This is a genomic window from Brevundimonas sediminis (assembly GCF_048799765.1).
Lineage (GTDB): Bacteria > Pseudomonadota > Alphaproteobacteria > Caulobacterales > Caulobacteraceae > Brevundimonas.
On the sequence record NZ_JBLYQK010000013.1, the window covers coordinates 1 to 56,888 of the forward strand.

49 protein-coding genes (1 of these 49 running past the window's edge) are annotated in these 56,888 nt (G+C 69.7%); 13 read left to right on the forward strand and 36 right to left on the reverse strand.

Annotated features, from left to right (window positions below; all coding sequences use genetic code 11):
- From ACLQ7T_RS09145 to ACLQ7T_RS09155, 3 genes are all read right to left on the reverse strand, one after another.
- A partial coding sequence (locus tag ACLQ7T_RS09145) for a TonB-dependent receptor (protein ID WP_420479148.1) occupies window positions 1–645 on the reverse strand: 645 nt, incomplete at its 3' end.
- Between the two features lie 40 nt (window positions 646–685).
- On the reverse strand, window positions 686–2,293 hold the full coding sequence (locus tag ACLQ7T_RS09150) for an ATP-binding protein (RefSeq protein ID WP_420479149.1): 1,608 nt from the start codon (window positions 2,291–2,293) through the stop codon (window positions 686–688).
- 111 nt (window positions 2,294–2,404) lie between these two features.
- Entirely contained in the window at window positions 2,405–3,793 is a 1,389-nt protein-coding gene (locus ACLQ7T_RS09155; RefSeq protein ID WP_420479150.1) for a UDP-N-acetylmuramate--L-alanine ligase, read from the reverse strand.
- A 97-nt stretch (window positions 3,794–3,890) separates the two neighbouring features.
- Here ACLQ7T_RS09155 and ACLQ7T_RS09160 point away from each other — a divergent pair, with 97 nt between their 5' ends.
- A complete protein-coding gene (locus ACLQ7T_RS09160; protein WP_420479151.1) occupies window positions 3,891–4,712 on the forward strand; it encodes an LD-carboxypeptidase in 822 nt (273 codons plus the stop codon).
- Window positions 4,713–4,955: 243 nt separating this feature from the next.
- Window positions 4,956–5,903 carry a retropepsin-like aspartic protease gene (locus tag ACLQ7T_RS09165; RefSeq protein WP_420479152.1) on the forward strand — a complete coding sequence of 316 codons (948 nt, stop codon included), beginning with the start codon at window positions 4,956–4,958 and terminating at the stop codon, window positions 5,901–5,903.
- A 66-nt stretch (window positions 5,904–5,969) separates the two neighbouring features.
- On the opposite strand, the gene ACLQ7T_RS09170 is transcribed toward ACLQ7T_RS09165, so the two are convergent.
- From ACLQ7T_RS09170 to ACLQ7T_RS09185, 4 genes are all read right to left on the reverse strand, one after another.
- Entirely contained in the window at window positions 5,970–7,229 is a 1,260-nt protein-coding gene (locus ACLQ7T_RS09170) for a glutamate-5-semialdehyde dehydrogenase (RefSeq protein WP_420479153.1), read from the reverse strand.
- Window positions 7,226–8,362, reverse strand: a complete 1,137-nt coding sequence (gene proB / locus ACLQ7T_RS09175; protein WP_420479154.1) for a glutamate 5-kinase — start codon at window positions 8,360–8,362, stop codon at window positions 7,226–7,228. Before proB ends, ACLQ7T_RS09170 begins: the two co-directional genes overlap by 4 nt.
- Before the next feature lie 48 nt (window positions 8,363–8,410).
- Window positions 8,411–9,256: a KPN_02809 family neutral zinc metallopeptidase gene (ypfJ, locus tag ACLQ7T_RS09180; protein WP_420479155.1), complete on the reverse strand. Its 846-nt coding sequence runs from the start codon at window positions 9,254–9,256 to the stop codon at window positions 8,411–8,413.
- An 80-nt stretch (window positions 9,257–9,336) separates the two neighbouring features.
- Window positions 9,337–9,729 carry a hypothetical protein gene (locus ACLQ7T_RS09185; protein WP_420479156.1) on the reverse strand — a complete coding sequence of 131 codons (393 nt, stop codon included), beginning with the start codon at window positions 9,727–9,729 and terminating at the stop codon, window positions 9,337–9,339.
- Window positions 9,730–9,833: 104 nt separating this feature from the next.
- Here ACLQ7T_RS09185 and ACLQ7T_RS09190 point away from each other — a divergent pair, with 104 nt between their 5' ends.
- Together ACLQ7T_RS09190 and ACLQ7T_RS09195 are read left to right on the forward strand one after the other, a co-directional pair.
- The gene (locus tag ACLQ7T_RS09190; RefSeq protein WP_420479157.1) at window positions 9,834–10,013 is read left to right on the forward strand and encodes a hypothetical protein; all 180 of its coding nucleotides are present in this window, start codon (window positions 9,834–9,836) and stop codon (window positions 10,011–10,013) included.
- Window positions 10,014–10,188: 175 nt separating this feature from the next.
- Window positions 10,189–10,923 (forward strand): EF-hand domain-containing protein, encoded by a 735-nt coding sequence (locus tag ACLQ7T_RS09195; RefSeq protein ID WP_420479158.1) that lies wholly within the window; start codon window positions 10,189–10,191, stop codon window positions 10,921–10,923.
- A gap of 44 nt (window positions 10,924–10,967) precedes the next feature.
- Here ACLQ7T_RS09195 and ACLQ7T_RS09200 read toward each other — a convergent pair whose 3' ends face one another.
- Window positions 10,968–11,618, reverse strand: a complete 651-nt coding sequence (locus ACLQ7T_RS09200) for a class I SAM-dependent methyltransferase (RefSeq protein ID WP_420479159.1) — start codon at window positions 11,616–11,618, stop codon at window positions 10,968–10,970.
- Between the two features lie 83 nt (window positions 11,619–11,701).
- On the opposite strand from ACLQ7T_RS09200, the gene ACLQ7T_RS09205 reads away from it, so the two are divergent.
- A complete protein-coding gene (locus ACLQ7T_RS09205; protein WP_420479160.1) occupies window positions 11,702–11,875 on the forward strand; it encodes a DUF1328 domain-containing protein in 174 nt (57 codons plus the stop codon).
- Here the strand turns inward: ACLQ7T_RS09205 and ACLQ7T_RS09210 are convergent.
- Entirely contained in the window at window positions 11,868–12,827 is a 960-nt protein-coding gene (locus tag ACLQ7T_RS09210; protein ID WP_420479161.1) for a fatty acid desaturase family protein, read from the reverse strand. The two genes, ACLQ7T_RS09205 and ACLQ7T_RS09210, sit on opposite strands and share 8 nt — an antisense overlap.
- A 133-nt stretch (window positions 12,828–12,960) precedes the next feature.
- Here ACLQ7T_RS09210 and ACLQ7T_RS09215 point away from each other — a divergent pair, with 133 nt between their 5' ends.
- From ACLQ7T_RS09215 to ACLQ7T_RS09225, 3 genes are read left to right on the forward strand one after another with little or no spacing between them, the layout of a single operon-like run.
- Window positions 12,961–13,368: a hypothetical protein gene (locus ACLQ7T_RS09215; RefSeq protein WP_420479162.1), complete on the forward strand. Its 408-nt coding sequence runs from the start codon at window positions 12,961–12,963 to the stop codon at window positions 13,366–13,368.
- The gene (locus tag ACLQ7T_RS09220) at window positions 13,368–13,565 is read left to right on the forward strand and encodes a helix-turn-helix transcriptional regulator (protein ID WP_331047549.1); all 198 of its coding nucleotides are present in this window, start codon (window positions 13,368–13,370) and stop codon (window positions 13,563–13,565) included. The genes ACLQ7T_RS09215 and ACLQ7T_RS09220 overlap by 1 nt, the downstream gene beginning before the upstream one ends.
- A gap of 38 nt (window positions 13,566–13,603) precedes the next feature.
- Entirely contained in the window at window positions 13,604–14,557 is a 954-nt protein-coding gene (locus ACLQ7T_RS09225) for an alpha/beta fold hydrolase (RefSeq protein ID WP_420479163.1), read from the forward strand.
- Here ACLQ7T_RS09225 and ACLQ7T_RS09230 read toward each other — a convergent pair.
- From ACLQ7T_RS09230 to ACLQ7T_RS09275, 10 genes are all read right to left on the reverse strand, one after another.
- Window positions 14,554–15,042, reverse strand: a complete 489-nt coding sequence (locus ACLQ7T_RS09230; protein ID WP_420479164.1) for a hypothetical protein — start codon at window positions 15,040–15,042, stop codon at window positions 14,554–14,556. The two genes, ACLQ7T_RS09225 and ACLQ7T_RS09230, sit on opposite strands and share 4 nt — an antisense overlap.
- Window positions 15,039–15,884 carry a DUF3298 and DUF4163 domain-containing protein gene (locus ACLQ7T_RS09235; protein ID WP_420479165.1) on the reverse strand — a complete coding sequence of 282 codons (846 nt, stop codon included), beginning with the start codon at window positions 15,882–15,884 and terminating at the stop codon, window positions 15,039–15,041. The genes ACLQ7T_RS09230 and ACLQ7T_RS09235 overlap by 4 nt, the downstream gene beginning before the upstream one ends.
- Window positions 15,885–15,895: 11 nt before the next feature.
- Entirely contained in the window at window positions 15,896–16,915 is a 1,020-nt protein-coding gene (locus tag ACLQ7T_RS09240; protein WP_420479166.1) for a UbiA family prenyltransferase, read from the reverse strand.
- Window positions 16,916–17,379: 464 nt separating this feature from the next.
- The gene (locus ACLQ7T_RS09245; RefSeq protein ID WP_420479167.1) at window positions 17,380–18,696 is read right to left on the reverse strand and encodes an ammonium transporter; all 1,317 of its coding nucleotides are present in this window, start codon (window positions 18,694–18,696) and stop codon (window positions 17,380–17,382) included.
- A gap of 269 nt (window positions 18,697–18,965) precedes the next feature.
- Window positions 18,966–19,376 (reverse strand): DoxX family protein, encoded by a 411-nt coding sequence (locus ACLQ7T_RS09250; RefSeq protein WP_420479168.1) that lies wholly within the window; start codon window positions 19,374–19,376, stop codon window positions 18,966–18,968.
- A gap of 82 nt (window positions 19,377–19,458) precedes the next feature.
- Complete coding sequence (locus ACLQ7T_RS09255; protein ID WP_420479169.1) at window positions 19,459–20,478, reverse strand: NAD-dependent epimerase; 1,020 nt, start codon at window positions 20,476–20,478, stop codon at window positions 19,459–19,461.
- Between the two features lie 38 nt (window positions 20,479–20,516).
- Window positions 20,517–22,937 (reverse strand): glucan 1,4-alpha-glucosidase, encoded by a 2,421-nt coding sequence (locus tag ACLQ7T_RS09260; protein WP_420479170.1) that lies wholly within the window; start codon window positions 22,935–22,937, stop codon window positions 20,517–20,519.
- A gap of 17 nt (window positions 22,938–22,954) precedes the next feature.
- The gene (locus ACLQ7T_RS09265) at window positions 22,955–23,896 is read right to left on the reverse strand and encodes an alpha/beta hydrolase (protein ID WP_420479171.1); all 942 of its coding nucleotides are present in this window, start codon (window positions 23,894–23,896) and stop codon (window positions 22,955–22,957) included.
- A complete protein-coding gene (locus ACLQ7T_RS09270; RefSeq protein ID WP_420479172.1) occupies window positions 23,893–25,410 on the reverse strand; it encodes an MFS transporter in 1,518 nt (505 codons plus the stop codon). The genes ACLQ7T_RS09265 and ACLQ7T_RS09270 overlap by 4 nt, the downstream gene beginning before the upstream one ends.
- Complete coding sequence (locus ACLQ7T_RS09275) at window positions 25,407–27,476, reverse strand: glycoside hydrolase family 97 protein (RefSeq protein WP_420479173.1); 2,070 nt, start codon at window positions 27,474–27,476, stop codon at window positions 25,407–25,409. Before ACLQ7T_RS09275 ends, ACLQ7T_RS09270 begins: the two co-directional genes overlap by 4 nt.
- Before the next feature lie 74 nt (window positions 27,477–27,550).
- Between ACLQ7T_RS09275 and ACLQ7T_RS09280 the strand changes: the two genes are divergently transcribed.
- Entirely contained in the window at window positions 27,551–28,594 is a 1,044-nt protein-coding gene (locus ACLQ7T_RS09280; protein ID WP_420479212.1) for a LacI family DNA-binding transcriptional regulator, read from the forward strand.
- A gap of 2 nt (window positions 28,595–28,596) precedes the next feature.
- Here ACLQ7T_RS09280 and ACLQ7T_RS09285 read toward each other — a convergent pair whose 3' ends face one another.
- Window positions 28,597–30,222 carry an alpha-amylase family glycosyl hydrolase gene (locus ACLQ7T_RS09285; protein ID WP_420479213.1) on the reverse strand — a complete coding sequence of 542 codons (1,626 nt, stop codon included), beginning with the start codon at window positions 30,220–30,222 and terminating at the stop codon, window positions 28,597–28,599.
- Between the two features lie 14 nt (window positions 30,223–30,236).
- Complete coding sequence (locus ACLQ7T_RS09290) at window positions 30,237–32,045, reverse strand: alpha-amylase family glycosyl hydrolase (protein WP_420479174.1); 1,809 nt, start codon at window positions 32,043–32,045, stop codon at window positions 30,237–30,239.
- A 286-nt stretch (window positions 32,046–32,331) separates the two neighbouring features.
- Here ACLQ7T_RS09290 and ACLQ7T_RS09295 point away from each other — a divergent pair, with 286 nt between their 5' ends.
- Both ACLQ7T_RS09295 and ACLQ7T_RS09300 read left to right on the forward strand, forming a co-directional pair.
- Window positions 32,332–35,070: a TonB-dependent receptor gene (locus ACLQ7T_RS09295; RefSeq protein ID WP_420479175.1), complete on the forward strand. Its 2,739-nt coding sequence runs from the start codon at window positions 32,332–32,334 to the stop codon at window positions 35,068–35,070.
- 187 nt (window positions 35,071–35,257) lie between these two features.
- The gene (locus ACLQ7T_RS09300) at window positions 35,258–36,781 is read left to right on the forward strand and encodes an MFS transporter (protein WP_420479176.1); all 1,524 of its coding nucleotides are present in this window, start codon (window positions 35,258–35,260) and stop codon (window positions 36,779–36,781) included.
- 93 nt (window positions 36,782–36,874) lie between these two features.
- On the opposite strand, the gene ACLQ7T_RS09305 is transcribed toward ACLQ7T_RS09300, so the two are convergent.
- The 5 genes from ACLQ7T_RS09305 to ACLQ7T_RS09325 all read right to left on the reverse strand — a co-directional run bounded on the left by ACLQ7T_RS09305 (window position 36,875) and on the right by ACLQ7T_RS09325 (window position 43,750).
- Entirely contained in the window at window positions 36,875–38,386 is a 1,512-nt protein-coding gene (locus tag ACLQ7T_RS09305) for a tryptophan halogenase family protein (protein ID WP_420479177.1), read from the reverse strand.
- Window position 38,387: 1 nt separating this feature from the next.
- Window positions 38,388–39,740 (reverse strand): O-antigen ligase family protein, encoded by a 1,353-nt coding sequence (locus ACLQ7T_RS09310; protein ID WP_420479178.1) that lies wholly within the window; start codon window positions 39,738–39,740, stop codon window positions 38,388–38,390.
- A gap of 40 nt (window positions 39,741–39,780) precedes the next feature.
- Window positions 39,781–40,005 (reverse strand): hypothetical protein, encoded by a 225-nt coding sequence (locus ACLQ7T_RS09315; RefSeq protein WP_420479179.1) that lies wholly within the window; start codon window positions 40,003–40,005, stop codon window positions 39,781–39,783.
- Between the two features lie 143 nt (window positions 40,006–40,148).
- Window positions 40,149–41,411 carry a tetratricopeptide repeat protein gene (locus ACLQ7T_RS09320; protein ID WP_420479180.1) on the reverse strand — a complete coding sequence of 421 codons (1,263 nt, stop codon included), beginning with the start codon at window positions 41,409–41,411 and terminating at the stop codon, window positions 40,149–40,151.
- On the reverse strand, window positions 41,408–43,750 hold the full coding sequence (locus ACLQ7T_RS09325; RefSeq protein ID WP_420479181.1) for a GumC family protein: 2,343 nt from the start codon (window positions 43,748–43,750) through the stop codon (window positions 41,408–41,410). Before ACLQ7T_RS09325 ends, ACLQ7T_RS09320 begins: the two co-directional genes overlap by 4 nt.
- Window positions 43,751–44,107: 357 nt before the next feature.
- Here ACLQ7T_RS09325 and ACLQ7T_RS09330 point away from each other — a divergent pair, with 357 nt between their 5' ends.
- Complete coding sequence (locus tag ACLQ7T_RS09330) at window positions 44,108–44,455, forward strand: VanZ family protein (protein ID WP_420479182.1); 348 nt, start codon at window positions 44,108–44,110, stop codon at window positions 44,453–44,455.
- Here the strand turns inward: ACLQ7T_RS09330 and ACLQ7T_RS09335 are convergent.
- The 4 genes from ACLQ7T_RS09335 to ACLQ7T_RS09350 form a co-directional block, all read right to left on the reverse strand.
- Window positions 44,445–45,458 (reverse strand): M48 family metalloprotease, encoded by a 1,014-nt coding sequence (locus tag ACLQ7T_RS09335; RefSeq protein ID WP_420479183.1) that lies wholly within the window; start codon window positions 45,456–45,458, stop codon window positions 44,445–44,447. The two genes, ACLQ7T_RS09330 and ACLQ7T_RS09335, sit on opposite strands and share 11 nt — an antisense overlap.
- 4 nt (window positions 45,459–45,462) lie before the next feature.
- Window positions 45,463–46,158, reverse strand: a complete 696-nt coding sequence (locus ACLQ7T_RS09340) for a polysaccharide biosynthesis/export family protein (protein ID WP_420479184.1) — start codon at window positions 46,156–46,158, stop codon at window positions 45,463–45,465.
- Between the two features lie 18 nt (window positions 46,159–46,176).
- Complete coding sequence (locus ACLQ7T_RS09345) at window positions 46,177–46,971, reverse strand: tyrosine-protein phosphatase (protein ID WP_420479185.1); 795 nt, start codon at window positions 46,969–46,971, stop codon at window positions 46,177–46,179.
- Between the two features lie 104 nt (window positions 46,972–47,075).
- Window positions 47,076–49,274, reverse strand: a complete 2,199-nt coding sequence (locus tag ACLQ7T_RS09350; protein ID WP_420479186.1) for an AGE family epimerase/isomerase — start codon at window positions 49,272–49,274, stop codon at window positions 47,076–47,078.
- A gap of 455 nt (window positions 49,275–49,729) precedes the next feature.
- Between ACLQ7T_RS09350 and ACLQ7T_RS09355 the strand changes: the two genes are divergently transcribed.
- Window positions 49,730–51,622 carry a polysaccharide biosynthesis protein gene (locus ACLQ7T_RS09355; protein ID WP_420479187.1) on the forward strand — a complete coding sequence of 631 codons (1,893 nt, stop codon included), beginning with the start codon at window positions 49,730–49,732 and terminating at the stop codon, window positions 51,620–51,622.
- 18 nt (window positions 51,623–51,640) lie between these two features.
- Here the strand turns inward: ACLQ7T_RS09355 and ACLQ7T_RS09360 are convergent, their stop codons facing one another.
- The 6 genes from ACLQ7T_RS09360 to ACLQ7T_RS09385 all read right to left on the reverse strand — a co-directional run.
- A complete protein-coding gene (locus tag ACLQ7T_RS09360) occupies window positions 51,641–52,201 on the reverse strand; it encodes a sugar transferase (protein WP_420479188.1) in 561 nt (186 codons plus the stop codon).
- Window positions 52,202–52,204: 3 nt separating this feature from the next.
- The gene (locus tag ACLQ7T_RS09365; protein ID WP_420479189.1) at window positions 52,205–53,680 is read right to left on the reverse strand and encodes an aminotransferase class I/II-fold pyridoxal phosphate-dependent enzyme; all 1,476 of its coding nucleotides are present in this window, start codon (window positions 53,678–53,680) and stop codon (window positions 52,205–52,207) included.
- Window positions 53,677–54,255 carry a DapH/DapD/GlmU-related protein gene (locus ACLQ7T_RS09370; protein WP_420479190.1) on the reverse strand — a complete coding sequence of 193 codons (579 nt, stop codon included), beginning with the start codon at window positions 54,253–54,255 and terminating at the stop codon, window positions 53,677–53,679. The genes ACLQ7T_RS09365 and ACLQ7T_RS09370 overlap by 4 nt, the downstream gene beginning before the upstream one ends.
- 1 nt (window position 54,256) lies before the next feature.
- Window positions 54,257–55,393 carry a UDP-N-acetylglucosamine 2-epimerase gene (gene neuC, locus ACLQ7T_RS09375; RefSeq protein ID WP_420479191.1) on the reverse strand — a complete coding sequence of 379 codons (1,137 nt, stop codon included), beginning with the start codon at window positions 55,391–55,393 and terminating at the stop codon, window positions 54,257–54,259.
- Window positions 55,394–55,395: 2 nt separating this feature from the next.
- Window positions 55,396–56,427, reverse strand: a complete 1,032-nt coding sequence (gene neuB, locus ACLQ7T_RS09380) for an N-acetylneuraminate synthase (protein WP_420479192.1) — start codon at window positions 56,425–56,427, stop codon at window positions 55,396–55,398.
- An 85-nt stretch (window positions 56,428–56,512) separates the two neighbouring features.
- A protein-coding gene (locus ACLQ7T_RS09385) for an NAD-dependent epimerase/dehydratase family protein (RefSeq protein WP_420479193.1) crosses the window boundary here: on the reverse strand, window positions 56,513–56,888 show its end. It continues 536 nt past the right edge of the window; only the last 376 of its 912 coding nucleotides appear in the window; its start codon lies off the right edge, out of view — the gene reads right to left on this strand; the stop codon is at window positions 56,513–56,515.

A 56,888-nucleotide genomic window follows, 5' to 3' on the forward strand; every position in this document is an offset into this window, starting at 1 on the left:
GGGCAGGTCGGCGCGGACGGCGGCGGCCCGCACCTCGAGATCGAGCGGCGTGTCGGCGGCGCCGGCGGCGGCCCCGCGAACGGGGACGTAGCCGTCGCTGGTCTCGTACAGGCCCGAGGCGACAAAACGGGCTGGGCCGAGATCGGTCGCGCCGGAGGCCGAGAGGCGCGCGCCGCCGCGCTCGGCCAGAGAGGCGTCGACGGTCCAGCCGGCATCCCGCTCCCGCAGCCGGATCACCCCGGTCAGGGCGCCCGCGCCATACGGACCGGCGCCCGCGCCGCGCACGACGTCGAGGCCGGACAGGCTTTCGGTCGGCAGCTGGGACCAGATCACCCAGCCGCCGAAGGGATCGTTCACCGGCACGCCGTCCAGGGTCACCAGGGTGCGGCCCGCGCCGGACGGGGCGATGGCGCGCAGGCTGATCCCCTGGGTCGTCGGATTGGCGGCGAGGCTGGAGGTGCGGCGGAACAGGGAGACGGCGGGAACCGAGGCCAGGGCTTCGTCCAGCCGCCGCTCGGCGCGCAGGTCCTGATCATCCAGCCGGATGACGGCGAAGGCCGCCTCGCCGGCCGCGGGCGGAAGGCGCGCGCCGGTGACGACGACGTCCGGCAGATCGGCGGGGGGCGGCGGGGGGATTTGCAGCATCAGCGTTGCAATACCCGGATCGGCCTCGGGTTGCCCGGATTTACGCCGCCTGCGCGGTCTGGTCGCCGGGTGTGGCGGACAGGACCCGGCGAATGGCGTCCAGGAGAACGTCGGGCTGGATCGGCTTCTGGGCCACGCCGTCCATGCCTGCCGCCAGATAGTCGGCCTCGTCCCGCGGGTCGGCGTTGGCGGTGAGAGCGAGGATGGGCAGGGCGGCGGTGGGACCGGGCAGGGCGCGGATGGCCCGCGTGGCCTGCACCCCGTCCATGACCGGCATCTTCACATCCATCAGGATCAGGTCGAAGCGGGCCTGCTGGACCCGTTCCACAGCCTCGCGGCCGTTCACGGCGGTTTCGGAGGTGCAGCCGAACAGCTCCAGAACCTTGCCGGCGACGAAGCGGTTGGTGGCGTTGTCGTCCACGACCAGAACGTGGAGGGTCTCATGCGGCGTCGGCGCGGGCGGCTCGATCCCGGCAGGGCCAGCGGACGCGGCCAGCGGCAGGCGAAGATCGAAGGCGAAGCGGGCGCCGCCGCGGGGGGAGCGCGCCACACCGATCCGGCCGTTCATCCGCTCGACGATCTGACGGCAGATGGCCAGGCCCAGACCGGCGCCGGCGCCCTCGCGGCCCGCGCGGCCGGTGTTGAACGGATCGAAGATGGCCGCCGCCGCGTCCTCGGCGATGCCTGGGCCGCTGTCGTCCACGGTGACGGACAGGGCGGCGTCGCCGTCCTCCGGTCGCGCGGTGAGGGTGACGACCACCTCGCCCGAGGGCGTGAATTTGATGGCGTTGCCGATCAGGTTGTTCAGCAGCTGCTTCAGACGGACCTCGTCGGCGTCGACATGGGCGGCGCCGTCCAGGTCGCAGGCGACGGTCAGGGTCAGGGCCTTCTCCGCCGCCCGGGGCTCCCACAGGGCGGCGAGGTCGCGGGCGACGGTTTCCAGCGACACCACGCCGGTCTCGAAGGTCATCAGCCCGGCCTCGGCGCGGGACATGTCCAGGGCGTCGGTCAGCAGGCGCAGCAGGCTCTGGCCGGAGTCGAGGATGGTGCGGACATAGGGGCGCAGGGCGTCCTGGGTCAGCTCGCGCTCCATCAGGGCGGCGACGCCCAGCACGCCGTTCAGGGGCGTGCGGATCTCGTGGCTCATGACGGCGAGAAACTCGGACTTGGCGCGGCTGGAGGTGCGGGCCTCCTGTTCGGCGCGGGCGAGGTCGCGGGCCAGGACACTCATCGCTTCGGCGCGCTTGCGATGGATGGCGCTGCCGGCCTGGAGCAGATGGACCCCGGCGCCGACCCCCGCGTAGCGGCCGTCGGAGACGACGACGAAGCCGTTCAGCAGGGCGCCCAGATTGCCGGCGTCGAGGCTGTCGAACAGGGTCTCGGCATGGGCGTCGGCGTCGAGGATGCGCGGCGCGGGGTCCATGAAGCTGGAGGCCGGACGGCGGGCATAGAGGGCGCGGCCGAACTCGGCGGCCATACGCAGGGTGAAGGCGTTGCGCTCGACCAGACCGATCGGGCGCCGGTCGGCGTCGACCACGGCGATGGCGAGGGTGTCCGGCTCCCGCTCGAAGCGTTCGAAGACATGGGCGCCGGGGGTGTCCGGTCCAATCGGCTCGGCGCCGCTGGCGAAGTCTCCGATTCTGGCCATTCACGCGTACTCCGGGGTGCGAGGGCCGGAATAGGGGCTGTCACTTAATGCCAGCTTTGCCGTGCGTGAATGTTTCGAGATATTCTGTTGAATATCAGTCCGTAAGCGGACCTAAAGTCTCTGAAGCAGGCTTTGGGCGAAGGTCGAGAGGGTGTCGTCCCGGGCGCCCATGACGATGATCCGGTCGCCGGGACGGGCCAGGTCAACGAGGCGGTCGCCGCAGGCGTCGCGGGTGGCGAGGGCCTCGGCGTTGCGGCCCATGGCGCGGACGCCCGAGGCGATGTCCTCGCTGCCGACGGACCGGTCGGTGGTGCCGCCGTAGTAGACCGGCTCGGGCATCAGAAGGACATCGTCCGGGCGCATCAGGCCGGCGAAGCCCTCGATGAACTCATGCTTCATCAGCTTCAGCGGGCCGAAGCCGTGCGGCTGGAACAGGATCAGCAGGCGGCCGTCGAAGGCGTGCAGGGTCTTGAGGGTGGCGGCGATCTTGTCCGGGTTATGGGCGAAGTCGTCGATGACGGTGACGCCATTGGCGGTCCCGACCACCTCCATGCGGCGACGGATGCCGGAGAAGGTCTCAAGGGCGGCGACGGCTTCGCCCAGCGGGACGCCGATCGCGCGCACGGCGCCGAGCGCGGCCAGGGCGTTGGCGACATTGTGGGCGCCGGGGACGTTGAGGGTGACGGCGTGCGTCTGCCCGCCCTGCTCGGTCAGGGTGAAGCGCATGCCCGTCGGGCGGGGCTCCAGATCGTGGGCGTTCAGGGTGGCGGTCTCTTCGCCCAGGGCGAACGTGACGACCCTGTCGGCGGGCAGGGTCTGGGCCAGCGCGGCGGTCTCGGGATTGTCGAGGTTCAGCACGGCGGTGGCCGCGCGGTCGGTGAAGCCGCCGAACAGCGCGCGCAGCTCCTCCATCGACTTGTGGTCCAGCGAGATGTTGGAGACGACGGCGACGGTCGGGTTGTAGCGGGCGATGGAGCCGTCGCTTTCATCGACCTCGGACACGAAGAGGTCGGGACCGCCGATCAGGGCGCTGGCGAAGGGGTGATCGGCGTCGGCGAAATTCTTCATCACCGCGCCGTTCATGACGGTGGGGGCGCGGCCGGACTGATGCAGGATCCAGGCGATCATGCCGGTGATGGTCGACTTGCCGGAGGTGCCGGCCACGCCGATGGAGGCGGGGGCGGCGTTGAAGATTTCGCTGAGCAGCTGGGGCCGGGTCTTGACGGTCGCGCCGACGGTCCTGGCGGCGCCGATGTCGGGGACGGTGTCCTCGACCGCGCCGGTGGCGACGACGATCTGGTCCGCGCGGGTGACGCCCGAGCCATCCTGCGGATGCAGGGCGACGTCGTGGGCTTCCAGCCACGCGAACTTCTCCGGCGTGCGGCCCTGATCGCGGGACCGGTCGGAGCCCTCGATGCGATTGCCGCGCGCCTGCACGATCATCGCCAGCGGCAGCATGCCCGAGCCGCCGATCCCGCAGAAGAAGTAGTCGTTCGCCATGGATCGCTGAGTAGAGGGCGAAGCGGGCGAGGGGAAGGGATTGGTTCGCGGACGCGGTGCGGACTATGAAGGGGAAGGACAGTCCGGGGATCACGCCTTGAAGATCGGCATCGTCAACGCCAGCTCGCGCTTTTCCAGGGCGCGGGGCGAGGCCATCGAGGCGTGGTTCGCGGCCCATGTGCCGGACGGCTCGATCAAGATCGTCTTCCACCCGGCGGTGTTCCAGAAGCACGGCCATTTCGGCGGGGACGACGCCACGCGCGCCAACGCCTTCGTCGAGTTCGCCAATGATCCGCGGCTGGACGCGGTGTGGTTCGCGCGCGGCGGCTACGGCTCGTGCCGGATCGCCGAGGCGGTGCTGCCGCGCCTGACGGATGTGGCGCGGGAGAAGCGCTATCTGGGCTATTCGGACGCGGGCAGTCTGCTGGCGATGCTCTACAAGGCGGGATTCCCGCATGTGGCGCACGGACCGATGGCCTCGGACTCGGTGCGGCATGACGAGACCGCCTGGCGGGCGCTGGAATGGCTGAAGAGCGGGGCGTCGTCGTCCTGGGAGCCGTCGCTGCACGCCGATCCGCGCCCGGCTGTGGCCTTCAACCTGAGCATCCTCGACGCCCTGGTGGGGACGGCGCTGGAGCCGGATCTGACGGACCATGTCCTGATGCTGGAGGACGTGTCCGAGCCGCTGTACCGGATCGACCGGATGATGTTCCATCTGACCAGCCAGCCGTCGATCCGGAAGGTGGCCGGCATCCGGCTGGGCCGGGTGTCGGAGATCGTGCAGAACGAGCCGGACTTCGGCCTGACCGCCGAGGAAATCACCCGCTACTGGTGCCAGCGCGCGGGCATCCCCTACCTCGGCGCGGCCGACATCGGCCATGACGGCGCGAACAAGGTGGTGCCGTTCGGCCACCGTTAGGACACAATTTCAAAGGGCAAGCGCGGAAGGCAGTGGACAGGAGCGGGCTGCTCGGGTCATTTACGTTCCAGTAACCCTGCGGTCGTGGATCCGGGGTTGGCGGGGGTACGGGGATACCGGCCTCGCATTCGAGCCGGTCGGCGTCGGGGGGCGCCGGCCGGTTCGTCGTTTCAGGCGACCTTCTGATCAGACGCGACGTCGCGCCGCTGGCGTTCGGGCGGGGTGCGCGCCATCTTGACGGGGATGAACCGCCGTAGCCTCCTGATCCGCGCCGCCGGGTTGCTCGCCGTCGCCGGAGGCGCCTGGTGGGCGCGCGAGCACCTGTTCTGGCCGAAGCCGGAGCTGGTCTTCGGGAGCGAGGGGGCCACGCCCTGGATGAGCTATGGCCGGCGGACCTCCACGCCGACGGTGGCCGTGCGGGTCGAGGGGCGGGAGGTGCTGGCCCTGATCGACAGCGGGGCCCAGTTTTCGGTCATCGACCGCGCCTTCTTCGAGACCCTGCCGGACGAGGGCCGGGCCCTGTTCGACATGCCCCTGCTGGCCTACGGCGTGGGCGGCGGGACCCAGGTCGGGCGGGGGACGTCCGTCGACGTCGACCTGCCGGGCTTGTCGATCCGAAAGCTGCGGGCGGCCATTCTCGACCTCGGGCCGCTGGCGGCGGAGGATGGGCTGCGCACCCCGATCATCCTCGGTCAGGACGTCCTGGGCGAGGCCGTGCTGGCGCTGGAGCCGGGCCGCCGCTACGTCCGGCTGGTCGACCGGGAGGCCTTCGTGCGCCCGCCGGACCTGATGGAGGCCGAGGTGCGCCGGCAGGGCACGGCGCTGCAGGCGGACCTGACCGTCGAGGGCGCGGCGGTGCGCGCCATCATCGACACGGGCGCCTCGTCCCTGCTGGGACTGAGCCGTGAGGCGGCGACCACGGCGGGTCTGCTGGACGGCAGGCCCGAACGGGCGGGCGTCAGCCTGGTCCTGGGCGGCGCGATGCGGTCGACCCTCGTCGAGGCCCGGACGGTGACCTTCGCGGACCAGTTATATGAACAGGTCGCGGTGGGGGTGTTCGACCAGCCGCCCCTGCCCAACTTCCCGGGCGGTCTCGTGGGCATGGAGGCCTTCCGCGACCGGCGGGCGGCGCTGGATCTGGGCCGGGGCACGCTGCACATCTCGCGCCCCCTCGACCTGACGGTGGGGTGAGGGTGTCGGATGTCGGCCGTGGGGTGGGACCACGTCGCGGGCTCACAGCCTGACGTACCGGACACCCTACCCCCTGATCTGCCCCGTGCCGCGCACGACGTATTTGTAGCTGGTCAGCTGTTCCGCCCCGACCGGCCCGCGCGCGTGCAGGCGGGAGGTGGCGATGCCGATCTCGCCGCCGAAACCGAACTCGCCCCCGTCCGCGAACTGGGTCGAGGCGTTCCACATGACAACGGCGCTGTCGACGGCGTTCAGGAAGGCGGCCGCGGCCGCCTCGTCCTCGGTGATGATCGCTTCGGTATGGCCCGAGCCGTGGCGGCGGATGTGGTCCACGGCCTGATCGAGATCATCGACCACACGCACGGCGAGGATCGGGGCCAGATATTCGGTGGTCCAGTCGGCCTCCGAGGCTTCGGTGACCGCGGGAACCAGGGACCGGCTTTCCGCGTCGCCGCGCAGGCTGCAGCCGGCGGCGTCCAGCGCCGCGGCAAGGCGCGGGAGCAGGGCGGGGGCGCAGGCGCGATCGATGAGCAGGGTCTCTGTGGCGCCGCAGACGGAGACGCGCCGCATCTTGGCGTTGACCAGCACCGCCTCGGCCATGTCCGGATCGGCGGCGGCGTGGACATAGGTGTGGTTCAGCCCCTCGAGGTGGCCCAGCACCGGCACGCGGGCCTCGGCCTGCACCCGGGCGACCAGGCTTTTGCCGCCCCGGGGGATCAGGAGGTCGACGCTCCCCTCCAGTCCGGTCAGCAGCGCGCCGACGGCGGCGCGGTCGGGGGTGTCGATCAGCTGGATGGCGTCGGCGGGCAGGCCGGCGGCCTCCAGCCCCTCGACCATGGCGGCATGGATGGCCAGGGAGGACGACAGGCAGTCCGAGCCGCAGCGCAGCAGGGCGACATTGCCGGAGCGCAGACACAGGGCGGCGGCGTCCGCCGTCACATTCGGACGGCTCTCGTAGATGATGGCCAGAACGCCGATGGGGGTGGCGACGCGGGCGATGTCCAGTCCGTTGGGCCGGGTCCAGCGGGCGGTCTCGCGGCCGAGCGGATCGGGCAGGGCGGCCACCTCGACCACGGCGTCGGCGACGGCGGACAGACGGGCGGGGCTGAGCGCCAGCCGGTCGATCAGGGCCTCGGACAGGCCGTTTTCGCGGGCGCGGGCGATGTCCCCGGCATTGGCGGACAGGATGGCGTCGGTCCGGGTGCGCAGGGCTGCGGCGGCGGCCTCCAGCGCGCGGGTGCGGGTTTCGGGCGGGGCCAGACGCAGGGCGTCGGCGGCGGCGCGGGCGCGACGGCCCCGGTTCAGCATCTGGTCCATGAGGGTCATGCCGCGCCCTCCAGCACCAGATCGTCGCGGTGGATGGCGACCTGGGGACCCTTGTAGCCGACCAGCCCCTCGATCTCGCCGGTCTGACGGCCCCGGATCAGGGCCATCTCCTCGGCGGAGAAGGCGGCCAGCCCCACGGCGGCGCGGACGCCGTCGGGGGTGACGACCAGCACGCTGTCGCCCCGGTCGAAGCGGCCCTCGACCTTGCGGACGCCGGAGGGGAGCAGGCTCTTGCCCGCGCGCAGGGCGGCGACGGCGCCGTCGTCGACGACCAGCCGCCCGGCCGGATCGACGCTGCCCGCGATCCACGACTTCCACGCGGCCATGGGACCGGCGGGGGCGGAGATGAGGGTGGCTTTGGCGCCGTCCAGAACGGCGGTCAGGGGGCGGTCGGTCAGGCCGGAGGCGATGACGGTGGCGCAGCCCGCCGAGCGGGCGATGCGGGCGGCTTCCAGCTTGGTGCGCATGCCGCCGGTGCCGACGGAGGCCGAGGCGTTGGCCTCGCCCGCCATGGCCATGACCTCGGGCGTCAGGGCCTCGACCAGAGGCAGGTGGGCGGCGTCCGGGTTCGCGCGCGGGTCGGCGTCATAGAGGCCGTCGATGTCGCTGAGCAGGACCAGCAGGTCGGCGCGGGCCAGCTGGGCCGTGCGGGCGGCGAGGCGGTCATTGTCGCCGTAGCGGATCTCCTCGGTGGCGACGGTGTCGTTCTCGTTGACCACGGGCACGGCCTTGAGGCGCAGCAGGGCGTCCAACGTCGAGCGGGCGTTGAGCCAGCGGCGACGGCGCTCGGTGTCGTCGCGGGTCAGCAGGATCTGGGCGGGGTTCAGGCCGTGGGGCGACAGGGCGGTCTCCCACGCCTGCATCAGCAGGGACTGCCCGGCGGCGGCGGCGGCCTGTTTCTCGTCCAGCCGGGCGGACTTCGAAAGGCCGAGGCGACCCCGGCCGAGCGCGACGGCGCCGGAGGAGACGACGATCACCTCGACGCCGCCGGCGCGCAGGTCGGCGATCTCCTGACCGAGGGCCGCGAGGCGCGCGCCGTTCGGCCGCCCGCCGTCGATCAGCAGGGCGGAGCCGACCTTGAGGACAAGGCGACGGGAGGCGGCGAGGGCGGAGGCGGCGGAGGAGGAGGTCACGGCGGAACCTTGCCGCGCCCGCTGCGCCGCAACAAGCCTGAGACCGGTCTAGAGGTTCTGGAAGGTGTCGCAGGCGGCGGGGTCGCCGCTGTCATAGCCGCGCCGCAGCCAGGTCATCCGCTCGGCCGAAGAGCCGTGGGTGAAGCTTTCGGGGGAGACCCGCCCGCCGCCCCGGCGCTGCAGGGTGTCGTCGCCGATGGCCGAGGCAGTCTTGAGCCCCTCTTCCAGATCCCCGGCGGTCAGGGCGACCTGTCCGTTGGAGACGGTCGCGGCATTGGCCGCCCAGACGCCGGCGTAACAGTCGGCCTGGAGTTCGAGCGCGACGGAATAGCGGTTGGCCTCGGCTTGGCCGGACGCCCTTTGCTGGGCGCGCCGGACCTGTTCGGAGGCGCCGGTCAGGGTCTGGACGTGGTGGCCGTATTCGTGGGCGATGACATAGGCGCGGGCGAAGTCGGCGCCGGAGGCCCCGAGCTGGGTCTCCATCTCCTGCCAGAAGCCGAGGTCCAGATAGACCTTCTGGTCAGTGGGGCAGTAGAAGGGGCCCATGGCGCTCTGGCCGAAACCACAGCCGGTCGAGGTGCCCTGCTCGTACAGGACCACGGTCGGCGGGGTGTAGCCCTGGAGTTTGGTGCGCCAGACGTCATCGATGTTGGCGCCGATCACATCGACGAAGAGGCCGGCCTGATCCGCCGGGGTGCCTGCCTTGCCTTCCTGCTGACCGACGCCGCCGAGCTGGCTGGTGATCTGCTGGGTGGTCTCGGGCGGGATGCCGAAGACGAAATAGCCGATGGCGGCCAGAACGAGCGCGCCGATGCCGCCGCCGGCCATGCCGACCGGGCCCATGCCGCGCCGATCCTCGATATTGCCGCCGCGGCGGCCGCCTTCCCAACGCATGGTTCGTCCTCCCTCACCCTTTGATCCGACCGAAGCCGTAACGCGGCCGGGACGCAAGGGATGCGCCAAGGAAGGGCGTGTTAATTCGGCCGGCGGTCCAGCCAGGCGTCGATCTCGCCGACGCGGCGGGTGGTGGTTTCGCGTCGCTCGGTGGCGGACTGGCGGGCGGCCCGGGCTTCCTCCGGCGAACGAAGGGGGAGCGGCGGGACGGTGGTCGGGTCCCTGTCGCGTCGGCGGTCGAGGTCGTCGAGGGTCAGGCGGCTTTCCAGCTGCAGCTGGCGGGCGGTGGTCTGGCGTTGCTCGCTCTGCCGGCGCAGCCGCTCCATCTCATAGCGGTGCTGGTCCGCCTGATACCGGTGCTGGTCCCAGGTCGAGGGCGCGGGCGGCAGGGGCTGCGGTACGGACTGGGCGGCGGCGCCGCCCGCGAGGAACAGGGGCGCGACGACGGCGGGCAGGATCAGGGCGCGGGTCATGGAGACCAAGATGGCCCCAAGGGGCGCGCGGACCAAGCGTGACCGGAACCCGACACAGGCGTCGCCGGTTCTGACGTCGGCGCATCGCCGATGAGGAGCCTGTCGTGACCAAATCCATGCAAGACCCCGGCTTCAGCCGCGACCCCGAACTGGAGAAGCTCCGCGGCACGGGCCGGCCGGCGGCCTCGGAGATGTCCGGGGAGGATCACGCCGACGACCCGGCCCCGGATCGCCATATCCATTTCTCGCCCGACCCGGAGGCCGATGACACCGCGGTCGGTTAGGGTTTCGGCAAGGCCCGGGGCGGCATTGCGGCGGCCTTGTTTCCGGCAAGAAACATTATATTTATCAGATAGATAATTTCATGACGCGGCGAGAATCCTGCATCGGTCCCAGGGCCGCGACGGTGGCCCGCAAGGGGCGCCGGGACGTGGTTCACCCTCCCAGGGAACACCGCCGATGCAGATATCATCGACCACAGCGGCGTCCTCGGGTCTGGCGATGCAGGCGCTGAAAAGCCTGTTCCAGACCTCGAAGACGTCGGAGACCGGGCAGGAAATGCCCGGAGCCGCCCCCGCGGACGGCGCCAAGGGCCCCCCGCCCGGACCGCCTCCCGGTCCTCCGCCCGCCAATATGGGCGGCGGAGGTTTCAGCGCTGACACACTGTCCAGCCTGCTGGGCGCACAGGAGGACGAGAGCGACAGCCTGGCCTCCACCCTCATCGATGAGGCGGACACCGACGGCGACGGCAAGCTGAGCGCCGCCGAGATCGCCTCCTCGATGGGCGTGGAGGACGTGTCGGAGATCGAGGACGTGTTCGCGACCCTCGACGCCGACGGAGACGGCGCCGCCAGCGCGGATGAGCTGTCGGCCGGGCTGGAGGCCGCGCGGAATCAGGGGCCTCCGCCGCCGCACCGGGGCGGGCCGCCGTCGGCCACGGAGATGGCGTCGACCCTGCTGGACGCCGCCGACAGCGATGAGGACGGCGTCCTGGGTCTGGGCGAGATCGCCTCGGCTCTCGGTCAGGAGGAAACCGACCTGACGGAGGCGTTCGCGTCGCTCGACACGAACAGCGACGGCGGGTTGGCGGCGGATGAGCTGACCCGCGCGCTCCAGGCGATGCTGTCGCGGCAGATGACGGCCTATGCCGGGCCGTCGTCGACCGCGTCGTCGTCGGTGTCGCTGGCGGCCTGATGCAACGGAGGGGCGGCTCGCCGAACGCGGGCCGCCTCTTCCGCTCAGACCATCGCCCAGACCGAGGAGCGCTTGATCTCCTGGTCTTCGAGTTCGCGCGTGGTGGGGACGCGGTATTCGGCGAGGAATTCCAGCCCGGATTTCGGGAAGTAGGTGCGGCCCGGGTCGCCGATGAGGACACGGGTCCCGTTGGCGCGGGCCCGGCCCAGCCACTCTAGCGCCCGGTCGGTCATGGGCTTCTCGTAGCAGACGTCGCCGGCGCAGATGACGTCGACCCGGGGCGGCGGGCCGTCCAGAAGGTTGCGGTCGGTGAAGGCCATGGCGACGCCGTTGGCTTCGGCGTTCAGGGCCACGGCGGCGGCGCAGAAGGGGTCGATGTCGGTCCCCAGCACGGAGGCGGCTCCGGCCTTCATCGCCGCGACGCCGACGAGGCCGGAGCCTGTGGCGAAGTCCAGCACGGTCCTGCCCACGACCTCGGACGGATTGTCCAGCAGCCAGCGGGCCACCGCCTGACCGCCGGCCCAGGCGAAGGCCCAGAAGGGCGGCGGCAGACCCAGTTCGCCCAACTCCTCTTCGGTCAGCCGCCAGATCGGGGTGACCTCATCGGCCAGCCAGAGTGAAATCTCCGGCGCATGCGGCACGGTCTGCAGCCGGGTGTTCTCGAGGATGAAGGCGGCGGGATCGGTGATGGCCATGCGGACCTCCTAGCACGCGCCTTGCGGCTTTGCCGGGGAACCGGGGACCGGCCTTGCCGTTTCCCCGGCAGAAGGAGAACGACATGCTTAAATGGGCTCTGATATTCGCCGTGATCGCCCTGATCGCGGGCGTTCTGGGTTTCGGCGGCATCGCCGGCGCGGCGGCGGGGATCGCCAAATTCCTGTTCGTTCTGGCGCTGATCATCTTCGCGGTGTTCGTCGTGCTGGGCGTGACGATCGCCAAGAAGGTCACCTGAGGGCGGAGTCGCCTCCGCTGGCGGTCCTGAGCACCGTCAAATAACCGTCCGCGACCTCCATCCGCTCGCCCTGCGGCTTGCCGCGCACCGCCCTGTGCAGGCGCGGCAGCTTCCAGCAGGGGACGTGCATGAAGAGGTGGTGTTCAGCGTGGAAATTGACCCAATAGGGGGCGATGAAGGCGCGCTCCCACCAACTGGCGCGGGTCGTGCGAGCGGCGCGGAAGGGATCGGTCGCCGAGCCTTCGACGCAGGCGTGTTCGGCGATGTTGCGCAGGCGCGTGACCATCGGGAACCAGGTCGCCATCGGCAGGAGCCAGAGGGCGAAATACGCCCACCAGAACCCCGCCAGCGTCATCGCGACCAGCAGGGCCAGATTGACCAGCAGGAAGGGCAGGATCGATCGCCCCGTCACTATGGCCTCGTAGTCATGGTCATCCGTAGCACGGGAGGCATTCGCCCCGCGCATCGCCGCCAGCGGCAGCAGAATACGCTGCTTGAAGAAGGTCTGGCCGGTCAAGTCGCGGACGATCTTGCGGCGCAGGGAAGCGGGTGAGACCGGGAAGGGCGCCGAGAGGACGAGATCCGGATCCTCGGGCTGCTGGGCGAATCGGTGGTGCGACAGGTGGTAGGGGCGATAGGCGCGCAGCGAGGCGCCGACCGGGACGGCGCACAGCCAGTGTCCGAGAAAGTCATTCACCTTGCCGTGGGTCGACAGGCCGCCGTGGGCCGCCTCATGCATCAGGATGGCGAGGCCCAGCTGGCGCGTCCCGATGATCATGACGCAGACGGGGATCAGAATGGGCCAGAGGATCCCCGCCGCCACCGCCAGCCCGATCACACCCCAGCAATGCAGAACCAGAAGGGGGCCGACCCAGCCGCGGCGCGTCTGGAACGGCGCCCATTCCCCGGGCGTGAACAGGTCTGAGGGTCTGACGCGGGGCGCGGCGGGCATGAGTCCAGACTACGCCCGATGGGGGCGTTCGCAAAGAAAACGCATAAAGTCGCGCTTTCCTGACATCATGTCAGGTTGACATGACATTTTGAGCGTGTAAGGTCGGCCTTACATTCAGTCAGGAGGAGCTGACATGCTGACCGCTTGGAAACAAGGCACGCCCGCGGGGCGCAAATATCTGATCCGCACCTGGGCCTTCATGGTCCCCTATATGGCGATCTGCATCTCGATGATGGTCACGGACGCCTTCGATGATGTGATCGGCAAGCCGGCGGGCTGGCTGCTGGCGGCGGCGGTGTCCGCTCCGGTCATCGGCCAGATCTGGGCGACGTTGAGCCTGATGCGCGACAGCGACGAGTTCGTTCGCGCCGTCACCGCCAAGCAGTTCATCGTCGCGGCGGGGCTGGCGATGGCGGTCGCGACCTTCTGGGGGTTCGCCGAGACTTTCGCCGCCGCGCCGCACATTCCGGCCTGGCTGATCTATCCGACCTTCTGGGGGCTCTACGGCTGCGTCGCGCCCTTCATCCGGACCTCGAACTGATGAAGAACCGGCTCAAGCTGCTGCGCGTCGAGCGCGGCTGGACCCAGGAACAGCTCGGCCAGGCGCTGGGCGTGTCCCGACAGGCCGTCAACGCGCTCGAGACCGAGAAACACGACCCGTCCCTCGACCTGGCCTACCGCATCGCGGTGCTGTTTGACCGTCCCGTCGAGGACGTCTTCGAAAATCCCCACGCCTGACTTCGGTCAGCGACCCAACCCAATCCACGGAGAGACCCATGACCCACGCCCGCACCCGCGCGCGTCGCCCCCTGCTGCGCGCTGTTCTGATCACCCTGGCGATCTGCACGCCCAACATCATCGCCGCCACCAAGGTGTTCGCGGCCCCCGTTCCGGCCGCCGTCCCCGGGGTCGAAGTCCAGGCCCCCTTCCGCTCCGACCGTCTGTCCGTCGAGGTGGTGGGGCAGGGACCCGACGTCATCCTGATCCCCGGCTTCGGCTGCTCCCGCGAGGTGTGGCGGGCCGAGGCCGAGCGGCTGCAGGCCACCCATCGGGTGCATCTGGTCCAGCTGGCGGGCTTCGCCGGGGAGCCCTGGGTTCACGGCGACGGCCCCTTCATCCAGCCGGCGGTCGAGGAACTGGCCCGCTACATCCGCGAACGGGGTCTGGAGCGCCCGGCGGTGGTCGGTCACTCCCTGGGCGGCTTCAGCGCCCTGATGCTGGCCCAGCGGGAGCCGTCCCTGATCGGGAAGGTGATGACCGTCGACAGCCTGCCCTTCTTCAGCGCCCTGTACGGGCCGCAGGCGACGCCGGAGAGCGCGCGTCCGTTCGCCGAACAGGCGGCGGCGGGGATCCTGAACACTCCGGACGAGGCTTTCCGCAGCGGCCAGGGTGCGGCGGCGGCCGGACTGTCCCGCGATCCGGAGACGCAGGCGAAGATGGTCGAGTGGACGATGGCGGGCGACCGTCGCGCCATGGCGGCCGCCATCCGCGAGGTGATGACGACCGACCTGCGTCCGGGGTTGGCGACCATGACCACGCCGGTCTGGGCCCCCTATGCCTCGGATGCGGAAGGCGGCGCGCCCGCCGCGGTGGCCGACGCCACCTGGGGGCGGGAGTACGCCCCCCTGCCCGGCGTGCGTCTGATCCGGGTCGATGACAGCCGCCACTTCATCATGAGCGATCAGCCGGAAAAGTTCGCCGATCTGATGGACCTTTTCCTGGCGGACTAGGTCGGCGGAGGCTCGGCCGCAACGGCGGCCACGTTGGCGGGCAGGACGCATTGCGACACCACCCGCCGACGCTCACCGCCCTGGCCGGCGTCGGGGGCCAGGTCGAGACAGTCGACGGCGATCACCGGATCGTCGTCGGCGACGATCATTCCGCCGCCCTCCTGGCAATCGACCTCGATCAGCGGGCGGCCGGACCGGGTCCGTCCCACAACCCGCGTCTCGACCAGCGTACAGACCGCCCCGATCCGCTGGAGCGCATTCAGGGCCTGCCGATGCCCGGCGGCGGTCGATATGGACGGGGGCAGGCGGGTGTTGCGGCCCCGGTTCATCTCGATGCGGGAGGAGGCGAGCCGCGTCGGGGTGACGGCGTCGAGCCCGAAGGCGGACGGATCCCGGATCTGGCTGTGGCTGCCGGCCGGGCCCGCCTCCTGCGCCAGGGCCGGCGGGGCCGCCAGCAACAGGGCGGCGATAAGGAGGCGTCTCATTGCAGGCCCGGGGTGACGTCCCCCGTCTTCATCAGTCGTCCCCCGAACTCGTCGACATAGCCGACCGCCAGCAGGGAGCGGAAGCTGGAGACCGGCAGGGCGATCTCATAGGCGCCTTCGGCATAGGGGCCAACGGTGTAGGGGCCGACCAGGAAGGTCAGGCCGGCGGCCTTGCCCGGCTCGTTGCCCGGGGTCAGGACGAACTCGGTCGAGGAGGCGCGGGGGCAGTTCCAGTCGCCGCCCGAACCCAGGGTCAGGGAGGCGCTGTCCGGGACGCGCGCGCGCTTGGCGGCGTTGAGGGCCGAGCACAGGGCCTGGTCCAGCGGCGTCAGGTCGACGCCCCGGCGGAACAGGTCGTTGAAGCCGATCCGCCGCTTGAGCGCCTTGTCCCACAGGATGCCGGTGGTCAGGGTGTTGGGGTGGGCGCCGCCCGAAAAATCATAGTCGGCGCGCTTCAGGCTGAGCAGCTTGCCCGTCTCCAGCGCCGCGCTGATCTCGACCTGTTTCTCGTAGGTCCAGTCGGGCGCGCCCTCCTCGCCGCTGTCCAGACGCTCGCTGGCGGCGCCCTCGGCGAACTGCTGAAGCTTGCGCACCTCCTCCGAATAGAGGCGGGCATGCAGGTCGGTCTGGGCCTTGATCGCGTCCGGCAGCTTGAGGCCGACGTTGGCGTAGGCGGTGCGGGTCGCATAGGTCATCGGCGCGGCGGCGTCGGCCGGGGTGACCAGGGCGGTCTCGCCGGTGGCCGGAGCGGCGTCCGGGGTCTCTTCCCTGCCGCGATTGCAGGCGGCAATGGCGGTGGTGGCGAGCAGGGCGGCGATCAGCAGCATGCGGGGGGAGGACATGCGGGTCTCCTTCAAAGCGGAATCCGAACCGAACCGAGGATGATGGCGAGAAGCAGGGCGAAGCCCGCCTCGCGATTGGACTTGAACAGGGCCAGGGCCAGCGGGCCGTCGTCAGGCCGGATCGACCGGACCTGCCAGACCAGATGGACGGCGTAGCCGGTCAGGCCGAGATAGAAGAGCGGCCCCAGCCCGGCCAGGAGGCCCGCCAGCGCCGCGAAGATGACGGCCAGCAGATAGAAGACGCCGACCCCGGGGCGGACGTTGGAGCCGAGACGACGGGCCGAGGACTTCACCCCGACCATGGCGTCGTCCTCGATGTCCTGCAGGGCGTAGATGGTGTCGTAGCCGAGGGTCCAGAAGACGCCGCCGAGGTAGAGGGCGAGAGCGGCGAGGGAGAGGGAGCCGACCTGAGGCCAATATTCGAATGACGCGATGTTGCCTCCATTGGTCTCGATCGTTCGTCCGATCAGCCAGACAGCAGAGGTTGCGGCGGTCGCCGCCGCAAACCCCATCAGGGCGCCCCAGTTGAAGGTCAGGCCCAGCCAGGCCTGGGGCCACCAGGTGATCCGCTTCATGAAGGGATAGGCGGCGACCAGCAGCAGGGAGGCGACGCCGAGCAGCACGGCGAAGATGTTGAGGGTCAGCAGGATCAGCAGGCTGACCAGCGAGCAGCCTACCGTGAAGGCGAGGGCCTTCTTCACGCTGATGCGGCCCGAGGCGACCGGTCGGGCGGCGGTGCGGGCGACCTTCACGTCGATATCCCGGTCGACGATGTCGTTGAAGGCGCAGCCGGCGGCGCGCATCAGGCAGGCCCCGGCGGCGAAGCCGACGACCAGCCAGAGATCGTAAAGGGCCCAGCTCCGACCCTGGCTCACCACCGCCAGGGCGATGCCCTGCCAGCCGGGGATGAGCAGCAGCCAGATGCCGATGGGGCGGTCGAACCGGCCCAGCTTGAGCCACGGCTTCAGCCCCTCGGGCGCGTGGCGATCGACCCAGTTGGAGCCGGCGTCGGGAAGCGGGGCGGAGGTCATGGCCGCGGTTGTAGCGTCTGGGATGGCAGTGTCAGTGAAAAATCGTGAAACCCTGTCTTCCCGATACATTCCGACACAGCTGAAAGCGCCCGTCGTTGGCAGGATGGCGATGTCAAAGACCCGAAGCTGGAAAGTCTAGCGGGTCGATACGTCGAAATTGGTCGTGGGTTGGGGGTTGCTTTCCGGTCGGCACCGACGCCGAGGGCTCAGCTCCCTTCCCCCTCAATGGGGGAAAGGGCCGGGGATGGGGGTGTGCGCCGGGTATTGAGGTGTGAAGCGCGTTTGGAGGGGTCGACGGAGTCTCGCGAGGAGTTCTGAAGCCGTCTGCATCCACCCCCACCCAACCCTCCCCCCATCGAGGGGGAGGGCTTTCAATCGCTCTCCCCGCTGAGAGAGTTCCATGTCGAGATGGCAGGGCCGAGCGCCATGGTTTGGCAGGGTTGGAGGGTATCGGGAGTACCGCCCTACTGGTGAATGGTCTCGCCGTGCTGGGTGTAGTCGAGGCCTTCGATTTCGTCTTCCCTGGTGACGCGCAGGCCCGTCGTGAACTTGCAGATCATCAGGATCACCCAGGTGCCCACGCCCGACCAGACGATGACGGCGAGCAGGCCGAGGATCTGTTTGACCACATCGGCGCCCTCGCTGACCGGGTTGATGGCGGCCGAGGCGAAGACGCCGGTCAGGACGGCGCCGACCATGCCGCCGATGCCGTGGATGCCGAAGGCGTCCAGGCTGTCGTCGTACTTCAGCAGCTTCTTGAGCCAGACCGCGCCCGCATAGCAGGCCGGGCCCGACAGGATGCCGATGAAGAAGGCGCCCTTGGGATCAACGAAGCCCGCCGCCGGGGTGATCCCGACCAGACCGGCGACGATGCCGGACAGCAGGCCCAGCAAGGTCGGGCGCTTGTGGTGGAACCACTCAACCGCGGTCCAGCCGATGGCGGCGGCGGCGGCGGCGAGGATGGTGTTCAGGGCCGCGACCCCGGCGATGGCGTCCGCCGCCCACGCCGAGCCGGCGTTGAAGCCCAGCCAGCCGACGAACAGCAGGCCGGTGCCGATGGCGGTGAAGGCCAGGTTGTGCGGGGCCATGTTGTCGCGACCGAAGCCGTGACGCTGGCCCAGGACGACGGCGGCGACCAGGCCGGCGACCCCCGAGTTGACGTGCACCACGGCGCCGCCCGCGAAGTCCAGCACGCCCCAGCTGCCCAGCCAGCCGCCGCCCCAGACCTGGTGGCAGATCGGCGCGTAGACGATCAGGTGCCAGAGACAGAAGAACAGGATGGAGGCCGAGAATTTGATCCGCTCGGCGAAGGCGCCGGCGATCAGGGCGGGGGTGATGATGGCGAAGGTCAGCTGGTAGGCGATCCAGAGGAACTCGGGCAGGCCCGGGGCGGCGGCGAAGGCCGTGGTCGGGGTCACGCCGTTCAGGAAGGCCGCCTGAAGTCCGCCGATGAAGCCGTTGGTCGCCTCGCCCGAGACGCCGAAGGACAGGCTGTAGCCGACGACGAACCAGAGGACGGTGACGATGGCGAGGGCTGCGGTCGAGTGGGCGATGGTGGCGATGACGTTCTTGCGCCGGACCATGCCGCCGTAGAAGAGCGCCAGACCCGGCAGGGTCATCAGCAGGACCAGGGCCGTGGACGCCAGGATCCAGGACGAGGACGCCTCGTTCAGCTCCAGCGCCGCCTGGTGGGCCAGCAGCGGGGCGGCGGGCGCGGCCGCGAAGGCAGGGCCTGCGGCCAGACAGCCGAGGGCGGCGAGGGCGAGCGATTTACGGATCATGGGCGCGGCGTCCGAAAGCAGAATGTCAGAATACTCGGCCCGAACCCGCGTTCGACGCCGCGGAGAAGGATAGGACCCTATTGCAGCGCCACAGGCAATTCATTTCGTGTGCGGCGCAATACTTCGTCGTCCACTGCGTGATGGGGGCGCGCGGCGGCCGGATGTGCAAGCTCCTGCCTCTGTGGCTCGCATCTGCGAGATTGACCGGCGCCGCCGGGACGGGCGGAGCCGGATCGGCCCCGCCCTTGCGCGCCCAGGCGAGGCCCGGATCAGCCGCGGCGCTTGCCGAGCAGCTTCTGTGCGCTGAAGGCGCCCGGGCCGGAGAAGACCAGGAAGAGGAAGACGAAGCAGAACAGGATGGCCGCGTCGCCGCCGTTGTTGACCGGGAAGGGGTTCTGCGGGGCGTGCGCGAGGAAGTAGGCGAAGGCCATGGTTCCCGAGGCGAGGAAGGCCGCCGGGCGGGTGAACAGGCCGAGCGCGATCAGGGCGCCGGTCACGAGCTCGATGATGCCCGCGAAGGCGCCGGGGTTGTCCAGCGCCAGGCCCGAGCCGGCCCGCTCGCCCAGCGGGAAGGACAGGAATTTCTGGGTGCCGTGCGCCAGGAAGAGCAGGCCGGACATGATCCGCAGGGCGCCGAGCGCCAGCGTGGTGTTGTTGGTCAGGAAGCGCGAGGACGCCATGGAGGGGGCTTTCGATTTAAATGGTAACTATCTGTGTTGCTATATTGGCCACGGCTTGGCCGTTGCGCAAGGGAGGCGGGGCTCAGACCTGGTAGAAGTCGCGATACCAGTCGACGAAGCGGCGCACGCCGACGTCGATGGGCGTGGACTGGCTGTAGCCGAGCAGGGCCTGGGTCTCGGTGATGTCGGCCTCGGTGCGGGCGACGTCGCCGTCCTGCACCGGCATCATGTTCAGCTCGGCCTTCCGGCCGAGCGCGTCCTCCAGCACCTCGATATAGCGCATCAGCTGCTCGCGCCGCCCGGCGCCGAGGTTGAGGATGCGCCAGGGCGCGACGCCGGAGGTCGAGGGGTTCGGCGCTTGGGCGTTCCACTGCGGATCGACCGCGGCGGGCGTATCGAGCGCGGCGACCACCCCGGTGACGATGTCGTCCACATAGGTGAAGTCCCGCTCCATCCGGCCGTGGCCGTAGACGTCGATCGGACGGCCCTCGAGGATGGATTTCGTGAACTTGAACAGGGCCATGTCCGGACGTCCCCACGGTCCGTAGACGGTGAAGAAGCGCAGCCCCGTCGAGGGGAAGCCGAACAGGTGGGAATAGGAGTGCGCCATCGCCTCGTTGGCGATCTTGGTGGCGGCGTAGACGGTCAGCGGATGGGCCACGCCCTGCTTGACCGAAAAGGGCAGGGCCCCGTTGGCGCCGAAGGCGGAGCTGGTCGAGGCGAACACCAGATGCTCGGCCTTCACCGCGCGGGCGCCCTCCAGGATGGTCAGGAAGCCGACGACGTTGGAATCGACGTAGCTCTCGGGCTGTTCGAGGCTGTAGCGGACCCCGGCCTGGGCCCCGAGATGGACGATGCGGCGCGGGGCGTGCCGGGCGAACAGGGCGGCCATGCCCTCACGGTCGGCCAGGTCCAGGGTGTTGTGGATGTAGTTCGGACTCGCCTGCAGCCGCTCCAGCCGGGCCTGCTTCAGGGCCGGGTCGTAGTAGCTGTTCAGATTGTCGACCCCGACCACGGTCTCGCCGCGCGCCAGCAGGCGCTGCGCCGTGTGGAAGCCGATGAAGCCGGCGGAGCCGGTAACGAGGACGGGGCCGGAGGTCATGCGTCCTCGTTAGCCCCGTCCATCGCTCCGCGCCAGCATCAGCGCGCGTACCGTTCCGCGACCGGGGCGTAGCGGTCCCAGACCTGCCGGTCGGCCAGCGAGCGCAGCAGCTTGATGTACTCGGCGTGCGACCAGGCCAGCGGGGTGGCGGAGTTGGTGCCCTGGCCGCGGCGATAGTCGTGGGCGGTGTCGTCGCCGACGCCGTCCCAGACCTGTTCGGGCAGCAACAGGCCGTCGTTGGCGAAGCTCTCCATGCCACGGACCCAGGTCTGGCGAATGCCGTTGACCTGGGCGTCCATCCAGTCGCGCGAGGCCGAAGGCATGGCCAGCAGGGCGGCCAGCTCATAGTGGCCCCGTTCCCCGGTGAAGATCGGCCACACGCGGCCGCGCTGGCCGGGATGCATCACCCCGCCGACGCCGTAGTTGCCGCCGGTGTCGGCCTGTTCGCCGTAGCCGTCATTGCCGTAGCGGCGGAAGCCCGGGGCGCCGTCCAGATCGTAGCGGACGCGGAAGCGATCCTCGCGCGCCTGGTCGTCATATTCGGGCAGGGAGTCCAGGATCGACGGCGCCAGGGCGCCGCGGACGCCGTAGCGCACCAGCTCCAGGAAGCCGCCGTCGATGATACGGTCCTCGGGCATGGCGGGCTGGCCGTTGTTCTCGCCCAGCAGGCCGTGGTCGTTCGGATCGTCATTGCGGCTGAGGCGCATGAAGTAGCGGCCGTCGCCATAGACGCCCGAGGTGGTGAACATCCGGGACTCGATCTTCGAGGCGTAGTCGTCGGCGGCGGCGAGATAGCGTTCGGCCGAGGCGGCGTCGTTCGAGGTCCGGGCGAGGTCGGCGGCGACCGTCAGGCCGGCGATGACCGCGGCGGTGGTCGAGGGCGAGTGGCCTTCCTGTTCCTCCCAGCGCTCCTGCTGGGTCCAGGGCGGGGTGATGCGCCGGTCGTTCCACAGCAGGCCCGCCGTGCCGCCGTCCACGAGGAAGTCCGCGGCGGGTTTGATCATACGGCTGTACATGGCCGCCATTTCGGCGTCGGAGACGATGCCGGCCTTCCACAGACGCCAGCCCAGCATGATCGGCATGGCGGTCTGGTCCAGCTGGACCCCGACCCACTCGATCTCGCCGTCAACGTGGGTCTTCTGCAGGAACCAGCCGGTCGAACCGGTGTTGCCGGGCGTGTCGGCGCGAACCTGGACCTGCGGCAGGTACTGGAAGGCGGCGTGCGGCGTTTCCGTGTCGCCCAGCGCCAGCAGGGCCATGGCGACCTGATAGAAGTCGCGCGGCCAGACGGCCTTGTAGCCCGTCGAGCTGTTGGTGGCGTCGACGGTATCGCCCCACGGATTGCTGAGCGAGGCGATCAGGGCGCCGGCGTGGGTGCGATCCTCCTGCACTTTCAGCATCAGGGCCGAGGCGTAGGCCAGCTTGCCGCCGTCGGTCGACTGTTCGGCGATGCGGTTCAGGTCGGTCAGGGAGGCGACATAGTCCTCCCAACCCTCCCGCTCGCCCTCGCCGTTGAAGCGGGCGAGGACTTCGTCGAGACCGGTGTCGAAACTGCCGCCGGCGGCGGCGCGGGCGTCCTGACGCGAGTGGCCGAAGCCGATGACGAAATCCTGCTCAAGGCTCTGGCCGCCGCGCACCCGGGTCAGGGCGCCGGTCAGCATGATGTTGCCGGTGGTTTCGCCGGTCGACCGGTACACGGTGTCCAGCCGCCCGTCGGCCAGATCGGTCAGCCCGTCGGACGCGCCGACGAAGCCGACGCTGGCCCGGGTGAACGGACGGTCGCTGCGCAGGGCCAGGTGGGTGTCGCCTTCCCAGGCGTACAGGGCGGCGTCCTCGGTCCCGCCGCCCGCCACTGCGTCGCCGCTGTCGCCGACGCCGGTGTTGCCGATGTGGGGCTCCAGCAGCAGGTAGGGGGTGACGTCGCCGCGCAGGGCCTTGACCGCAACCCGCACGACCAGGGCCTGACGATCCGGGTCGGTAAAGATGCGCTTCTCGATCTCGTACCGCCCCTGTTTGTCGGTGGTGATCACCCGATAGGCCGGCGACAGCGGACGGCCCAGGGCGTCGACGTGCAGGTATTCGGTGCGGCTGGTGGTGTCGGTCCCCTCGACCGACAGGCCGGTGGAGGTGACCACGGCGAAGCGCATCTGCTTGATCTGGGCCTCGTGGATCAGGCCGTACATGGTCTCGGTCAGGACGCCGTCGGCGAGCGAGAACCAGACCTTCGACACCGTCCCGGTGCGGCCGCCGTCGCGATAGCGGCCGTCGACATAGGCTTCGTAGGACGCGCCGGCGCCGGTCTTGGCGGCGTTGACCCAGGTGGGGACGTCGCCCGGCGCCCCGGGGGCGACCGCCACGACGTTCGGCGCCGGTTCGGACGGGGCGTCCGGCCTCAGGCCTTCAAGGGTGGAGCAGCCCGCGAGGCCGAACACGGCGCCGGCGAGCAGGAGGGGGGACATGCGCATGGGGCGAACTCTCAGGCAGGCGGAAGCAGGAAGGTCAGGGGAACGTCGAGGCGCTGGTTCCAGGAGGCCTCGTTGTGCTCGGCGCCGGGGAAGACCAGCGAGCGGAAGCGATCCGGGCCCCAGCCGGCGGCCCGGACGGCGTCGTCGATACGGCTCTGGAAGACCGCGTAGAACTGATCCAGCGTCTCGTCGCCGCGATCAAAATACAGCCGGTGCGCGGCCGGGTCGGGCAGGCCCGCGCGGACCACGCCGGTCCAGGCGTCGACCAGCCGTTCACGCCACGGGTTGAGCGCAGCGGGCGCCTCGAGGCCTTCGATCTTCAGCGGCCAGTGGGTGGAGACGCAACCGGCCGCGCCGAAGACGTCGGGGCGCTTCATCATCGCATAGAGGGAGATCAGGCCGCCCATGCTGGAGCCCATGATCGCGGTGTCGTCCGGCCCGGCCAGGGTGCGGTAGGCGCCGTCGATCAGCGGCTTCAACTCCTCCACGAGGAAGCGGACGTAGCCGTCCGACAGGGGAGCGCCGCCGTAGATCGACTGTATGTCGCCACGCATGTCGTCGGGCAGGGCCCGGAGCAGGTCGGCGGGGACGTATTCGCGCAGGCGCAGCGGCGTGTTGTGCACCCCGACGACGATCGGGGCGCGAACCTGTCCGCCCGCGATCAGCCGGGTCAGGTGCTCGTCGACGCCCCATTCCTTGCCGTAGGCGGCGCGGGCGCCGTCGAACAGGTTCTGGCCGTCATGCATGTAGAGAACGGGCCAGCGGGCGTCCGGCGCGGCGTCGTAGCCGGGCGGCAGCCAGACGGTGACGTCGCGCGGGGCGGCGTGCGCGGACGCCAGTCCCGGGTGCTCGACCAGCCGTCCGGAAGCGGGCGCGTCGGCGCGCACGACGGTCGGAACGGCGAAGGGCAGGGCCGCCATCAGGCCGAGGACAGAGCGGCGGTCCGGAGTCATGCGGCCTCCTGCGGGACCCGCAGGCTGGCGCCTGCGGCGATCAGGAAGCTGACCGCGCCGATGGCCAGGGCCCAGATCGCCTGCTCGCCGAACAGACCCTTGAGCAGGGCGCCCAGCAGGGTGGCGGCGACCAGTTGGGGCACGACGATGAAGATGTTGAACACCCCCATGTAGACGCCCATCTTCCGGCCCGGCACGGCGCTGGACAGGATGGCGTAGGGCATCGAGACGATGGACGCCCAGGCGAAGCCGACGCCGATCATCGGCAGCCACAACAGGGCCGGGTCGCGGATCAGGAAGACGCCGGCCAGACCGGCCGCTCCGAGCACCAGATTGACGGCATGCGCCCCGCGCTTGCCGATGCGGCGGGCCAGGACCGGGATCAGGAAGGCGGCCAGGGCGGCGACGCCGTTGTAGATTCCCATCAGGACCCCGACCCAGTCGGCGCCGCGGCCATAGGCGGCGGAGGTGGCGTCGGCGGCGCTGAAATGCACGGCCGTCACCGCCGGGGTCATGTAGATCCACATGGCGAACAGGGCGAACCAGCTGAAGAACTGGACCACCGCCAGACCGCGCATGGTGCGGGGCATGGCGAAGATGTCGCCGAGGATCTCGGTCAGGCCGTTGGAGGCCTGCATGCGCCGGAACAGGCCGACCGCGACCTGCAGCAGGCCGAAGCCGGCGATGAAGCCCGTGAGGATCAGGAGGTCCCGGGCCAGGCCGGTGGCGATCACGCCCCAGAAGCCGAGCGCGCCGACGGCGATCCAGATCAGGCCGCCGGTCAGCCAGCGGCCGGCCGGACGCAGGGCGGCGGAGTCGCCCTCCGCGACGGTCGCGCGATCGGACTCGAAGGCGGCGATCTGTTCGGGGCTGTATTCACGGGTGGTGAAGACGGTCCAGAGCACGGCGGTCAGCAAGCCGACCGCGCCGACGTAAAAGGAGATGCGAACGCTGTCGGGGATGACGCCCTCGGGCGCCGTCGAGGCGATGTGGAAGACGTTGGACAGCAGCCAGGGCAGGCAGGAGGCGAACACCGCCCCCGCGCCGATGAAGAAGCTCTGCATCGCATAGCCGGTGGTGCGCTGCTCTTCCGGCAGGTTGTCGCCGACGAAGGCGCGGAACGGCTCCATCGTCACATTGATCGAGGCGTCCATGATCCAGAGCATGGAGGCGGCGATCCACAGCGACGGGCTGTTGGGCATGACGAGCAGCGCCAGGGTGGTCAGGACGGCGCCGACGAGGAAGTAGGGCCGACGTCGGCCGAGACGGCCCCAGGTGCGGTCGCTGAAGTGGCCGATGATCGGCTGGACCAGCAGGCCGGTCAGGGGGGCGGCGATCCACAGGATGGCCAGGGAATCCACCTCGGCGCCGAGGGTCTGGAAGATCCGGCTGGTGTTGGCGTTCTGCAGGCCGAAGCCGATCTGGATGCCGAAGAAGCCGACGCACATGTTCCAGATCGCCAGCCGGCTCAGCCGCGGGCGGACGCGGGCGAGGGCGGTCAGGGTCTCGCTCATGCGCGGCGGCTCCGGCCCAGCGGGACGAAGCGGATGGCCTGACCGCCGCCCGGGGCCAGGCGCAGGTCCAGGGCGTCGCCGGCGGTGACGTCCTGCGTCAGGATCTCGATGGCCTCGCGGTTGGTCTTCCAGTGGGCGCCGGGCGCATCGCGGTAGATCTCGGCGCGATAGCGGCGGCCCGGGTCGAGGAAGGACAGCGAGGCCCTCAGCGTCCGCGGATGCTCGTCGGTGATGGCGCCGAGGAACCACTGGTCGGAGTTGCGGTCCTTGCGGACGATGGTGACGTAGTCGCCGACCTCGCCGTTCAGCACGCGGGTGTCTTCCCAGTCGGTGACCACGTCCTTGATGAACTGGAACGGGCCGGGGTTGGCCTCGTAGTTCTCCAGCACGTCGGCGGCCATCTGGATCGGGCTGTAGATGGTCACATACAGCGCCAGTTGCTTGGCCCAGGTGGTGGCCACGCCGTCCGGGCTGCGGGTCGTCATGCCGAAGATCCCCGGCGTGAAGTCCATAGGACCGGCCAGCAGGCGGGTGAAGACGAGGTTGACCTCGTGCTCCGGCGGATTTCCCGGCTGGCCCCAGGCGTTGTACTCCATGCCGCGCGCGCCCTCACGGCTGATGATGTTCGGCCAGGTCCGGCGCAGGCCGGTGTCCTTCAGCGGCTCGTGGGCGTTGACCGCGACCTGATGGCGGGCGGCGGATTCGATGACCCGCTGGTGGTGGCGGACCATCTCCTGGCTCTCATGCCAGCCCAGGTGCGCCTGACCGTCCGGTCCCCGCACCCGCGCGCCGCCGGCGTCGGCGACATAGCCGGTCTTCACCGAATGCCAGCCCATCCGCTGGTACAGGGCGAAGCCCGCGTCCATCTGCTGTTCGTAGTGGAAGGCGTTCCCGCCCGTCTCGTGATGGCCGATGATCTCGACGCCCTTCGACCGGCCGTAGGCGGCGATGCGTTCAATGTCCCAGTCCGGATAGGGCTCGGTGAAGCTGTAGTCCCAGCCGTTGCCGAACCACTCGCCGTCCCAGCCCTTGTTCCAGCCCTCGACCAGCACCCCGCCGAAGCCGTGCTCGGCCGCGAAGTCGATATGCCTGAGGGTGTAGTCGGTCGTCGCGCCGTGGTTGGGACCGGCGCCCCAGGTCTTGCGGTCCAGGTGCATGTCCCACCAGATGCCGACGTATTTCATCGGCTTGAACCAGCTGACGTCGCCCAGCCTGTTGGGCTCGTTCAGGTTCAGGATCAGGCTGGACTCGATCAGGTCGCCCGCGCGGTCGGCGATCTGCAGGGTGCGCCACGGGGTGGTGAAGGGGGCGGTGCGTTCGACGGCCGCGTTGGTCAGGCCCGGCGTCAGCGCCGCCTTCAGCCGCCCGCCTTCCACCCGGCGCAGGTTCATGGCCGAATAGTCGACCAGCGCCGCCTCGTGGATCGAGACGTGCAGGCCGTTGTCGGTGCGCAGGGTGATCGGCGTCTGGGCGACGCCCACGGACTCGATGGCGGTGCGGTTGTAGAGATACTCCTCCCGGTTCCACTCGAAGGCCGGGATCCACCAGGCCGTGCCCGGCTCGGCGACGGCGAACTCGGTCAGTTCGTCACCGATGCGGACAGTCGTCAGGTTGGGTTGCTCCGGGAATTCGTAGCGGAAGCCCAGACCGTCGTCATACAGGCGGAAGACGACGTCCACCCGGCGCGCGAGACTGCTCCGTTCGGTCAGATGGACGCGGAACTCGGTGTAGCGATTACGGATCGAGCGCCGCTCTCCCCAGGGCTGCTCCCAGGTGTCGTCATGCTGCGTCGGGGCGTCGGCGGTGACGGTGAAATTGCGTTCCAGCTTGGGCGCGTCCGTCAGGATGAAGCCGAGGCGTGAGGCGGCGATGACCGGCTGCCCGAGACGGGAGACGGTGTACTCGGGGCGTCCCTCGCCGGTGACGCCGACGGCGACCGACAGAACGCCCCCGGGCGAGGCGGCGCCGACCGGCCTCGCCGTCGTGGCGGTCTGGCGGGCGAAGGCCGGGGCAGGCAGGGCCGCCATCAGGGCCGTGCTCGAGATCAGCAGGCGACGTGTCAGCATGGGAGGACGCTCCATCGAACAGGACTTGCCAAGCGCGACCGTGACGGCGCAGAACAAGCAAGGTTTGCAGCAAAATTTGCAGCCGTGAGTCCAGCCGGAGCCGTGACGTGAGCCGCCGAAACACCCGCCTTGAAGATCTGGCGAAGATGGCGGGCGTGTCGATCTCGACGGCCTCGCGGGCGCTGAACGACAGCCCGGCGGTCAACGCCCGGACCAAGCAGCTCATCTGGAAGCTGGCGCGCGAGCACGACTATCCGTTCCGCCGCTACATGCCCTCCGGCCCGGTCGGCGCCGACGGGGTGATCGCCCTGGTGACGCCGCGTCCGCAGGGGCGCGAGGGCCGGCTGAGCGACCCGTTCTTCCTGGAGCTGCTGGCCGGCGTCGGCGAGGCGGCGCGGGAGCGCGGCTGCGACGTCATCATGAGCCATTTCGCTCCGACCAGTTACGACGATCTGTCGGCGGCGATGAACACCCGCGCCGACGGCGTGATCTTTCTGGGGCAGTCCTTCCTGCACCAGAGCCTCAACCGGCTGGCCGAGACGGACGGGCGATTTGTCGTCTGGGGCGCCGAGATGCCCGATCAGGCCTATTGCTCGGTGGGCTCCGACAACCTGGCCGGCGGTCGCCGCGCGACGCGGCATCTGGCCCGGCTGGGGCGCAAGCGTATCGTCTTTCTGGGCGACCTCGATCCGCCCGAGGCCATGCAGCGGCATCGCGGCTACCTCGAGGCGCTCGAACAGACCGGACTGGGCATCGACCCGGACCTCATCATGGAGGCCCATTTCGAGGTCGAGTCCGCAGAGGCGTCGGTGGACGGCCTGATCCGACGGGGCGTGCAGTTCGACGGTATTGTCTGCGCCTCGGACCAGATCGCCCTGGGCGCCGTGCGCTCCCTGCTGCATGCGGGTCTGCGCGTGCCGGAGGACGTCTCCGTCATCGGCTTCGACAATGTGCCGTTCAGCCGCTATGCGCGCCCGGCGCTGTCGACCATCGCGCAGGACACGATGAAGGCCGGGCGTCTGCTGGTGTCCAAGCTGATCGACAACCCCGGCGATTCGGTCGGCCGTTCGGAACGCATTCCGACCGACCTGATCGTGCGCGAGAGCTGCGGCGGCTGACGTCATCCGGGCTCGCCCGTCAGCACCAGTCCGGCGAGCGGCGCGAGCGTTCCGGCGGAGCCGGCCTCGACGTTGACCGACTCGACCACGCGCCAGCCGGACGGCGCCGTCCAGTCGACCTCGGCGTGGCCGAGGTTGAACACGCACAGCAGGGCTTCGCCGTCGAGACTCCGTTCGAACGCCACCACGCCCTCGGGCGCGTCCAGCATCTTCAGCGCGCCGCGGGACAGCGCCGCGTGCGCCTTCCGCGTGGCGATCAGCCGACGGGTGGTGTGCAGCATCGAACGCGGATCGACCTCCTGCGCATCCACCGCCAGAGCGGCATGGCGCGGATCAACGGGGAGCCAGGGCTCGACCGTCGAGAAGCCGGCGAAGGGCGCGGAAGCGGCCCAGGGCATCGGGGTGCGGGCGCCGTCGCGGCCGAGCGTCTGGGGCCAGTTGGCGATGGCCTCGGGATCGACCAGACGGTCGAACGGCACCTCGCCCTGCGGCAGGCCCAGCTCCTCGCCGTAGTAGACGAAGACGTTGCCGCGCAGGCACATCAGAAGCAGCATCGCCATTTCGGCGACGGCGTGCAGGTCGCGGTCCTCGGCCCAGCGCGAGATGGCGCGCGGGGCGTCGTGATTCGAGAAGGTCCAGGACGGCCAGCCCTGACCGGGACGTCCGTCCCAGGTCGCCGCGGCCTGTTGCAGCATCTCGCGGCGGAGCGCCGGGGCGTAGAGGTAGAGGAAGCCGTAGGCGCTGTTCAGCCGGTCGTCGTCGGCGGTGAAGGCCTGCATCTCGCGTTCGGCGTGATCGCCGCCGACCTCGGCCACGCTGAACCGGCCGCCGTAGCTGTCGGTCAGGGCCCGGATGCGCTTCAGGAAGTCGGCGATCTGGGGCTGGCTCTGGTTGTGGATCTTGTCCTGGAAGTCGAACGGCCGGGTGCGTTTGCCGCCCGCGGGCAGGGGCGGATTGTCGGTCAGCTTCGGATCGTGCATCGAGAAGTTGATGGCGTCGAAGCGGAATCCGTCGACCCCCCGATCCAGCCAGAAGCGGGCGACGTCCAGCAAGGCCTCCTGAACGACCGGGTTGTGCACGTTCAACTGGGGTTGCTCGGGCAGGAAGTTGTGCATGTAGTACTGGCCGCGGCGGGCGTCCCAGGTCCAGGCCGGGCCGCCGAAAACGGACTGCCAGTTGGACGGCGGCGAGCCGTCGGGCCTCGCGTCAGCCCAGACGTACCAGTCGGCGTGCTCGCCGGTCCGGCTCTGGCGGCTGTCGCGGAACCACGGATGTTCTTCCGAGGTATGGGAGAAGACCAGATCGATGATGATCCGCAGGCCCAGCCGGTGCGCCTTCTCGATCAGGGCCTCGAAGGCGGAGAGGTCGCCGAAGATCGGGTCCACGTCGCAGTAGTCGGCCACGTCGTAGCCGAAGTCCTTCATGGGCGAGGTGAAGAAGGGGCTCAGCCACACGGCGTCGACGCCGAGGGAGGCGATATGCTCAAGGTGCGCGGTCACGCCGTTCAGGTCGCCGACGCCGTCGCCGTTGGTGTCGGCGAAGCTGCGCGGATAGACCTGATAGATGACGGCGCCGCGCCACCATTCGGCGGCGTCGACGGCGGCGTCAGCGGCGGGCTGTTCAAGCATCTGGGCGGTCACACTCAACCTTCGGAAACGCAGACAAGATAGCCCAGGGCGGGCACGGAAACGGACAGGACGCCGGGCGCGGCCTCGCGGGTGGGGCAGGCGCCGAGGAGCGCGCGCCAACGCGTGGAGCCGGTCTCGACCGGCACATTGACGTCGCGCGCTTCGGTGGAGGTGTTGAACACCACCAGGGTCTCGCCCGTGTCATCAAGTCTTGAAACAGCCAGGACGCCCGGGGTCTGGTCCGCGATGCGGACCGCGACGCGGCCGTGGCGCAGACGGGCGTCCGCGGCGCGGACGCGGGTCAGTTCGGCCAGTCGCCGGTACATGTCGGCGTCGGTGTCGTAGGCGCCCGAGGCCCGTCCGATGCGGCGATCGTCCGCGTAGGAGGCGGTGCGGGTCTCGAACAGGTCCTGACGTGAGCGGCGGTCGTCGCCGTCACCGGTGAAGCCCTGCTCGTCGCCGTAGTAGATGACCGGGACGCCACGCCCCAGGAGGACGAGGGCGTAGGCCAGGGTGGTCCGCTCCAGCAGTTCGCCGTCGCTGATGTCCGGCCGGGCCTTCAGGATCAGGTGGCCGATCCGGCCCATGTCGTGGTTGCCGGTGAAGGTCGGCAGGCGGCGGGCGGTTTCGACGCCGCCCGCGTAGACGGCGTCCTCCATCAGCAGATAGCCCATGCGGTCCGGGGCCGAGGCGCCGGTGACCAGGTGCTCGACGGTCTGCTGATAGGCGAAGTCCAGAACTGTAGGCAGGCCGTCGACGACGGTGTGCATGGCCGCCGTGCCGGTCTGGAAATCGAAGGTCTCGCCGAAGATGTGGAAGTTCGGAATGCCGCGGGCGCGGGCCCTTTCGAGGATGGCGGGGACGAAGGCCTGCCAGAACTCCGGATTGACGTGGCGGGCGGTGTCGATGCGGTAGCCGTCGATTCCGTACCGGTCGATCCAGTCGCCGTAGAGATCGATGAAGCCCTGCACCACGCGCGGATGCTCGGTGAACAGGTCATCCAGACCGGCGAAGTCGCCGTCCAGGCGGGCCTCGCTGTACCAGGCGCTGTTGCCCCGGTTGTGGTAGAGGCTGACGTCGTTCAGCCAGGCCGGGGCCTTGAGGACTTCCTCTCCCGCCGGGATGTAGGGCGTGTAGGCGTAGTCCGGCCGGGTCAGGGTCGAGAAGTCCGAGCCGGCCGCGCCGGTGAAGCCCGGGTTGATCGCCGCGCCGTCCAGTCCGCCGCGGCGCTGGTAGGGATAGTCCCCCCGCCAGCGGTAATCGCAGTCGTTCGCGGGGCACTCCCGATAGCGGATGACGTCGGCGGTGTGGTTGATGACGATGTCCAGATAGACCTTCATCCCGCGCGCGTGGGCGGCCTCGACAAGGTCACGGAAGTCTTCGTTGGTCCCGAAATGCGGGTCCACCCGGGTGAAGTCGGTGATCCAGTAGCCGTGGTAGGCCGCGCTTTCGTGTCCGGGCGGACCCTGCACCGGCTTGTTGGCGAATACGGGGGCGATCCACAGGGCTGTGACGCCCAGGCCCTGGATGTAGTCCAGACGCTCCGTCAGGCCGCGCAGGTCGCCGCCATGGTAGAAGCCGGGGTCGGTCGGGTCATAGCCGGTGACCAGCCGATCGCCGGTCAGGCCGCCGGAGTCGTTCGCGGCATCGCCGTTGGCGAACCGGTCCGGCAGCAGGAAATAGATGACCTCATCTTCCGGCGGGCGCTGCCGCAGGGCGTCCGCGGAGGGGGTCTGGGCGGTCGCAGCGCCCGCGGCAGCGGCCAGAATCGCCGAAAGCAGGAGTGTACGGGCGGTGCGTGGCCGCCGGCGCCGTCTGTCCATGCTGCATCCTCCCGTGTCCGCGAACGGCGTGGCTCGCTGGATCAGTTTGCAAGATTTTGCAGCCGATCGGGCGCATGTCAATCCGCCCATTTGACCGGGCCAAATTGCGGCGCTGCAAGGCCAAAGGCTTTTGTGCATCGCAGCATGGAGGGGCGCAGCCGTCACATTTCGAACACGGATCGGCGTTCGCTGCGGCCGAGGTGCTTGCAAGCCTGCTCAAAGTTTGCATTACTTTGCGGTAATGCCGGACGCTTCGACAGAAGGCGCCGGTTCTGGGAGGAATGAGATGAACACCCGTATGACCCGGCGTGCGCGCCTTCTCGGCGGAGCGGCCATCGGCGCCGTGGCCATGCTGGCCTTCGCCAACACTGCGTCGGCCCAGTCCGCGCAGGACGAACCGACCGAAATCGACGAGGTCGTCGTGACCGGCATCCGGTCGGCGATCGAAAGCTCGATCGCGACCAAGCGGAACGAAACCTCGATCGTCGAGGTCGTCACCGCCGAAGACATCGGCAAGCTGCCGGACGTCTCGATCGCGGAATCGCTGGGACGTCTGCCCGGCCTGACCACCCAGCGCCTCGACGGCCGCAGCCAGGTGATCTCGATCCGCGGCCTGGGCCCGGACTTCACCACGGCCTTGCTGAACGGCCGCGAACAGGTCTCGACCGGCGACAACCGCGGCGTCGAGTTCGACCAGTATCCTTCGGAGCTGCTGGGCAGCGTGGTGGTTTACAAGACCCCCGACGGGGCCCTGATCGGTCAGGGTCTGGCCGGCACCGCCGACCTGCGCGTCATCCGCCCGCTGGAGTACGGCCGCCAGACCCTGGCGATGAACCTGCGCTACGAGCTGAACGACATGGGCGCGCTGAACGCGGGCTCGACCGACCACGGCGTCCGTTACAGCGTCTCCTACATTGACCAGTTCGCCGACGACACCATCGGCCTGGTGCTGGGCTACGCCCACATCGAGTCGCCCTACCAGTCCGAGCGCTTCAACGCCTGGGGCTATCCGGAAGTCAGCGGCGGCGGCCCGCGCGTCATCGGCGGCGCCAAGCCCTATGTGATGTCGAGCGAGCTTGAGCGCGACGGCTACGTCGGTGTTCTCGAGCTGCGCCCGAACGAGCGTCTGCACATGACGTTCGACGCCTTCTACTCGACCTTCGACAACAGCCAGATCCTGCGCGGCATCGAGCTGCCGCTGTTCTGGTCGTCGGCGACCCTGCAGCCGGGCTACACCGTCGAGGACGGCATGGTCACCGAGGGGACCTACACCGGCGTGAAGGGGGTGGTCCGCAACGACGTGAACACCCGCGAAAGCACCATGATGTCGCTGGGCTGGAACACCGAGGTGTACGTCAGCGAGAACGTCACCCTGAGCGCCGACGTCAACTATTCGAACGTCGACCGCACCGACCAGATCCTCGAGACCTACGCCGGCACCGGCCGCGGTCCGCTGGGCGCGACGGACACGATCCAGTTCCGCACCGGCGACGACATCACCCGCTTCTCCCCGACCCTGGACTACGGCGACTTCAACCTGATCCGCCTGACCAGCCCGCAGGGCTGGGGCGGCGACGTGATCCCGGGCGGCCAGGACGGCTATCTGAACAGCCCGTCGGTCAGCGACGAAATGGCCGGCATCCGCATGGCGCTGGACGCCAATGTCGACTGGGGTCCGGTGTCGGCCATCGAGGTCGGCTTCTACCGCTCGCAGCGCGAGAAGGAACTGGTCAACGACCAGTGGTTCCTCGCGGTCCCGGGCGGCGCCTCGGCGGTGGTTCCGGTCGAGTTCCGCCTCGAGCCGACCTCGCTGGACTACCTCGGCATCCCGCGGATGATCAGCTACGACGCCCTCGGCCTGGTCCAGAGCGGTTTCTACAACATGGTCCGCAACCCGAACGCCGACGTGCGCGCGGGCAACTGGTACGTCGAGGAAAAGGTCTTCACCCCGTTCGTGAAGCTGAGCCTCGACACCGAGATGTTCGGCATGCCGCTGACCGGTAATTTCGGGATCCAGGCGACCCACACCGAGCAGCACTCGGACGGCTTCGCCGCCCGCCAGCTCGGCACGGGCATCTCGGAATCGATCGCCGTCTCGGGCGGCGACGACTACTGGGAGCTGCTGCCCAGCGCCAACCTGATCTTCGAGGTCGGCGACCAGCGCTTCCTGCGCGTGTCGGCCGCCCGCACCATGGCCCGTCCCCGGATGGACCAGATGCGCGCCAGCCGGACCTTCAGCTACAACGCGGCGCTGGATGATCCGTCCAACCCGCTGCCCAACTTCCCGGTCTATGATCCGTCGAACCCGCCCTTCACCGGCGGCGGCGGCAACCCGGAACTGCGTCCGTGGCTGGCCAACGTCTTCGACCTGTCGTTCGAGCAGTATTTCGGTCGCTCGGCCTACGTCTCGCTGGCAGTCTTCTACAAGGACCTGGAGACCTACGTTTACGACCGCACGACCCAGGTCGACTTCACCGGCTACCCGCCCACCGGCGCGGTCTACCGGATCGGCAACTACACCCGTCCGGAAAACGGCGAGGGCGGCGAGATCTACGGCGCCGAGTTCACCGTCTCCACGCCGTTCGACTTCATCTCGCCCTGGCTGGAAGGCTTCGGCGGCCAGTTCTCGATCTCGCAGACCGAGAGCAGCATCCAGCCGGATCCGGGCAACCCGGCCACGCCCATCCCGGGCCTGTCGGAAACCGTCGCCAACCTGACGCTGTACTATGAACGGGACGGCTTCCAGGCGCGTGTCTCGAACCGCTACCGCTCGGAATTCCTGGGCGAGGTCGCGGGCTTCGGCAACGGACGCACCCTGCGTCAGGTCGGGGCGGAGAACATCGTCGACGCGCAGATCGGCTACCAGTTCGAGTCGGGCCCGCTGGAAGGCCTGTCCTTCCTGGCCCAGGTCAACAACGCCACCGACGAGCCCTTCTACACCTATGAGGCGGGCGATGAGCGTCGCGTGATCGACCACCAGTCCTACGGCCGGACCTTCCTGTTCGGAATCAATTACCGCTACTGATCTCCCAACCGGTCAGCAGCCTCCAGGGCCACCCGGTCTCCCCGGGTGGCCCTTTTTTGCGCGCGGTTTGCTCCGCACGCGCCCACTTTTGGTTACGGATTTCCTCAAATCGCTGGACGCGGGGCCGCGCGGGTGGAACCAAGGTTTCAAAGGCCGTGCTGTTGGAACGCCGGCCATGGGGAGTGAGATGACAGATCACCAGCAGACCTCTGCGAAGGGGCTTGGTACCGCCTTCGCCTATGTGACCACCCTGTTCTTCGCCTGGGGCTTCGCCACCTCGCTGATCGATCCGCTGATCGCGGCGGTGAAGGGGGTCTTCGAGCTGAACTTCACCGAGGCCCTGCTGACGCAGTTCGCCTGGTTCACCGCCTACGGGATCGTCTCCCTGCCGGCCGCCGCCGTGCTGGCCAGGCTGGGCTACGCCCGGTCGATCGTCGGCGCCCTGGCGGTGATGGTGCTGGGCGCCCTGATCGTGCCGCTGTCGACCGTCCTCGACTTCTATCCCGGCGTGCTGGTGGCCCTGTTCGTCATCGCCGCGGGCGTGACCCTGCTGCAGGTGGCCGCCAACCCGCTGGCCGCCTCGCTGGGAACGCCGAAGGGCTCGCATTTCCGTCTGGTGTTCTCACAGGCCTTCAACTCCCTGGGCACGGTCGTCGGCCCGCTGCTGGGCGCCACCGTCATGCTCTCGGGCGGCATCTTCGCCGTGGGCGGGGTCAGCGCCCTGGCCTCGCCGACCGCCCTGCTGCTGATCCTTCTGGGCGTGGGCATCGGTCTGGTCGCCGGCGCCCTGGTCGGCGCCCTGCGGCGCGACATCAAGGGCTGGCTGGCCGTCGGGGCCGCGATCGGTCTGGTGATCGGCTGGGTCGTCTTCCTGCATAACTACATCGGCAGCATGGGCGCCTACGCCGCCGCCGTGGGGCCCGAGACCGCCCCGGCCGAAACCGCGGCCGCTGTCATCGACCCGGCCGCCCGCGCCGCGACCCTGCGCAACATCGACACCGTCTTCATCGGTCTGGCCGTCTTCTTCGGCCTGCTGGGCGTCTTCATCTGGAGCGTCCGCAAGCGTCTGACCGCCGCGAGCGCCGCCGCTTCGGCCGAGACCCCCGGCTCGCCGCTGAAGGCCCTGAGCTCGGGCTGGGCCCTGTTCGGCGCCCTGGCCATCTTCGTCTACGTCGGCTCGGAAGTGACCGTCGGCAGCCTGATGACCAACTTCCTGCACTCGGAGGGCGCCCTGGGCCTGCCGATCCACGATGCGGGCCGTCTCGTCGCCCTGTACTGGGCCGGCGCCCTGATGGGCCGCTTCGCGGGCAGCGCCCTGCTGACCCGCATTCCGGCCGGCTGGCTGCTGGCGGTCTGCACCGCCGCCGCCGCCCTGCTGTGCGCGATCGTCACCCAGACCGGCGGAGTGAACGCCGCCTTCGCCGCCCTGCTGATCGGCCTGTTCAACTCGGTCATGTTCCCGGCGATCTTCACCCTGACGCTGGAGCGGTCTTCGGCCCCGGCCTCGGCGACCTCCGGCCTGCTGTGCATGGCCATCATCGGGGGCGCCATCCTGCCGCTGCTGGGCGGCTGGATGGCCGACACGGCCGGTCTGAACCTGGCCTTCGTCATCCCGCTGGCCGGCTACGTCATCCTGACGATCTTCGCCATCGCCGCGGCGCGGGTGAAGGTGAAGAATGCGGACGCCGTCGCGGCGCCGGGCGGTCACTGATCGCCTGACGTTGTCACTGTGAACGGACGGAGGGCCGCCGGGGGAGACCCCGGCGGCCCTTCCGCATTCCGGGGCGGGGTGTACGGATCGGGCTCAGGCGTCGTCGGCCCACATCCCCCGGGCCTTCAGCCAGGCCTCGTGGTCCGGAAGAGCCGCCACGGTCCGGGCCAGGCCGTCGGACAGCTGGCGCAGGCCCGCCGCCGTCCGCGCGGTGTCGCGCCAGGCGTAGAGGGGGCTGGCGCCGCGGGGGGTGACGCCCTGTCCGTACATGACGGCCAGCCACGAGCCCTGGCTGAAGTATTCGTCGGCGTGGACCTGGAACAGCATGCCGCGATCCCGGAACATCTCGACCCGTTCGCTCAGGGACCCGGGCACGGGCATCGCCGCCACCTGCCGCCAGAACGGCGAGTCGTCCCGCTGTGTCGCGTGGTAGTGCAGGATCACGAAGTCGCGGACCAGTTCGACCTCGCGGCCCATGCGGGCGTTGTAGGTCTCGATGTTGACCGGGCTGAACCCGGTGTCCGGGAAATGCTGGAGCAGCCGGTAGATGCCCGACTGGACCAGATGGATGCTGGTGGATTCCAGGGGCTCGATAAAGCCGCTGGACAGGCCTAGGGCCACGACGTTCCGGTCCCAGTATTTGCGGCGGCGGCCGGTGACGAAGCGCAGGGGGCGGGGCTCGGCCAGGGGCTCGCCGTCGAGGTTGGCCAGCAGGGTCTCCCGCGCCCGGTCGTCGTCGATGTGGTCCGAGCAATAGACGTAGCCGTTGCCCGTGCGGTGCTGCAGCTCGATCCGCCACTGCCAGCCGGCTTCGAGGGCGGTGGAGGTGGTGTAGGGCGTCGCCGGGCCGACGCGGGCGCAGGGCACGGCCATGGCGCGGTTGACCGGAAGCCAGTGGGACCAGTCCTCGTAACCCGCCTTCAGCGCCCCCTCGATCAGAAGGCCCCGGAAGCCCGAGCAGTCGATGAACAGGTCCGCCGACAGACTGCGGCCGTCCTCAAGGGTGACGCTCGCGACGAAGCCGTCGTCGGGGCGCTGGACGACCTCGACCACCTTGCCCTCGACCCGCTCGACCCCGCGCTCCTCGCAGACCCGGCGCAGATACCGGGCGTAGAGACCCGCATCGAAATGATAGGCGGTGAAGAGGGTGTGGAGCGGCGACCGCGGGTCGGGATCGCGGGCCCCGGCCTTGCCGGCCGCCATGGCGCGCGCGCAGACCGAATAGTCCCAGAGGTCGGTCGGCGCTCCGGCGTGGTTCTGGGCCAGCCAGACCTGGTTGAAGTCACCGAGAGTCGGGCCGGGTCCGAAGGTGCCGAACGGATGGGCGTAGGCGCTCCCGAGCCTGCCCCAGTCCCTGAACAGGATGCCCAGTTTCAGGGTGGCGCGGGTCTCGCGCATGAACTCGGCCTCGTCCAGTCCGATCAGGCCGTTGAAGTCGCGGATAGGCGGCACGGTCGCCTCGCCGACGCCGACGATGCCGATGTCGTCCGATTCGACGAGGGTGACCCGTGCGTGCGGCCCCAGCGTGCGCTGCAGGGCGGCGGCGGCCATCCAGCCGGCCGTGCCGCCGCCCACGATCAGGATGCGGCGGATCGGCTCGGCCACGTCAGGCCCGTTCCCGGTCCGTGGGCTGGCCCGCCTTCTCGAGAATGGCGACGCAGAGGGCGAACAGAACGGCCAGGGCGGCCGTGCGCAGCGGATAGTCGACGCCCGAGTGCACCAGCATCACCAGAAGGGCGATGCTGGCCGCGCGCTGGAGATCCCGTTCACGTGAGGGTCCGGCTCGCCAGGCGGCCCAGACGCGTCGCCCGTACCAGATCAGGAAGGCGATGATCAGGGCGGCGCCGAACCAGCCGGCCTCCAGCCAGGTCTCCAGGTATTCGTTGTGGGCGTGGTTGAAGAAGGTGGGGTCGAGCTTGTCGACGGGCTCGACGGACCGGTAGACGGCGTCGAAGCTGCCGATGCCCGAGCCGACCGGCAGCCAGCTGTCGGCGGCCGAAGCCACGATCGGCCAGCCCTCGAAGCGGCCTTCCGGCGCAGACTGAACGTCGAAGCGGGCGAGGATCGGGGGCAGGGCGAGAATCGCCACCGCGCCGATGGCGGCGGCGATGCCGGCGGTCAGGGCGATCAGGCCGGGACCCGGACGACCGCGGCCGGCGGCGATCCAGGCGGCCAGAAGGCTGGCGACGGCGATCGGACCGAACAGGATGACGCCGGCCCGCGACCGGATGGCGGCCAGCCCGACCACTACCAGCCCCATGAACAAGGCGCCGAACCACAGGGGCAGGCGCTGATCCGTGCGGCGGCGCAGGACGCTGGCGCCGAAGACGGCGGCGAACGGGAGGCAGGAGAGAAGAAGGGTGGCCAGATGGTTCCGGTTGGCGAAGAACCCCGTCACCGAGCCCGCGGCGGTGGTGGCCCAGAGATAGAAGCGGGTGTCGCCGCTGCCGAGTTGCAGGGCGCCGAGGAGGACGGAGAGGACCGCGGCGCCCAGGTAGAAAGCGATCATCCGGGCGGTCTGGGCGTGGGTTGCGCTGAGCACGGCCAGGATCATCGCCATCGGCGGCAGGAGCGCGAGCACGGACTGCCAGGTGAGGTCCGGCGTGACGGTGAGGGGCGTCCAGCCCGGTTGCAGGCCTGCCAGTTCGAGCGCCAGCACCATTTCGCTGCGCCCCGGCAGGCCGGTCCACAGGAAGGGCGGGAGGGGGATGAGCTGGATCAGGGGGAGGGCGGTGACGGCCCCGAGCAGCATCAGGGCGAATTTGTGGGTCTTCCAGGCGCCGGATTGCAGCAGCCGCGAGGCGCTGATGACCAGAAGCGGAAGGGCGGCCAGTTCCACCAGAGCCAGCCGCAGCGCGTGTTCACGGCTGGCGCCGCCGAACACAAACGAAAGGGCCAGCAGGACCGCTGCGGCAATCGCCACAGCATCCCACTGGCCCTTCAAACCTTTTATCGGCACGCGTTACGACTCCGCGAGGCGCAGCGCGAACCGGGTTTGCTTAGTCGCTTTCCGAGTCGTCGTCGGCGGCGACGACAACGGTCGCGATGATGACGGCAGTGCCGATCAGAAGCACCGGCAGCGGAATGCCGTCGAATTCCGACGAAGCGTCGGCGCGAGCGCCCACGCGGTCGCCAACGCGAGCGGTGGCGGTGGTGTTGGCGGCGGCGGCTTGGCCAGCCACGAGCAGCAGGCCGGCCGTTACAGCGGCGATGGTCTTACGCATGCTAATCCCCTTCAAGACAGGTTTTGGTACGGGCTGGCCCGCGACGTATCGAGAATGGGTATAGGCGGCGAAGGTTTCCAAATCAATATGATTCCGGCGCCCGGTGATGCAATTCAGCCACCTTTTCAAAAGGACGGCCGGCGTCAGGAGATCGGGGTCACCGCGATCCTGTCGAGCCAGACCGCGGTCCTTGAACGCGTATCGCCGGCGCGGGTTTCGATCCCCAGCCACTGGGCGCGACAGCCCGCCGGGACAGTGAAATCGGCGCTGAACGGCGTCCAGACCTGCGATCCGGGCGCGGCGGCCGGGGCCGAGAGGATGATCAGATCGCCCGGAGCGCAGGTCAGGGTCAGCGCCAGCCGCTTGGCGGGCTCGCCCTCCTCGGTCCGCGATTCCGCGCTGAGCCGATAGCGGCCGGGCGACAGGAACATCAGTTGCTCGGCGATCCGCGAGGCCGAATAGCCGTCATAATCGATCCGCAGGGCGGGGTCGGCCGGACGAACATCGTCGGGAACGATCTCGGCGACCACCCCGGCGTCCTGGGCCAGCCGCCACTGGAACGGCGCGGGCGCCGAATCGTCGCCGAAGCCGCCGTTGGTCACCAGATGGGCCACGGACGGCCGGTTCAGGCGGGCGCGCACGACCCGCACCGCCTCGATCTGTCCCTTCTCCATCAGCTGGATGTAGAGCTGGTAGAGTTCGGTGTTGTTCAGCGGCGCGCGGCTTTTCTCCAGCAGAACCGCCAGGTTGATGGCGACCTGCAGCCCCGCGACGTCGCCGTACAGGGTGTCCAGATAGGCCTGGCGCCAGGGCGGATTGGCCTCCATCAGCGCGGCGATCCGGGGCAGGGCGCGCTGCTGGTCCAGGGTGGCCGCGGTGGTGAACAGGCTGAAAATCCGGGGCCGGATATCCTCCCGGCGACGCACGAGGGTGTCGGCATGGGCGAAGGCGGACGTGTAGTCGCCCTGGGTCAGCCGGTGATTCATCAGCCAGGCGTGAGCCGGGTCGTCCCGCAGGCTCCAGTTCCCCGCCAGGGTCAGGATGTCGTCGGCGGCGGCGTCCCGGCCGGCCTCGGCCTCGGTCAGGCCGACCACGCGCAGGGCCCGCACGTCAAAGGGCGACCGCGCGACCGCTTCGCGCGCCAGATCCGCCGCCTGGGCGTAGCGGCGAGGGTTGTTGTCCTTGCGACCCGCCGCGAACTCGCTTTCGGCGACGCGGCGCAGGGCCAGGGGAGAGGTCGGGGCGAGGCGGAAGGCGATCTCGCCCGGGCCGCGCTGGATCAGCGGCTGGATCGCGACCTGCCAGGCCAGCACCACGCCGAGCGCGGTCAGGCCCCAGGTGGCGATCTCCGACGCGCGGCCCTTGTTCCGGGCCGGCGTGGCGGGACGATCCGCCTGCGCCTTCACCCCTTCTTGCCCTTCTTGGCGGGCGCAGCCTCGGCTTCCGCGCCGTAATTATAGTCGTACGCGTAGTCGTAGCCGCCGTAGCTGGCCGTTTTTGCGTTGAACTTGGTCAGGACGGCGCCGAGCAGACGGGCGCGGCCCATCTTCAGCCGACGCAGGGCGCCGCGCGCCTGTCCACGGCGCGTGCCGCGCGATTCCAGCACGAAGAGAACGCCGCCGACGGTGGCCGCCAGAAGCGGGGAGTCGGCGAAGCCCAGGACGGGCGGCCCGTCGACCACCACATGGTCGAAGCTGGCGCCGGCGTCGTTGAGGAATTGCCGCAGGCGGTCACCGCCCCACAGTTCCGCAGGATTGGGCGGAAGGGGACCGCACGGAATGAAGAACAGATTGTCCTGGCGGGTCCGCTGGGTGACCGAGGCGAGATCGGTGGAGCCCGACAGCAGATTGCTCATCCCGCGCTCATTCTCCACGCCGACGACGCGGTGCATGGACGGGTTGCGCAGATCGCCGTCGATCAGCAGCACCCGCTTGCCGACCCGGGCAAGGTTGAGGGCGACCGCATAGGCGGTGGTCGACTTGCCTTCGGCGGGGCGGGCCGAAGAGACCAGCAGACTGGCCGGGGCCCCGTTCGGAGTGGAGAACTGAAGCGCGGTCCTGAGGGAGTAATAGGCTTCGGAGAAGCCGGACCGGATGTCCATCAGGGCGGCGGCGGTCGTCTGTCCCTTGTCCAGCAACGGAACGACGCCGAGCACCGGAACGCCGAGCTTCTTCTCGACGTCGTCCGGCGTGGCGAGGGTTTCGTCCAGGGCTTCCAGAACCAGGGCCGAGACCACGCCGATGCCCAGGCCGAAGATGGCGGCGAGGGCCAGATTGATCAGCATGTTGGGCTTGGACGGCGCCGACGGCGGGGTGGCGTTGTCGACGATGGAGATGTTGTTGGCGGTCACATTGCCGGTGACGCCGACTTCCTTGTAGCGCTGGAGCAGGCCCTCGTAGAGCGTCCGGGTCGTGTCCAGTTCACGTTGCAGGATGTTGTACTGGATCGAGCGGTCCCGCAGGTCGAGCACATCGCCCTTGAGGCTGTCCACCTGGGCCTGGAGCGAGCGCTCCTGGTTGGCGGCGACCACATACTGGCTCTGGATCGAGGCGCGGATATTGGTGGCCAGCGCCCGGACCTGACCGTCGATCTCTGTGATCTGGCCGCGCAGGCGAACCATCTCGGGATAGTCGGCCTGATAGATGCTGGACTTCTGCTGGTACTCCGCTTCCAGCTGGGCGCGCTGCTCGCCGAGACGCTGGATCGACGGATTTTGCAGGACCTCGGGGAGGGTCATGACCTCCGCCGTCCGGGCCGAGCGCCAGCGTTCCTCGGCCGCCACGCGCGCGGCGCGGGCCTCGGCCAGGGAGGCGTTCAGCGCCACGAGGTTGTTCGAGGCCAGCGACTGCGAGCTGCCCGCGGAACCGGCGCCGCCCTCGCTGGGCTCGCCGACGTTGATGATCTGCTGGTTGGCGGCGTAGGCGACGAGCTGGCGCTCGGCTTCCTCGAGCCGTCCCTTGGTCTGGGCGATCCGCTCTTCCAGGAACTCACGGGCGTAGGCCGAGGACTGGAATTTCCGGTCCAGGTTGGCCTGTATGAAGTTTTCGGAGAAGCCGTTGGCGACGCGGGCGGCGACGACCGGGTCCGGGTTGTCGAAGCCGACGGACACGAGGCGGGAGCCGCGGACCGGCGTGACGCTGAGGTTGTCCTGCACATATTCGAGCGCCGCATTGCGACGGCGCTCGGCCTTGACGGCGGCGGAGCCGTCGCCTTCGGGCGGAGCCACGCCCAGGTTGGTCAGAGCCTGGTCCGAGCTGGCCAGACCAAGGCTTTCGACCACCCGCTCGGCCAGCGAGCGGCTGCGCAGCAGGCCGTACTGCGTCTGGAAGAACTCCTCGCCTTGCGCCATGCTTTCGCGCGGGCTGACGTCCTCGGAAGAGTTGAAGATGCGGGCGGCTTCGCGGTCGATCTGCAGCGTGGCCTGGGCGGTGTAGATCGGGGTCATCAGCAGGGTCAGGGCCGCGCCGATGGCCAGGGCCGCCAGGAAGCAGCCGATGATCAGGATCCGGTGCTTGATCGCCAGTCGCCAGTAGGCGCCGAGGTCGAAGACCGGCGGTTCCTCGGCGGTATCCGACCAGACGCCCTGCTGCGCCTCGTTGTAGGCGGCCTCGCCGAAATCGCCCGACGCGCGGCCGTGCCGCGGGTTGCGCTCGTCAGCGAAGTGATTGTCGCCCAGCATCATGCCATCCGTCAGAACGTGGCGGACGAGGCCGCCGGTCGAGAAGTCTTCGGGCTGATACCGCAAAGCCCTACACCACGCACACGAATTCGAGCGCGTGGTCCCGCCGCCATGTCGCGGGCGCGGCCCCTTCGGGTCAAGCGTTGTCTTGGGGTCGGTCCGGGGAGGTGACGACGCGACGCGACGGGCCGTGAACGGTCCTGAAGGCCGTCGAAGGACTGACTTCGCTATAGAGTCCCGCCCCTCGTCCGGCGTATGGAGCCGCCGGTGCGGGCCGGGACACAGGTTGTTCCGGAAGGCGTGGGTTCATCACACGTACCGCCATGGCGACATTCTCCACCCGACGGACGACCTGGGTTCATGACAAGCGAGCATCACGACAATCGGGCCCCGTCCCCACAGCCCAACACCCGGCGTCGGGACATGTTCCGGGGGCTTGTCGCCATTTTCACCCTGGTCGTCGCCTGGTTCGCCTTCACGCCGGCGACCGGGGTCGAGAGCGGTCTGCCGTGGGACAAGGCCAACCACGCGTTGGCCTTTCTGGTGTGGACGCTGCTGGTCGGATGCGGATGGCCGCGCGCCGGCGTGGTCAGGGTCGGGGCGGTGATGCTGGGGCTCGGAATCGGGATCGAGCTGATCCAGGGGCTGCCGGCGGTCGGCCGTGACGCCGATGGACTTGATGTCGTGGCCGACATGGTCGGCTTTGCAGCCGGATGGGGGCTGCTGGCCGCCGCAGGCCTGCGCCGCAGGCTGGGACTTGTCAGGGGATGAGCGGCCGGCCGTCGGCGCGGCGCGCCGCGATGTCCGCCAGGACCGGCTGCAGCGCCCGGCGACGCGCGGGTGCGGACTCGTAGACGCCGCCGGCGTTCGCCTGCGGAAAGCGCGCGGCGGGATTGATCTCCGCGTAGCGGGGCAGGAACGCCACGGCCTGGTACGGGTCGAATCCGGCGCGTGCGAGCAGGTATAGTCCGAGCCGGTCGGCGTCGGCCTCCGCGCTCAGCGAAAGCCCCCTGCGCAAGGTCAGCGCGGCGTTGCCGGCTCCGCGCGGGCCGGTGACGTCCGGCTGTGTCCGGTGTTCCAGAACGGCGTGGGCCAGCTCATGGGCCAGGATGAAGGCCAGTTGATCCGGGCCGGCGGCGGCCTCGACCATCCGGTCGGAGATAAAGATGTGGCGCCCGTCCGTATGGCTGCGGAAAGAGCCGGTCAGTTCAATCTGGGTCGGGTAGGCGCAGGCGGCGACGGGCTGCACCACGACCCGCCGCACCACGCCGGCGCGCCGTACCGACAGATCCAGTGGTCCGCCGCCGGCCGCCGCGGCGTCCAGCAGGGCTGTATTGGCGTCCAGCCCGTCGTAGGCGCTGGCGGCCCCGACGTCGCCCCGATCAAGCGGGCGACCTTCAACCGCCAAGATCAGATCGCCGGGGGCGAGTCCGGCCGCCGCCGCCGGGCTGCCGGCCGGGGCGGCGAGAATGCCCGGCAAATCTCCCTCCAGTCCGTACCGGGCCTCGGCGACGGGGCGGAGAGCGTCGCCGTACTGGCTGGCGGACTGCAGCGACCAGCCGGTCCGGAAGCGGTTGACCGGGCAGAGATCGGCGTTGCTCCGGGCGAGCGTCCAGCTGACCTCGGCGACCCGCGCATCGGCCGCATTCAGTGCGTCCAGGCGCGCCGCCGGCGGGGCCGCCGGGGATCCGGACTCGATGGCGGGATGGCCGCAGGCCGACAGGCCCGCCGCGAGGACGAGGGCCGCCGCGAGAAGACCCGGCCGGAGCTTCACGATCCTAGAACGGACGGAAGATCGCCAGGGCCGGGAGGGCGCCGATGGTCTCGCGCAGGGCGGCGTTCAGGCGCGAGGTGTCGACCACGATGATGTCGTCGCCGAGCACGGTGGGATCGCTGGCGCGACCCTGGCGGATGGCCTGGAGGTCGAAGACGGCGACCGAGCGCTGCCCCTCGATGGTGCGGAACACCGCGACCTGGGTGAGGTTGGCGACGGGGCTGGGGCCCTCGGCCATGGCGACGGCCTGGAGCAGGGAGGTGGTGCCGCGCATCTCGTAGACGCCCGGTTTGGTGACGGCGCCGTCGACGGTGATCTTCTGGCTGGCGGCCTCGGCCACGGTGACGGTGACCTGCGGATTGCGCAGATACTGGGCGCTCAGCTTGGTGGCGATGTCGCTGGAGAGCTCGAGCGCGGTGCGCTCCGACGCCCGGACGGCGCCGATCAGCGGGAGCTGGATGTTGCCGGAGGTGTCGACCACCAGTTCATCAAACGACAGATCGGGCACCTGGAAGACCCGGATGGTCAGCTTGTCGCCGACGCCGATGCGGTATTCCGACTGCACTGCGGCGACGGTGTGGACGTTCTGCAGATCGACAGGCTGGGCCGCCGTGACCTGACTGATATCCATCTTGGGCCCGCCGCAGGCGGCGAGCAGGCTGGCCGTGGCGATCAGAACCAGCGAGAGAGCGCGCATCATGCGACAGTCACCTTGATGTCAGGCGGCCTTGAACAGCCGTTTGAAGAAGCCCGGCCGAGCGGCCGGACGGGAAGCGCCGACCGCGGGCGGAGCCGAAGCAGGCGTAGCGTTTTCCAGCACGGCGAGGGGTCGGGTCAACACCATGTCTTTCGCCGCCTGTTCGCCGAGGCGTTCCGCCACGGCCTCGACCGCGGCGGACAGGGTGGGCGACCGGCTGCGCAGGTTGTGGGCGTCGGTCGCCAGGATGTGCACGATGCCGTCATCCAGCATGCGCTCGGCCCAGTACCGGGTGCGGTTCCCGAAGCGGCCCGTCACGGAGCCCGCCGTGATCTGCATCCAGGCGCCGTTGCGGGCCAGGTCCACCATCAGCCCGTAGTGGTCCTCGATCCAGCGCAGACGTTCCGGATGGGTGATCAGCGGGTGGAAGCCCGCCGCCATGCAGTCGAACACGGCGTCCGCCATTCGCGGCGGGGCGGTGGTGTGAGGCGGCTCGAACAGGAAGTAGCGGGTGTCGGCCAGGGTCAGCTTGGACCCGTCGCGCAGCCCGGAGGCGAGGCCCGGGACCAGATGGACGTCCGCGCCCGTGACGAGCCGCAGCGGGATGCCGGCCTTGTCCAGCTCGGCCTGCAGGGCGACCACGGCGGCGCGCACGCCCTCCGCGGTGTTCTCGTAGTAGCCGGGCATCATGTGCGGCGTGCAGGCGGTGACGGTGATGCCGTCGGCGACCGCCATCCGCGCCATTTCCAGAGCGGTCTCCAGATCGGGCGCCCCGTCGTCGATACCGGGCAGGATATGGCAGTGGAGGTCGATCACATCGGTCTCGTGGTGCGGCAGCGCGCCGGAGGAAGGGCCGCTGCGCCTGAACAGGGGATGAAGGGCCGCCCCCGCGGTCGGCCCGGTAACGCGGCGCGGGGTGCTTAGTTCAATCCGGTCGGCGCCTCGGGAAGAAGGCCTGCCCGGGCGGCGACGCACACCTGATCGAAGGCGCCGACGATGTGGTAGAGCGAACTGGCGGGGGCGGGTTCGTCGACGAAGGCGCCGGCCGGCTCGAGCTTGTCACGCCAGGCGCCGTTGGGCTGGAGATAGAGGGCCAGGCCGGCGGCCGCCTTTCGGGCTTCCAGCAGGCGTTGCTCACGCTCCGATCCCTCGGCCAGTTCCGCCATCGCAAGGGCGGCTCGCAGCCACTCGGTCTGCGGCCAGAGGCGGGCGCGCGCGCTGCGGACCGCGAGGCTGTCGTCCAGTTCGTCTATCGCCACGCCGCGTCGCGGGTCGATCCCGCGCAGGCCGTGACCGTAGAGCCGCCGCGCCGCCTCCATCGCCGACGGGTCGTTCCGGGTGAGGGCGTGGCGGGACAGCAGCCAGGCCCACTCGAACTGGTGGCCGGGCTCGACCAGGCGACCGTCCCCCCCCGTCGCCGGACGCCAGTCCGCGTCGAAGAACTCGCGCAGGAAGCCGGCTTCGGCGTCGATGAAGCGGCCGAGCGACAGCGCCGCCAGCCCGTCCGCCACGGCGGTCCAGCGTCCATCGACGTTCCGCGCCGCCCAGGCCTGCGCCGCCTCGAAGAGGTGCATGTTGGCGTTGGCCTGGAACGGGCGGTCCCCGCTTTCCGTCCAGCCGCCGTTCGGCCGCTGTTCGGCGAGCAGCCGGTCGAGAATCCGGCCGGCGAGGGCCTCGCACCGGTCGGTCTCGATCTCCAGGGCATGGACGGCGGACAACGCCAGCAGGGTGAAGGCCTGTTCGTAGAGGACGACGCCGTCATCCAGGATCGATCCGTCCGGGTTCAACGCATTGCGGACGGCGCCGTCCGGCCGCAGGTAGCCGGACAGGAAGCGGTCCAGGCCGCGCTCGACCCGCTCGCGCCAGGGGCCGGTCCAGCCGAGGGCGCCGGCGCGGGCGAAGACGAAGATCTGTCGGGTCTGGACCCGGGCGCGGCGCCGGGTTTCGACCGGTCTTCCGTCCAGTGTCAGGCTCTCGACGAAGGCGCCGTCCGCGTGTGTCCCCAACGTCGCCCACAGCGGCAGGGCGGCGGTGCGCATCCAGTCGCCGAATCGCTCGTACGGCGCGGGCCCGGCGGCGGCGGGGACGTCGGCATGCCGGGGGGCCTCGGCCTTGACCCGATCCACCACCAGCTTGACGTCCTGGGCGCGCGCGAGGTCGCAGACCAGCACGGCGTCCGGTTCGGCGATGACGGCGATCCCGGACACACCGAGGGTCGCCACCACCATGCCGTCAGCGGCGCGCACGAGGGTGTTGTCGCTGTCGACGCCAATATGCAGGCCGGTATGGCCGGCGCCGGTCGCCAGAACCGAGTCCCAGGCCCCGACGTCGGACCATTCGAAAGCGACCGGCAGCACCGAGGTGCGGTCGCTCTTTTCCATCACGGCGTAGTCGATCGAGATGCGGGGCGCGGTGCGGAAGGCGTCGGTCAGGCGGACCAGCGGGCCGGTCAGGTCGGAGGGAATAGCGGCCCGCGCCGCCTTGCCGATGCCCGGGGCGTGCCGGTCCAGTTCGTCCATCAGCGCGGCGGCCGAGACGATGAAGTTGCCGCTGTTCCAGAGGAAACCGTCCTTCAGATAGCGCGCCGCGGTCGCCGGATCGGGCTTTTCGACGAACCGCTTCACCGGAGACAGGCCCGAACCTTCCGGACAGATGTAGCCGTAGGCGGGAGAAGGCCAGGTCGGGGTGACCCCGAGCGTCACGATACGCCCCCGCGCCGCCTCGGCGGCGGCGGTCGCCACCGCGGCGCGGAAGGCTTCGGAATCGGGGATGTGGTGGTCCGAGGCGATGATGGCGGCCACGCCCTCGGGGTCGCGGCGCTGGATGAAGGCGGCCGCGGCGGCCATGGCGGGGCCGGAATCGCGCGCCTCGGGCTCCAGCAGAATGGTCGCCGTCACGCCGATGGCCGCCAGTTCGGCGGTGATCGCGTCGACATGGCCCAGGCCGGCGACGACGACCACCTCGCCCGCCTCGGCGAGGGGCGTGACGCGGAGCACCGTCTCCTGGAACAGGGACCGCGCCCCCGTCAGCGGCAGGAACTGCTTGGGGCGTCCGGGGCGGGACGCGGGCCAGAGCCGCGAACCGGCTCCGCCGCACATGATCACCGGATAGATTTTCATCGTCCCCCCGCGAAGGCCGCGACCAGATCTGCTTCTAGAGACGGATCGCGCCCCCGTCTCGGAAGAGTTGCGAAATCCCGCGCCGTCGGGCGCAAAAGGCCGACCCGGGACGCAGGAAGACCTTCGCCTCCCAGAGAAACGCCCGTTTCCTTTACTTACCCGCGTTCGGTCAGTCGCCGGAGGGTGTCGCGGACGTGACAGGGATTGAACAAAGGTCTAGAACGCCGGAACTTTTTCGTCACGCGACCATTCCAGCGCGACGGGGCGGGCGTCCAGCGGTTGATCCGTGCGGCTTTCGCGATTTTTATCGACCGAAGTGGAGGGATGACAGGGGACGTCATCATACTGTGGTCGCTTCGCGCCAATACTTGGCGCAGCGCCTATGCTGGCACCTGTCGGGCAGGACCGTCTTGGGGAACGCAAACATTCTTTTGGTCCGTGGACTGAAGATCGCCGTGCGGGCGCTCGTGCGCGGCGTTGCGGTCATCGGCGGCTATCTGGTGGCTTCCGGAAACGGTCTGACCCCCGACGCCATCCTCGGTTCCCTGCAAGCGGCCTGGCTGTACGCCATCGGGTTCGCGGCGCTGGGCTTCGGGCTGGACCTGTTCTTCAGGACCGACCGGGCCCTGTGGCGGTATGTGTCGATCGTCGACGTCGGCCCGATCGTCCGCACCTCCCTGTTGTCGGCGGCGGTGTTCCTGGCCTTCAGCTTCTTCGTCGAGCGGGGCGCCTCGCTGCCGCGTTCGACCATGTTGATCGTTCCGATCCTCGACATCGGCCTGACCCTGGCGCTGGTCCTGCTGCGCCGGATCCTGCACGACAAGGAGGCTCTGCGGGCGATCGCCCCCTTCGTCGGTTCGACCGATGAGCGCCCGCCGCTGATCGTGGTCGGGGCGATGGATCGCGCCGAGACCTTCCTGCGCGAGCTGGCCCGGAGCGGAGAGCCCTATCGGCCGGCGGGCATTGTGACCGACACGCGGGGGGCGGCGACCCGCGCGCTGCGCGGCGTTCCGGTCCTGTCCGACGCCGGCGCGGCGTTCGAGATCCTGGAAGACCTGACCGACCACGATATCGAGGCGGCGATCGTCTTCCTGGACGACTCGCTTACGCCGGTGGACTTCGGGGTCGAGCGGCTCGGGCAACTGCGGACACGGGGCGTCCACCTGCTGCGCGTGCCCAGCCTGGTCGAGCTGGGCGGCAAGGCGGACGAGCCGGTCATGCGCAAGTTCGAGCTGGAAGAGCTGCTGGCGCGGCCGCCGGTGCGTCTGGCGGACGGTCCGCTGCGGGCGCTGGTCGCGGGCAAACGCGTTCTGGTCACCGGCGCGGGCGGCTCCATCGGCTCTGAAATCTGCCGTCAGGTCGCGAGCCTCGGCTGCGGTCATCTGGTGCTTGTCGACAATTCCGAGTTCGGGCTGTTCAAGATCGACCAGGAGATCGCGACGCGCTGGCCGACCCTGTCGCGGCGCGAATATCTCTACGACGTGCGGAACAAGGCCCTGCTCAACGAGGCCTTCGGCAGCGAACGGCCCGACGTGGTCTTCCACGCCGCCGCCCTGAAGCACGTGCCGCTGATGGAGAAGCACCCTTGCGAAAGCGTGCTGACCAACGTCGTCGGCACCTGGAACGTCGCCGAGGCCGCCAATGCGGCCGGGGTGAAGCACATGGTCTTCATCTCGACCGACAAGGCCGTCGATCCGCCGAACGTCATGGGCGCCACCAAGCGCCTGGCGGAGGCCGTGGTTCGCGCCCAGCAGACCGGAGACGGCGGCAATACCCGTTTCAGCGTCGTGCGGTTCGGCAATGTGCTGGGATCGGCCGGCTCGGTCGTGCCGACCTTCCGGGCGCAGATCGAACGGGGCGGCCCCGTGACGCTGACCCATCCCGAGATCGAGCGCTACTTCATGACCATCCCGGAGGCGGTTCAGCTGGTGCTGCACGCTACGGCCCATTCGGCGGGCCAGCCGGACGGTCCGCTGGGGGTGTTCGTTCTGGACATGGGCAAGCCGGTGAAGATCATCGACCTGGCCCGCCAGCTGATCGGCCTCTACGGCAAGGTCCCCGGCAAGGATATCGAGATCGAGGTCACGGGGCTTCGCCCGGGCGAGAAGCTGTTCGAGGAGCTGGTCGATTCCAGCGAGGTCGCCGAGATGTGCGGCCAGAGCCTGATGTGCGTGACCGACCGGATCAAGGGCGTGCGCATGACCGAGCGGATGGTGCAAAAGCTCGAACAGACCGCCCGCACCGGCGACAACGCCGCCGCGCGCGCCCTGATCTTCGACATGCTGGCCCGGGTGCGGACCGTCGCCGACGAGCGCGGCGCAGAGGTGGTCCCGATCAAGCGGGCCTGAGGGCGGGGCCAGCGACCCTCAGTGCGAGATGTCGCGCGCGCCCAGCACCTTGCCGACGGTCAGCCAGATGGTCTTCAGGTCCATGGCGAAGGACCGGTTCTCCAGATAGGCCACGTCGAGCGCGACCTTGTCGGGGATGGACAGCTCGTCCCGGCCGTTGACCTGGGCCCAGCCGGTCAGGCCCGGCCGCAGGCGGTGGACGCCCTTCTCCGTGCGCAACGCGATCAGGTCGTCCTGGTTGAACAGGGCGGGACGCGGCCCGACGATGGACATGTCGCCGACGAAGATGCTCCACAGCTGGGGCAGCTCATCGAGGCTGGACTTGCGCAGGAAGCCGCCGATGGGCGTGAGCCAGGCGGAGGTGTCGGTCAGGAGATGGGTGGCGACGGCCGGGGTCTCGGTCCGCATCGACCGGAATTTCGGCATGCGGAACAGCTTGTTGTCGCGGCCGACCCGGTCTGACCAGTAGATCGCCGGGCCCTTTGAGGTCGCCTTCACGGCCAGCGCCGTCGCCAGCATCACCGGCGAGAGGACCAGCAGGGCGCCGCCCGCCATGACAAGATCAAACGCGCGCTTCACGGGTCACCGCGCCTTCAGGATCGTGCGCATGGCGTCGATGATCCGGTCGATCTCGGCGCGGGTCATGTTGGACCCGGAAGGCATGCAGAGGCCGCGCTCGAAGATGAGGTCCGAAACCGGCGCATTGCCGTGGCTGAAATGGCGGCAGCCGGCGAAGACCGGCTGCAGGTGCATGGGCTTCCACACCGGGCGGGCCTCGATCATCTCGTCGGCCAGTCGCCGGACGACCTCGGAGGCCGTCACCCCGGTGACCTCCGGATCCAGGGTCAGGGCGGAGAGCCAGCGGTTGGACCAGCTCCACTCCGGTTCGGGTTGCCACTCCAGCCCGGGCAGACCGGACAGACCCTCGCGGTAGGCGTCGTGCACCGCGCGCCGGGCCTCGACCCGGTCGCCCAGGACCTGCAACTGGCCCCGCCCGACGCCGGCGAGGATGTTGGACATGCGATAGTTGAAGCCGATCTGGCTGTGCTGATAGTGCGGCGCCGGATCGCGGGCCTGGGTGGCCAGGAAGCGGGCCTGCCGGATCAGGGCCTCATCATCGGACACCAGCATGCCGCCGCCGGAGGTGGTGATGATCTTGTTGCCGTTGAAGGAGAAGACGCCCATCAGACCGAAGGAGCCGGACGCCTTGCCCTTGTAGGTCGCGCCCAGACTTTCCGCCGCGTCCTCGATCATCGGCACACGGTAGTGGTCGCACAGCGCCAGGATCGGGTCCATGTCGGCGGACTGGCCGTACAGATTCACGACGATGACCGCCTTCGGCATCCAGCCCTCGGCCTTCGCCGTCTCGAAGGCGCGCTCCAGCGCCAGCGGCGACATGTTCCAGCTGTCGGCCTCGCTGTCGATGAAGACCGGTTCGCCGCCCTCGTAGACGATGGGGTTGGCCGAGGCCGCGAAGGTCAGGGTCGAGCAGAAGACCTTGTCCCCCGGCTTCACGCCGAGCATCCGGACGGCCAGGTGGATGGCGGCGGTGCCGGACGACAGGGCCGCGGCGTGCTTCACCCCCGCACGGGCGGCGATCTCCTGTTCGAAGGCGTCCACGTTGGGACCCAGGGGGGCGATCCAGTTGGTGCGGAAGGCCTCCTCCACATAGTGAAGCTCGGCCTCCCCCATGTGCGGGGTCGAAAGCAGGATGGGCGCGCCGATGTCGCGGCGGCTGAGCACGCGCACCACCCGTCCCTCGCTGTCGATCAGCGGGAGGTGGTTGATCTCGTGTACGTCCATCAGCGCCAGCGCCGCCTTGCGCGACACCTCCTCCGGCGCGGTCACCGAGGCCAGGTCGGGCAGGTCCTCCAGGCTGTCGCCCATTCCGGCCCCCGCCAGAAGCAGTCGGCGCAGATCCCCGTCGGTGACGGTCCGCAGGAACCGCCCCCCGGCGTCGACGAGCAGAAGCATCTGCATGCCGGAGGTGTTGATGATCTCCATGGCGTCGCGGATCGTGGCGGATCGCCGGGAGCAGAAGTCCTGGATGTCGGTCATGCGGTGTGGAGTCCTGCGGCAGGCGGAGGCGGCGAGGGTGTCGGCCGGATTTCGTCGGCCTGGAGGTCCCGGGTCACGACCACGCCTGTCTTCACCGCGGCGCGCGCGCCGATGGACAGGCGCGGGCCGACGACCGCGCCGGGACCGATGAAGGCGTGATCGCCGAGGCGGCAGTCATGATCCACCACGGCTCCGGCGCAAACGATCACGCCCGCGCCGAGAACGGTGTCGGGTCCGACGACGGCGCCCGCGCCGATGAAGCTTCCATCGCCGATCGTGGCGAAGGCGGATACGGAGGCGTGGGGATGGACGACGGTGACCGGCACGGCGCCGACGGCCCTGGCGTCTGAAAGCAGGGCGGCGCGGACGCGATTGTCGCCGACCGCGACATGCACCCGGGCGCCCGCAAGCGTTCCGTCGATCTCGGGGGCGGAGACCGGACACCCCATCAGGGTCTGTCCGGCCAAGGCGTCGCGGCCGTCGCGGATCCGCAGGTCCGCCCGTTCGCCACCCGCGGCCAACCAGGCGTCGATGACGACCTTGCCGTGCCCGCCTGCCCCGATCAGATGGATCATCTCAGTACCGGTTCACCTTCATCATCAGGGCGTCGTCGATCACCAGATCGGCCAGGTGTCGGGCGATCCGCGTCGCGGCCGTACCGCCGGGGACGCTGTAGACATTGGCGACCGGATAGCGGCCATGGGCCAGCTGGGCGCGGATTCCCGCCTCGACGGCCCCGGCCTCCACCTCGACGTCGAGGGTGTTGGCGTTGCGCTCGCGCAGGTTCTGCCGTCGTCCGACGTTGAGCACCGGCGTACCGAAGCTTGCGGCCTCGGTGATGCCCGAACTGGAGTTGCCCAGCATCAGGTCGGCCACGGACATCACGTCCAGGAAGTCCTCGCGGGCCAGGTGGGTCAGCAGCCGGAGGTCGGTCTGTCCGTCACGCCCTTGCAGCGCCTTCAGGACTCCGTCGCTGCCGGCGTCCGCGTTCGGCGCCAGGGCGACGACCTGACAGCCGGCGTCCAGCAGGGCGTCCAGCAGGACGCCGGTGTCGGCTTCAGCGCGCGGCGCTTCCTGCAGCACCGGGTGGTAGAGCATCAGGGCCAGGGGGCGCTCCGGGGCCAGGCCGTGGCGACGGGCGACCTGTTCCCGGTCCGCTGCGGGGCGCGTGTCGAGGCCATCCAGACCGGGCGCGCCGACCACATGGATGTGCTCCGGCGCCTCGCCCATGCGGATCAGGCGGTCGCGGGCGTCTGCGGTCGCGGTGAGGTGCAGGTGGGACAGTTTGGAGATCGCGTGCCGGACCGGTTCGTCCACCGTGCCGGAGCGTTCTCCGCCGCAGACATGCGCGACCGGAATGTTCAGATGAATGGCGGCGAGGGCGCCGGCCAGCATCTCGCCCCGGTCGCCGAGCAGCAGGACCACATCCGGCCGGTCGGCTTCCATGGCGGTGATGAAGGCGGGGATCATCATTCCGATGCCGCGCGCCATGGTGGCGCCGGTCGCCGGCTCGAGGGGAACCGGCGCCCGGGCCGACAGCTCCAGCCCCGCGGCCTCGATCTCGCGGACCGTCTCGCCATGGGCAGGCGACAGGTGCATGCCGGTGGCGATAACGGACAGGGAAAGCCCCTCGTGGTCGCGCACGGCCTGAAGCGTTCGCCGCATCAGGCCGAAGTCGGCGCGGGTGCCGCTGATGTAGCGGACGCGCCGCACGGTCAGACCAGGTCCGTCCACTGCAGCGGCTGGCCCGCGGGCACAGCGGCCTTCAGCGTGCGGCCGACCACCTCGTCCAGCTGCTTGGCCGGGATGCCGCTGGCGGGGCGCAGCAGCAACAGGTCCGCCTCGTCCAGACGCTCGCCGGCGGCGATGTCGCGGGCTGCGGTGACCGAGCGGCGGACGAGCGCCCGGACCGGAATCTCCGACTCGGTGGGCGCCTTCACCGGCGATCCGAGCGCAGCCTCGATGTCGCGGATCTGACGGACCAGGGTCGCCAGCTCGGCGGGATCGAGCGAGGCGGTGTGATCCGGCCCGGACAGGGTCTTGTCCATGGTGAAATGCTTTTCGATGACGACGGCGCCCATGGCCACGGCGCCGGTCGAAACAGCGACCCCGAGGGTGTGGTCCGAATAGCCCACGGGCAGTCCGGTCGCGGTGGCGATGGTCTGCATCGCCCGCAGGTTCACGTCAGTGCACGCCGCCGGATAGTTGGACGTGCAGTGCAGGATGGTGACGACGTCCGACAGCGGGGCGGTGAAGCCGCGTGCGGCGCGGGTGTCCGCGATGAAGGCGACCGCCTCCTCGACTTCCTGCAGCGTCGCCATGCCCGTCGAGACGATCAGGGGCAGGTCCTGGGCGACGAGGTAGCGCAGGAAAGGGAAGTTGGTGATCTCGCCTGACGGGACCTTGATCCGCTTCATGCCCAGCCGGACCAGAAGGTCGACGGAGCCGTGGTCGAACGGGGTCGACATGAACTCGATGCCGCGGCGGGCGCAGCGCTCGACCAGCTGCTCGTGATCGCTGTCGGACAGTTCGAGCGGACGGACCATGTCCCGTTGGCTGCCTTCGCCCGTCTCGCGCTTCTGATACTCGGCCTTTCCGGCCGTCGGCCCGATCACCAGATCGGTCGAGAAGGTCTGGAATTTGACGGCGTCGGCGCCGGCGTCGGCGGCGGCGTCGATCATGTCCAGCGCCCGACCGAGGTCGCCGTTATGGTTCACGCCGGCTTCGGCGATGATGAAGACGCTCACTCGTCGGATCCTCTTTCGCGCGCGGGGGGCTGGACCCGCCGGGCATGGGTCTGACCTAGCCCATCCCGGCAGGGGGCGGAAGGGTTCAGGGGCGCCAGCCCAGGGTGTCGCGCGTATGGGTGATGTCGATCTCCAGATCACCCAGCAACTGGGACCTCAGGGCGGATCGTCCGGTGACGCGGAAGGCGAGCTCAAGCAGGGCCGCGGGGACCGGCAGGAGTCGCGCGGGGCGGCCGAGGGACGCCGCCAGGTCCAGCAGGATCCGGCGGGTCGAAACCGCCTGCCCGTCACTGACCAGGAAAGTCTGGCCGGCCGCCGCCTCATGGGTGAGGCAGAGCGCGATCAGGTCGACCAGCCGCTCGCGCGAGACCAGGTCGCGCCGGTTGCCGTCGACGGCGCCGAGGGGAAGGGGCAGGCCCTTGCCGATCCATCGCGTCAGCGTTCCCAGATTGCCCCGGGCG

Bases quoted from the DNA above. Each gene is read 5' to 3' on its own strand.
- ACLQ7T_RS09150 (WP_420479149.1), bottom strand. From the start codon at position 2,293: ATGGCCAGAATCGGAGACTTCGCCAGCGGCGCCGAGCCGATTGGACCG.
- ACLQ7T_RS09155 (WP_420479150.1), bottom strand. From the start codon at position 3,793: ATGGCGAACGACTACTTCTTCTGCGGGATCGGCGGCTCGGGCATGCTG.
- ACLQ7T_RS09165 (WP_420479152.1), top strand. From the start codon at position 4,956: ATGAACCGCCGTAGCCTCCTGATCCGCGCCGCCGGGTTGCTCGCCGTC.
- ACLQ7T_RS09170 (WP_420479153.1), bottom strand. From the start codon at position 7,229: ATGACCCTCATGGACCAGATGCTGAACCGGGGCCGTCGCGCCCGCGCC.
- ypfJ (WP_420479155.1), bottom strand. From the start codon at position 9,256: ATGCGTTGGGAAGGCGGCCGCCGCGGCGGCAATATCGAGGATCGGCGC.
- ACLQ7T_RS09185 (WP_420479156.1), bottom strand. From the start codon at position 9,729: ATGACCCGCGCCCTGATCCTGCCCGCCGTCGTCGCGCCCCTGTTCCTC.
- ACLQ7T_RS09195 (WP_420479158.1), top strand. From the start codon at position 10,189: ATGCAGATATCATCGACCACAGCGGCGTCCTCGGGTCTGGCGATGCAG.
- ACLQ7T_RS09200 (WP_420479159.1), bottom strand. From the start codon at position 11,618: ATGGCCATCACCGATCCCGCCGCCTTCATCCTCGAGAACACCCGGCTG.
- ACLQ7T_RS09205 (WP_420479160.1), top strand. From the start codon at position 11,702: ATGCTTAAATGGGCTCTGATATTCGCCGTGATCGCCCTGATCGCGGGC.
- ACLQ7T_RS09210 (WP_420479161.1), bottom strand. From the start codon at position 12,827: ATGCCCGCCGCGCCCCGCGTCAGACCCTCAGACCTGTTCACGCCCGGG.
- ACLQ7T_RS09215 (WP_420479162.1), top strand. From the start codon at position 12,961: ATGCTGACCGCTTGGAAACAAGGCACGCCCGCGGGGCGCAAATATCTG.
- ACLQ7T_RS09220 (WP_331047549.1), top strand. From the start codon at position 13,368: ATGAAGAACCGGCTCAAGCTGCTGCGCGTCGAGCGCGGCTGGACCCAG.
- ACLQ7T_RS09225 (WP_420479163.1), top strand. From the start codon at position 13,604: ATGACCCACGCCCGCACCCGCGCGCGTCGCCCCCTGCTGCGCGCTGTT.
- ACLQ7T_RS09230 (WP_420479164.1), bottom strand. From the start codon at position 15,042: ATGAGACGCCTCCTTATCGCCGCCCTGTTGCTGGCGGCCCCGCCGGCC.
- ACLQ7T_RS09235 (WP_420479165.1), bottom strand. From the start codon at position 15,884: ATGTCCTCCCCCCGCATGCTGCTGATCGCCGCCCTGCTCGCCACCACC.
- ACLQ7T_RS09240 (WP_420479166.1), bottom strand. From the start codon at position 16,915: ATGACCTCCGCCCCGCTTCCCGACGCCGGCTCCAACTGGGTCGATCGC.
- ACLQ7T_RS09245 (WP_420479167.1), bottom strand. From the start codon at position 18,696: ATGATCCGTAAATCGCTCGCCCTCGCCGCCCTCGGCTGTCTGGCCGCA.
- ACLQ7T_RS09250 (WP_420479168.1), bottom strand. From the start codon at position 19,376: ATGGCGTCCTCGCGCTTCCTGACCAACAACACCACGCTGGCGCTCGGC.
- ACLQ7T_RS09255 (WP_420479169.1), bottom strand. From the start codon at position 20,478: ATGACCTCCGGCCCCGTCCTCGTTACCGGCTCCGCCGGCTTCATCGGC.
- ACLQ7T_RS09260 (WP_420479170.1), bottom strand. From the start codon at position 22,937: ATGTCCCCCCTCCTGCTCGCCGGCGCCGTGTTCGGCCTCGCGGGCTGC.
- ACLQ7T_RS09265 (WP_420479171.1), bottom strand. From the start codon at position 23,896: ATGACTCCGGACCGCCGCTCTGTCCTCGGCCTGATGGCGGCCCTGCCC.
- ACLQ7T_RS09270 (WP_420479172.1), bottom strand. From the start codon at position 25,410: ATGAGCGAGACCCTGACCGCCCTCGCCCGCGTCCGCCCGCGGCTGAGC.
- ACLQ7T_RS09275 (WP_420479173.1), bottom strand. From the start codon at position 27,476: ATGCTGACACGTCGCCTGCTGATCTCGAGCACGGCCCTGATGGCGGCC.
- ACLQ7T_RS09285 (WP_420479213.1), bottom strand. From the start codon at position 30,222: ATGCTTGAACAGCCCGCCGCTGACGCCGCCGTCGACGCCGCCGAATGG.
- ACLQ7T_RS09290 (WP_420479174.1), bottom strand. From the start codon at position 32,045: ATGGACAGACGGCGCCGGCGGCCACGCACCGCCCGTACACTCCTGCTT.
- ACLQ7T_RS09295 (WP_420479175.1), top strand. From the start codon at position 32,332: ATGAACACCCGTATGACCCGGCGTGCGCGCCTTCTCGGCGGAGCGGCC.
- ACLQ7T_RS09300 (WP_420479176.1), top strand. From the start codon at position 35,258: ATGACAGATCACCAGCAGACCTCTGCGAAGGGGCTTGGTACCGCCTTC.
- ACLQ7T_RS09315 (WP_420479179.1), bottom strand. From the start codon at position 40,005: ATGCGTAAGACCATCGCCGCTGTAACGGCCGGCCTGCTGCTCGTGGCT.
- ACLQ7T_RS09330 (WP_420479182.1), top strand. From the start codon at position 44,108: ATGTTCCGGGGGCTTGTCGCCATTTTCACCCTGGTCGTCGCCTGGTTC.
- ACLQ7T_RS09340 (WP_420479184.1), bottom strand. From the start codon at position 46,158: ATGATGCGCGCTCTCTCGCTGGTTCTGATCGCCACGGCCAGCCTGCTC.
- ACLQ7T_RS09350 (WP_420479186.1), bottom strand. From the start codon at position 49,274: ATGAAAATCTATCCGGTGATCATGTGCGGCGGAGCCGGTTCGCGGCTC.
- ACLQ7T_RS09365 (WP_420479189.1), bottom strand. From the start codon at position 53,680: ATGACCGACATCCAGGACTTCTGCTCCCGGCGATCCGCCACGATCCGC.
- ACLQ7T_RS09370 (WP_420479190.1), bottom strand. From the start codon at position 54,255: ATGATCCATCTGATCGGGGCAGGCGGGCACGGCAAGGTCGTCATCGAC.